This is a genomic window from Parahaliea maris (assembly GCF_008064665.1).
GTDB lineage: Bacteria > Pseudomonadota > Gammaproteobacteria > Pseudomonadales > Halieaceae > Parahaliea > Parahaliea maris.
Genome location: NZ_VRZA01000002.1, coordinates 863,415 through 918,052 on the forward strand (window position 1 = coordinate 863,415; position 54,638 = coordinate 918,052).

The window sequence follows — 54,638 nt, forward strand, 5'->3', positions numbered from 1 at the left end:
AGCTCCGGATCCTGGCCGCCAAACATCTCCTGGGTCAGCCGCAGCATGGTTTCCTCGGCTTCACGCGGCAGGCCCAGGATCGACAGGATTATGCGCAACGGGAAGAGGAGGGCAATGTCCTTCACGAAGTCGCACTCGTCACCCATTTCCTGCATGCGGTCGACAAACTCTTTCGACAGTGCCTCTACCTCCAGCCGCAGTTTCTCGATGCTCCGGGGCAGGAACCACTCACGGGTGACCTTGCGCATCTTCAGGTGCTTGGGTCGGTCCATGTGTATCAGGGTTTCCAGCCCGTTGCTGGTGCCGAACTGCGCCAGCAGGGCCTCCTCGAAAGCTGACGGAATCAGTACGGTGCGTGGCGCACTGAGAAAGCTGTCGTTCTGGCTCCCGATCGAGCGCACGTCGTCATAGCGGGTCAGTGCCCAGAACGGGCGGTACTCCGGGTGCTCCACCCGGGCCACGGGGTCGGAGTTGCGCAGATAGTCGAACAGGGCGTACATGCTGCGTTCGTCGCCCATGATGGTCGGGTCGAGGATATCGGCCGGTTGGAATCCGTTCAGTTTCACCGCTGCCTGGCTGCTCACACGCGTCTCCTTGAGGTGGGTCAGCGGCAGAGTATGGCTCAGCCAACCGGAAATGAACCGGTATATTGTGGCCAAAAAGCGGTTAAATCCTGTCGACCTTGAAGCTAAGCCGTTACCCCGCACACCTGCGCGATGGCGGGGTTAGCCTTGTTCCGCGTCATCATTGCCCGTCGTCGAATACCTGGCCTTTCCAGTCTGGCCCCATACCGTTCTCGATGTACTCGCGCATGAACTGACGAATCTTCTGCGACGGGGTGACATCCTCCAGAGCGCAAAGTTTTTCAAAGGCCGCTTTTTTCTTTGGGTCTACCAACACGGTCAGTCGCGCAGTTCGTTTTTCCATGGATGGTCTCGTCTGTGAGGGTTGGAGTGAATCTTCATTTGATGATTGCGGGAGTGTACAACGCTCACACCGCCCGGGACGCCGATTCTAATATGTCATTCATCATATGATAATATTATTATCATACAATGATACTATGTGAGTACCCAGGCGGGCATGCATCGGGCGTGCTTGCCGGATTTATGTTCCAGCCGAAGGGAGCTGTCTGATGCCGCACCGGGCGCATGTGGTGTCCTTGCGTATCGGGCATGCGCTGCGGGAGGCGCTGAGCGGGGGTTACCGGCGAGCCGACCTGGCAAGGGATGTGCTGGCCGGATTGACCGTTGGCATCATTGCCATCCCCCTCGCCATGGCGCTCGCCATTGCCAGCGGTGTGGCGCCCCAGTACGGGCTATATACGGCGATGATTGCCGGTGTCCTGATCGCCGTGCTCGGCGGCAGCCGCTACAGCATTTCGGGCCCCACGGCGGCCTTCGTCGTCATCCTTTACCCCCTTGTGGCAAAGCATGGCCTGGCCGGATTGTTGCTGGCCACGACGATGGCCGGCCTCATCCTTATCGCCATGGCGTACGCCCGACTCGGGCGCTTTATCGAATACATTCCGGAGTCAGTTACCCTGGGCTTCACCGGCGGTATCGCCATCGTGATCGCCACACTGCAGGTTCCGGATTTCACCGGCCTGGTGGTGCCGTCAATGCCGGAACATTACCTGGGCAAAATCCACACGATTGCTGTCCATCTCGGACAGGCCGATGCGGGCAGTTGCCTGATTGCCGTCTTCACGCTGACGGTCATGTTAGCCTGGCCGCGCCTGCGACTGCGACTGCCGGTTCCTCCCCTCTTGCCGGCGCTGCTGCTGGCCAGTCTGCTGGGTGTCGTGCTGGGGTGGGGCGGCATGGACGTGGAGACCATTGGCACGCGCTTCCACTCTGTGTTGCCCAATGGGTCCGAGATGGGGGGCATGCCTCCCTTCCTGCCGACCCTGGATTGGCCCTGGCACAGGCCGGGGCCAGACGGAGAACCGTTGGCGCTGACACTGGAACTGGTTTCGGAACTGTTGCCCGCGGCCTTTGCTATCGCGGTTCTGGGTGCTATTGAATCATTACTTTGCGCGGTAGTACTGGATGGCATGTCGGGCAAACGCCACAGCGCAAACAGCGAACTGCTGGCACAGGGTGTGGGCAATCTGGAGACCCCCTTTTTCGGTGGTATCACGGCGACCGCCGCCATCGCGCGTTCCGCCACCAACTTCAGGGCCGGTGCAGTCTCTCCGCTGGCAGCACTGACTCATGCTCTGGCGGTGTTTGCGGGGCTGCTGTTACTGTCGCGGGCGCTGGCCTGGATCCCCATGCCCGCCCTGGCCGCGCTGTTGATGGTTGTGGCCTGGAACATGAGCGAAGCGCCTCGATCTGTCCGCTTGATAAAGCGTTCACCACGCGCTGACGTCCTGGTGTTCGTGACCTGCCTGTCGCTGACCGTACTCTTTGACATGGTCATCGCGATTACCGCGGGTGTTGTCCTGGCTTCACTGTTGTTCATGAAGGAGCTGGCCGGATTGACCCGGATTGTCGACATATCCGGCAATAGCGCCTATGTCGAAAGTCCGTTGCCGGAGAACTGGAAGGTATTCAAGGTGCGGGGAGCCATGTTTTTCGCAGCCGCTGACCGGATAGCCGCAGAACTGTCGCGAGCGGCCCGCGAACTCGATGGCATTGTTTTGCATATGCAGTACAGCTCTTATCTGGATGCCGGCGGCATGTCTGCCCTGGAGCGGTTGATGGACGAGTGCGCCGCCAGGCACATAACGGTCAGATTTTCAGCGTGGCAGTTCCAGCCGCTCAAAGCAATGGCCAAGGCGCGCAACGGGACTCCAGGTCCACTGGACGTCTCGTTCCCCTCGCTGGAAGAGGCCATCAGGGATATTTTGACAGGAGGTAGAGAAAATGCTGCTCGATGAGGCGATTACACTGGGTGAACAGGGTACCTGGCACGAAGTACAGGTCAGGCCGAGGCCCGGCAGCACCGCGCAATGGTTCGTGATGTTACGTGACATCCACGGCAAGTCGTTTATTCTCGCGGATAACGAAGATAATGCGATTTCCAGTGACGACATGAACGAGATCGCGCAGTTGGTGCGATCCATGGGCCAGAAAGAGTTCACGGTCTTCGTCTGACCCTTACGCACGAACCGCCAGGAGACTTGCCATGGCCAACCAGGGGCTCAATCACATCAACCTGTCGCTACCGGCGGACAGACTGGAAGAGATCCGCGATTTCTACATCGATATTGTCGGCCTGCGCGAGGGGCCACGGCCCGCTTTTGATTTTCCGGGATACTGGCTGTACGCGGGTGATTCTCCGGTAGTTCACATGATGCACAGACCCACCGAGGGTAGGGGCCCGGGAACGTCTTACCTGGACCACGTCGCTTTCACCTGCACCGATCTGGATGAAACCGAACAGAAACTCGAGCGTCAGGGCATCTCCTACCGGAAACGGGAGATCGCGGCATTTAACATCGTCCAGCTGTTCTTCCATGACCCCACCGGTCTGGGCATCGAAATGAATTTCCAGGTGGAGAACTGATCGGTGCCTGCACTGCAGAACAAGGATCGCGTGCTGTTGATTACCGGTGGGTCCCGCGGCATTGGCGCCGCTACCGCCACGCTGGCGGCCTCACGCGGTTATCGGGTCGTTATCAACTACCGGTCGCAGGAAGCGGCCGCGCAGTCCGTTGTCGACGCCATCCGCCAGCAGGGCGGCGAGGCGCTAGCGTTGCAGGCTGACGTTGCCCGGGAGGACGATGTCCGGCGTCTGTTTGAGAGCATTGTCGACCACTATGGCCGGCTGGATGCGCTGGTCAACAACGCGGGCATTCTCGAGCAACAGGGGCCGTTGCGCGACATGACCGCAACGCGCCTGCAGCGCGTGTTTGATACCAATATCCTGGGCAGTTTCCTGTGCGCTCGTGAAGCCGTGCAGCGAATGTCCAGCCGGGAAGGAGGGGAGGGCGGTGCTATCGTCAATGTCTCGTCCGCGGCTTCGAGACTCGGTTCGCCCAATGAGTACGTCGATTATGCCGCGTCCAAGGCGGCCATCGATACCCTGACCATCGGCCTCGCCAAGGAGGTCGCGGCGGATGGCATTCGCGTCAACGCGGTGCGCCCCGGCGTTATTTACACCGAAATACACGCCTCCGGCGGCGAGCCGGGCCGGGTGGACCGGGTCAAGGCCCAGGTGCCGATGGGGCGGGGCGGCCAACCGCAAGAGGTAGCCAACGCCATCCTGTGGTTGTTGTCTGACGAAGCTTCCTATATCACGGGAGCTTTGATCGACATCTCCGGCGGCCGTTAGGGGAGCGCACCTGCGTGAGCAATCGTCAGCAACAGGAGTTTGCCGACTACATCGTGGAACTGATGCAGTCACTGGGCCCCGCAAGCGCACGGCGCATGTTCGGCGGCTATGGCATCTTTATGGACGGGCTGATGTTTGGGCTGATCATCGGGCGAACTCCCTACTTCAAGACCGATGCAGAGAACCTGCCGTCGTTTAGCGAGCGCGGGTTGGAGCCGTTTACCTACCAACGCCGGCCAAAAGCAAACGATCACCGATCACGCCCCCCGCGCTCAAGACTTTACCTAGGCCAGAGGCAGCCGCAACCGGAAGCTGACCGACGATGAACGCGCCAAAAACCGGAACAAGTCGCGCGTCCGGGCACGTGTGGAACATCAGTTCGGGATTATCAAACGGCAGTTTGGCTTCAACAAAGTCCGCTACCGTGGGCTGGCGAAAAACGCTTATCGTCTCTTCGTCGCCTGCGCCCTGCGTAACCTTGTTATTGCAAAGAAGACGCTGCTGGGTAGACGCCGAATGGAATTGCAGGGAAGTTGCGCCTGATGCGTAGCTAATCGAGGCCATATTGCCTCGAAAGACAAAATAGACCGACGATTCCGCACGACGTTTCCGCGGAGACGCCCCAGAAAAGATGGGAAGTGGCGGATACTGGATCGGTCCGCTGTTCATAGGCTATTAATCAGATGATCCTTAACTTGAAAATATAAATCCTTATAAATCTCTAAGTTACGTAACACCGAAGCTCCCCTTGCGCCGAGCCTTGCTCTTTTAGCTTGCCCGGTCAAGCGCCACCCAACCACTTGTTTTTTGGGGGCTTGATGTTACTTCCGACGCCAGATGGTGTGGGTAACGCCAGGTTTCCGCGGACAATATCCTGCAGCCGGCAATAGAGCTCTTGCGGAATTTCACTTGACCTTCTGGCAACTAAATCGATGTGAATATCCACTTGCTCAGATACCGCAGCCCTACATACTCTTGTCTTGTTGTAGACTTCGTGAAAGAAATGTAGCCGCTTTTGGTCTACCGCCAATAGCCACGACTTGATTTCCAGTTCATCACCTTCTGATACTTCACGTTCGTAAATCATGTGGCTCTCCAACACGGCCTTGCCACAGTTTGTAGACTTCACATATTCTTCACCCAAGCCAATCGCTTCCGTGAAATTAAAATGTGCATCATAAACAACGAGACCATAGTGAGTTGCGTTCATATGGCCATTGACGTCTATCCATTCTTTTGGGACGACAACTTTTAATCCAGTAAATGGAATACTCACAGTCTCTTCTCTCGCTTAGTGCTCGCAGCCGGTTCGAAATAACCTTGAAGCGGTTTCAACCTACCGGTGGTGGCCCGTGCTCATGATGATTCGGATGCTACTTGTGTTCAGCAGTTCGTATCTCGAAGTGTTCACGCTTCTTAGGAACGCATGCTTTTAAGGGCATCTACACTTTCGCCCGGAGCGCCACTACAACAGTTCGATTTTGTTAGAGTTTTATCAAGAATTCGATCGGAATCAATTAGCGTCGCGCTGTGCAGTACCAAGTGGTTCGCCTGTCGATACTCACTACCAACATATTTTGTAGAGGCAGCGCCACTGCTGTGCACGCCCCCGTTTTGGTGGCGATACCCTTCTCGCTATTATCAGCAAAAATCGCACCTGCAAGCTGGCTGGAGCCTATTAGACGACAATTAACTTGTCCGGTCAGCGAAAAATAGTTTGGCCGGTTGACCTGCCAGGTTCGGACACTGATCTCAGCAGGAGAGACCAGTGTCTGCCAAGCGCATCACTGATCAACTGACCAACTTGTATATATACGAACGCAAGCAAGTCCAGGACAGTAGAAATTTGCATTTCCAAGCTATTTGCACATCGGTCGTTAGTGTTTGTCCCATGAGAAAAAATCTTGGGACAACTTTTCCGCGAAAGGCTTATGGACAATCCCTACCCGAACCGGCGTGGACAACGAATGCCCCAGCGGGAAGCATGGGGACCCCCATTTCACCAATTCCGGCTGATTTCGTTTATCACAGAGACACTAGCCGCTTTCGAGGGCGACCACTCCAATTTTCGCGCCTTTGAGAGGATAACCGATGGGAGCCGCTTGGGGATAACTGCCGGCCGGCGACCCGGTATCGATACCCAGGTCGAAGGTTTCGTCGATGGTATAGAAAGACGGTTGCGATGCCCGGATTCTGGCGCTGCCCAGCACTTTACCATTGACTGACAGAGTGAAGGTGCCTCCCTTGGCGTATCCCTGCCCGTCGTAGGCAAAATTCAACTCCAGCTGGTTCTCGCCTGGTGCCAGCGGCGCTTCGCTGGACAGACGAATGCGGTCGACTTCGTAGATGCGACACTCGAATACCGGGCGACCCGCTTCATCCAGATACAGGGACCAGCCTGCGGAAAGGCCGCCGACGGTGGCGATGACCCCGCTCGCCTCACCGTCTAGGGAAATGCTTGCCTGCAGCTTCCAGTTATTGTTGGCCATTCGCGGGATCTGGGATTCCGGCACACCGAGGGTTCCAGGATAGTATTCGACTTTTCTGCGATCTCCCGCAAGACTGGGCCGGGGCTGGCGATTGTCGACACTGCTGTGCAGGGGCAGCATTTGCAGTTCAGCGGCCACGCGGTTGAATAAGTGCTTGAGTTCGGCCAGTCTGGCCGGCTCCGCGGCGGCCAGGTCGACGGCCTGACTGAAATCCGCCTCGAGGTTGTAGAGTTCCCAGGTGTCGTCATCGAAGGAGGTGTCGCCAGAAATACCGCCGACTGACCAGGGCAGGCGGTCATGGCGTGCCGATGCCATCCAGCCTTCGTGGTAGATGGCGCGATTGCCGTGTACTTCAAAGTACTGTGTGGGATGGAACTCGGCGGCGTCGGCGCTGGCAAAGCTGGAGAGCATTGAACTGCCGTCCATCGGCAACTGGGATATGCCATTGACTGTTTCCGGCATCTCCATTCCCGCAGCTGCGAGTATAGTCGGTGCAATATCGTTCACATGGGAGAACTGGTTGCGTAGGCCGCCTCTTTCCTCAAAGCCATTGGGCCAAGTTACCACCAGTGGATTTCTGGTGCCGCCAAGGTGAGACGCCACCTGCTTTACCCACTGGAACGGGGTGGTCAGGGCCCAGGCCCAGCCAGCGGGATACTGGGGGTAGGTGTCGGCGTCGCCGATTTTATCCAGTGCCGCCAGTTGCGCCGAGACCGGCTCCTGTAATCCCTGCAACGCGCCCATGTAATTGATGCTGCCGGGTGGCCCGCCCTCTGCGCTGCTGCCGTTGTCGCCCACGATATAGAAAAACAGGGTGTTGTCGAACTGACCCATTTGCTTCAGGTGATTTGCCAGCCTGGCGACCTGTTGGTCGGTGTGCGCCAGAAAGCCCGCATAGGTTTCCATCAGGCGGGAGGCTACCTTGCGCTCCTCATCGCTGAGACTGTCCCATACGGGAATCTGGGGCGGGCGTGGCGTCAGAATCGCGTCTTTGGGAATCACCCCCAGCGCTTTCTGGCGCTTGAAGGTGGCCTCGCGCATGGCGTCCCAGCCCTGATCGAACTTTCCGCGGTAGCGTTCAATCCATTCTGCAGGTACCTGTAAAGGAGCGTGCGTGGCACCGGTGGCGTAATAGAGAAAGAAGGGCTTATCGGGAGCCAGGCTGTGTTGCATATCAAGCCACTCGATTGCGGCGTTGCTCATATCCTCGGTCAGGTGGTAGTTGTCCACGTCCGGGCGTTGGACCGGTCGGGTACCTTCGTACAGGGTGGGATCGTACTGGTCGGTTTCTCCGCCCAGGAAGCCATAGAATTTCTCGAAGCCGACGCCGGTAGGCCAGCGGTCGAAGGGGCCGACCGGCGAGGTCTCCCAGGGCTGGGTCAGGTGCCACTTGCCGAAGGCGGCAGTGTTATAGCCGTTGTTGCGCAACATTTCGGCTACCGTGGCGGTGTGGGGATTGAGAATGCCCTGGTAACCGGGACGATTGGTCGCGGTGTTGAGGACTGCGCCGACATTGGCCCGGTGGGCATCGCGCCCGGTCAGCAAAGCTGCACGGGTTGGCGAGCAGATCGCTGTGGTATGGAAGCGATTGAAACGCAGGCCATCGTTGGCCAAAGCCTCCATCCCCGGCGTCTGCGCAGGCCCGCCAAAGGTGGAGGCGGCACCGAAGCCGACGTCGTCGAGCAGGACGATTACCACATTGGGCGCGGAGGTCGTCACTTCCGCCGGCAATGGCGTTTGAGCAGCTGCGCTGTGTTGTAATAGCAGGCCCAAGGCAGCGCTCGATAACCATGGTATCGGTCGAATGTTCAGTCTGTTCAGCATTTCTGTCTCACAATGGTGGCTGATCGTCAAAGGCCTAATCTTGCGGGCGAACCGCAACGCCGGCCTGGTAGAGTGCTTCGATTGCCTCGGCGCTATAGCCGAACTCACCGAGGATTTCACCGGTATGCTGCCAGGGCGTGGGCGGAGGTCCCCCTGCCTGGCAAGGCGTGTCGGAAAAGTCGATACCGGATCCGAACATGTCGATGGTGCCAGTGCGGGTGTTGCCCTCGCAGCGCACGATCCAGCCTCGTTGCAGGAACTCGGCGTTGTCGAATAGCTCCCGGGAGAAGTTCTCTGCGGAAATTTCGCAGGGCACTCCAGCGCGGTCGAGACGCTCAAACCAGTCCATGGCCGAAGCACTGGCCAGTCGACTTGCCATCAAAACTTCCAGCTCGCTGTTGTTTTGTGCGCGCGCCGAGGAAGTGGCATAGGCTGGATTTTCGGCCAGTTCGGGAAGCGCCGTGGTAAGCGCCTGCCAGTGTGACTCATTGGCGACGGCCAGGCAGATCCAGCCTTCGCGACAACGATAAAGGCGGTAAAGCGCGTTGAATCCGAGCTGCTCTGAATCGAGCACCGGGCGTGGGAAATGCCGGCCGTCTGGGGTGGTGTACACACGCGAATTGTTGAAGATCGAGGCGCTCAGTATCGACGCGTCGACTGCCTGCCCCATACCGGTTTTTTCTCGTGCGTAGAGCGCCTGGATAACGGCGATGGCAGCGAGAAATCCATTGCCCAGATCGCCGTTGGAAGTGGCGCCAAACCATGGCCGGCCACCGTTCCAGCAACCGCCGTCCTCCCAGACCGTGCCGCCGAGGGAATTAGCGGTCTGGTCGTTGCCGGGGAGCAGCGAGCGGGGGCCGTCTTCGAATCCCCGGGTGTGGGCAAAGACAACGCGGGGGTTGATCTCGCGCAAACTGGCGTAGTCCAGACCGAGTTTCTTCGCCGCCTGGGGCCGCATGTTGTGGACGATGACATCGGCGTCTTCGATCAGTTTGCGCGTAATCACCTGGCCTTCCGGCAGGCGTGAATCCAGGCCCAGGCTGCGTTTGCTCCGGTTGACCCCGAGCGACATGTTGCAGCCCATCCAGAAGGCATTGCGGCTGGGGTCGATCTTGATGACCTCAGCGCCGAGGTCCGCCAGAAGCTGTGTACACCAGGGCCCGGCCACGGCGAGTCCGAAATCGGCCACCCGGATGCCCTGTAGCGGTCCCCGGGACAGCGACCCGCCCGCCGCTCTGGCTGGCTGGGGAGCCAGAGCAGCGGCCTCGGCGCGAACGGCTTCGGTGTGTTCGCCCGGCTTTGCAACACCGCCGCGAACGACCGGCATATTGCTATGCATGCGATAGACCAGTCCTGCCTGGTGCAGAGGACCCAGTTCCGGATCATCCAGTACCACCACGGTGCCGTCTTGCAGTAGTGCCGGGTCGCACAGGGCTTCTTCGGGAGTGCGTACCGGCTGGCAGGACACACCTCCGGATCCCGCGGCGAGGGCTGTCCACTGCGCCACGGTGAATTTTGCGAAGGTCGGGGCCAGACGCTCGAGGGCCTTGTTGCGCTCTTCCAGTGAGGCCATGCCGGTGCGAGTGAGGTCGCCTTGTGGCAGTACCAGCGTATCGCTGGCACCGGCTTCTTCAAACCATTCGGTTGGGCTGGCCCAGGTGCACATATAGCCGTCTTTGGCGCGGACGATCCCCCAGGTTTGGCGCGGATCGGACACGCCCAGAACATAACCCTTGGCATCGGGGTGCTCCGGTCTTTGCCAGCTACAGCACTGGCCCATGATGATGCCCTGCAGCAACGATGTTTCTACCCACTGGCCGCGGCCGGTCAATTCACGGGCGCGCAGTGCTGCGCTGATGCCGAGCAGGGCGAGGTAGGCCGCGAGTATGCTGGGCGCTTCGGTGGCCGGGAACAGCGGCCCCTCGCGATCAGAGCCCGTGCGGATGCTGTCCGGGACGTAGCGGTCGCCGTCTGCCTTATCGAGGCCGACGATCCTGTCGATGGAACTGCCGTTCCAGCCCCGGGTCTCCCACAGGAGACCGGTGCGGGCGGCGACCAGCATATCGTACCCCGGGCGGGAAGCGTGCGAGTTGTCCCTGCCGTAGCCGGTAATCGAGCAGTAAATCAACTGCGGGCAGGTTGGTGAAAGGCTGTCGTAGTCTATGCCCAGGCGTTTGGTGACGCCGGGTTCAAAGCTCTCCAGCAGAATGTCTGCGCTTCCAGCGAGTTGGCGGAAGACCGCCAGATCGGCGCTGGACGTCAGGTCCAGGGTGGCTGAGCGCTTTCCCCGCTGCCACACGCGGTAACCCAGGGGGCGTTCGAAGGGTTCTCCGTCGGGCGCTTCAATACGTGTCACATCGGCGCCGTGATCGGCCAGCATCATGGTTACCTTGGGGCCGGACAGCCCCCAACTCAGGTCGAGGACCCGCAGTCCGTCGAGAACTCCGCTCATCCAATGTTTCTCCCATGTTTGCCCGGTTCGTCGGGACGCAAGAAATGGTAGCTGGCGCCGATAGTGCCTATCCCTCAAAGGGAATCGCTATCGTGGACATTCCAGGAAGCCGTCCAGTGCCTGCATAAAGCCTTGAAAATTGTCGTGCTGCACCCAGTGTCCTGCCTTGGGCACAACCGTCATCCGGGCTTTGGGGAAATGCTTGGGCCAGCTTGTGTCGCAGCTCAGCCAGCTATCGGTGCCATGGATAAGCAGAACTGGTTTGTCGATGTTCGCCCAATGCGCTTCACGTTCCTCGACAGCGTAGCGATGGGGGAACGCAAGGATCTGCAGATAGGGGTCGAACTTGAAACTGAAACTGCTATCGCCATTCGAACGCACCGCATAGGCTGCCATGTGCCTGGCCTGATCCATGGAGATCGCGGCATTCGACTCCTGCAGGCGTTTTGCCGCGTCTTCCACTGAAGGATAGCGCCGGGCGATGCGGTCTGAGGCGTGCCTGGTCCGTTCAACCCATTCACGCAGCTCCGCCAGAGGGTCGCGTTGCTGGTAAGGCTTGCCGATTCCTTCTATGACGACCAGTTGACGAATATTCCGAGGGTAGGCCGTCGCGTAGCGCAGGCTGACGACACCGCCGAAAGAGTGGGCGACGATGGTTAGTGGAGCCAGCTCGAGTGAATCGATCAGCGTGCTCAGGTCCAGTACAAAGTCGTCGAGTTGGTAGTCGCCCCCGCGCACCCAGTCGCTGTCACCATGCCCTCTGAGGTCCGGCACTATCACCCGGTAGTACCTGCTGAGAAGTCGTGCAGTCCAGTCCCAGCTATGGGCGTTGTCCTTGCCGCCGTGGACGAGTAGGAGGGGAGGAGAGGACTTGCTGCCCCATTCGAGATAATGTAGCCGCAGGCGTTGCGACTCGTAGAAGTGCGATCGTGGGGGTGCGACCGCCCGGTCGTCAGCAGATACCGTGCCGAAAACCTCCGCACTTTCTGCAACTTCAGGATGGTGCTGTTCCGTCATTCGCTGTGATCTCCTACATTTTCACCGTAAGAAGTTATTGGTGTGGGCCGCCTGGCCCGGTGAAAACGCTCAGTAGGAAAATCCTAGCAAAGCAACCTGCGGAGACGACATATCACCAGGTGACAAATAGGACGCCCGCAGGTGACAGGCGATCACTGGAATGAGTCCATCGCATTGGGTTGCGCTCAGCCGGAATCAGAATCAATCCTGATTCGATGAAAGTGCCACAGTCACTTCAGGATACATCCTTGTAACCATTGGAGCTGTCTCTTGCTGTGAGCCACTTCGTATACTCTCGGTTCGAAAGTCGCATTCAGTTTGGAGCCTGTAGGAGAAAACCATGAATAATGAACTACCGCTACGACCTGCGCCGATCAGAAAACGGGATAACCTGTTCTTCTGGGATGGAGCAAAGCTGGAAGAGTTGCGAATCCAGAAGTGCAACTGCTGCGGCAAGCTGCAACATCCTCCCGGGCCGATGTGCCCGCAGTGCCTGGAAACCGACATGGGCTACCAGGTCTGCGTGGGCAGGGGGCGGGTATACAGCTGGATTATTCCGAGATACCCGGAGCTTCCGATGTTCAGCAGTGACCTTGTCGTCGCGTTGATCGAGCTCGAGGAAGGCGTACGGATTCTTTCCAATATTTGCGATGTCGCGCACGAAGACATTCGCCAGGGGATGGAGGTGGAGCTTTTCTTCGCCGCTACTCAGGATGACGGCAAGGTGCCCCAATTCCGCCCTGCCACACAATAACTGGTCTACGGAGATTCTACGCGTGATGAAAGCCATAAACGATGTCGCCGTTGCCGGCATAGGACAAACGGAATTCTCAAAAAACTCAGGACGCAGCGAACTGCAACTGGCTGCAGAGTGCGTCAAAAGCGCGCTGCAGGACGCCGGTTTGACCCCCGCGGATGTAGACGGACTGGTGACCTATACCATCGACAACAATGAAGAGGTAGATCTGGCGCGGACCATGGGCATGAAGGACATCAATTACTTTTCCCGCATGCCATTTGGCGGTGCGGGGGCGGTAGGCACTATTGCCCAGGCCTGTACCGCGATTCGGGCCGGCATGGCGGAAGTGGTTGTCGTATGGCGCGCCATGAATGAACGCTCCGAATACCGCTTTGGCCAGCTGGACGCGACCTCGGGTATGACCGTTGGGGGCGGTGGTACTTCGGATATGAGCTGGGCTTTCGATATGGGGGCCTTCACGCCGATGGCGTGGCAGGCGCTGAATGCCATGGTCTATATGGAGCGCTTTGGCGTAACCAACGCGGACTTCGGGCGCCTGATTGTGCAGCAGAGGAAATACGCCGCCAGCAACCCCAACGCCTACTTTTATCAGCGGCCCGTTACACTGGAAGACCATCAGGCGTCACGCTGGATCATTGAGCCGGTACTGCGTAAGTTCGATTGCTGCCAGGAAAGTGACGGCGGTGTCGCCGTGGTACTGACCAGCCTGGAGCGTGCCCGCGATCTGAAACAGCCGCCGGTTAAGGTCGTTGCCTCCCACGGAGGCGGCAATGGCTCGCAGATTGCTACCAATCATTATGCAGCCGATCTCTCCATCGCCTCGGAATCGCTGGTCACCGCACGGAACCTCTATGCCATGGCAGATTTGACACCGGCGGATATTCAGGTGGCTGAAATCTACGACGCCTATTCCTGCTCGGTGTTCTACGGGCTGGAAGCCTTTGGCTTCTGCGACCTAGGCGAAGCCAGCGATTTCGTGCGCGACGGTCACCTCGCCATTGATGGGAAGTTGCCGACCAATACCCACGGTGGCTTGATTGGTGAAGCCTACATCCACGGCCTCAACTCGTTTACTGAAGGCGTGAGGCAGGTTAGAAAGACGGCAGTCAATCAGGTTGCGAATGTCGAGAACGCCATTGTGACGTCGGGCTGGTCCGCCGCTATTTTGTCAAAGGTCTGACCTTCACGGGGTTGCGCAAGCACCCCGTGAAGTTTCCTCTTAAAGCAAAAGGGCCAATGCCCCGTCGGGACAGTGGCCCTTTTATGTTAGGCCCACCTTGCCAAGCCCTTAGTTGTCGCGGCTACACTCGTCCAGGTCATAGGCGTAACACCGCTCGTCGACTACCACGCCTTCGGCGAACAGTCTGTCGACCTCCATCGGTTCAATGCCCAGTTCAAGCAGCACCTCGCGAGATTGTTCGCCCACAATCAATGGTGAACTTTGTACGCCTGCGGGGGTTTCGGAGAGGCTATAGGGAATTCCCACATGGCCGACCTCGCCCAACACCCGGTGCGGAAGTTTAACCAGCCAGCTGCGATCAAGCAGGAAGGCGGCATCCGCATGCTTCCAGATCTCCCGGCTGAACTCGGGATTGGAAATCTCGCAGGGTACGCCGGCGGCGTCGAGGACGGCAAACCAGTCTTCTGCTGGTTTCGTGGCGAGTTGGCAGCCGATCCATTCCATCAGCGCGGCATTGTCAGCTTCGCGGGCTTCGGGGTCTGCGTAGCGGGCGTAGTCTCCGCCTGGCAGCGCACGGAACAGGCTCTGCCAGTGGCCTTCATTGACCAAGGCGAGACACAGGTAGCCGGATTGCGTTGGATACAGACGATATCCTGCGCTGTTGTAGCCGAGTCCGTCTGGGGTCAGTCGCGGTCTGGGGAATCCGGTGCCGTTGTCGCGGGCGATAACCTGGGAGGCGTTCAGCAACTGCGCATTGACGATGGACGTATCGACGAACTGGCCTTCACCGGTTTTCTCCCTTTCTAGCAGGGCCTGAATGATGGCAATCGCGGCCAGGTAACCATTGCCGGTGTCGCCGAGGCTGGTCAGGCTCCAGTAGGGGCGCCCACCGTCGGCGCAACCGCCATCTTCCCACTGTACGCCGGCCAGGGCGGATCCGGTCTGGTCATTTCCGGGGAGGTGCTCGCGAGAGCCTCGTTCAAAGCCCCGGGTATGGCAGTAGATCAGGCGTGGATTGATCTCTTTCAGCGCCTCGTAGTCCAGGCCGCGGCCTTCCACTGCCTTGTAGCGCATATTGTGGATCACGACGTCAGCGGTCTCCGCCAGCTGCTGGACTATCCTGATGCCTTCGGGTTTGCGTATATCGACAGCCAGGCTGCGCTTGCCGCGATTGGCTGACATGGCGATTACGTTCGAATGCCAATACCAGTCGTATGTGGCGTTGATTTTGATCACATCGGCGCCCAGGTCGGACAGAATCTGGGCACCGAACGGGCCGGCGATGGCGAGGCCCAGGTCAAGCACTCGTACTCCCTCAAGCGGCCGCGATAGTGTGGAGGTCTGTGTCGGGGCGGTTGTCTGCCACGAAGTAGATCTTGCCGCTTCCGCGCGGACGGCGGCGTTGTCCGCCCCGAACTCAGAAATACCGCTGCGTGGTTCGCTGAGGTTCTTTTCCAGTCGGTAAAGAGTTCCAGCCTGCCGCGTCGTCCCAAGTTTCGGGTCTTCAATCGTGACGACACAACCGTCTTCGATAAAAGAGGAGTCGCTGAGCGCTTCCTCGGGAGAGCGTACCTTCTGCATACACTGGCCCGCCACGGCGGCTGCATCACTCCACTCGTCTGCTGTGAAACGATGAATCGCAGATTTTAGCATGGGATAGTAGTGGTCGAGCACCAGCATATCGTCCACAGCCGGCATGATGCGATCCGGATCCTGGCGGGCGGAAGTGTCGGGGCTGGGGTTGAGGCTTGACCCTTCGGTGGCGCCGAGTACAAAGCTGGGATTGGGCACCCAGTGAATCAGCCAGCGACCATCGGCGCATTCGAAGTTGCCTTTCGGGGAACGGGAGTCGTTGACCCATGTAGAGTAGTGAGGGGCCTCGGGATGCTTCGCGTAACTGAATGCCATGGTGCCGGCCGTCAGTGCGCCCTGTAGCAAGCTGGTTTCAACCCACTGTCCCCGCCCGGTTTTGGCTCGCACCAGCAGCGCGGCGCTGACGGCGGTCATGGCGGCATACGCTGCTCCCAGGCTGGGCCAGAAAGTCGCGGGGAACAGAGGACCGTCGCGATCTTCCGGGCGCGGCCCCACTACGCCGTCGGGAGCGAATTCAAAATCGGCAAACGGCGGCTCGCCATTGGAGAAATGAAAGACCCCGCCGTTGCGACCGCGCTGCTCGAAGTGCAGGCCGGTACGGGCCGCCACCAGAGCATCGTAGGCAGGACGCAGGGATAGGGGGTTATCTCTCCCGTAACCGGTAATAGAGCAGTAGACCAGGCGGGGATTGACCGTCGACAGTGTGGCGTAGTCGATTCCGAGTTCCGCGGTGGTGCCCGGGCTGAAACTTTCAACGAGGACATCGGCCGTTTTCACCAGATCGAGAAATGCCTTGCGCTCATTGCTGTCCTTAAGGTCATAGGTAGCATTGCGTTTGCCGCGCTGCCATGCGCGGTAACCCAACTGACCTGAAAATGGGTCGCCTGATGGAGGTTCGATCTTGATGACATCGGCTCCCTGGTCGGAGAACACCATGGTGGCGATGGGGCCTGAAATGCCCCAGGATAGGTCCAGGACCCGAATGTGCTGTAGAACACCTGACATAGAAATTCACCTTTGTTATTACTAGGGTCCGTCTTGGCCCATTGGAACTACTTCCGGAACGCCTCGCGCACGACGCGTCGCAGCAGCTTCCCGGTTTCGTTGTAGGGCAGCTCCTCATGGAAAAGAATTTGCTTTGGAACCCGAGACGAACGAAGCCGTTGCTGCACATACATCTGCAACTGATCGACACTTACTTTCAGCCACGGTTTGATCACGACCACGGCAGCTACTTCTTCGCCCCAGTCCTCGCTTTGCATGCCGACAACGCAGGCATCAGATACGGCTGGGTGCTTCAGCAGCACGTCCTCAACTTCGCCGGGGGAAATATTCTCGCCGCCGCGCACGATCACGTCGTCCGCCCGGCCGGAGAGAAAAAGGTAACCGCCATTGTCGACATAGCCCGCGTCGCGTGTCGGGAACCAGCCGTCGCCGGAGATGACGGTCTTTTCCTCATACTCGCCGGACACCTGGTCACCCTTGACATAAACCTCGCCGGCCTCTCCTGTTAGAAGCGGATTGCCTTCCAGATCGCGAATCTGGAGCTCGATGCCGGGAAGTGGACGTCCCACGGATGTGAGGCGCCTCCTGACCTCGGCATCGTCACTGAGCAGTGCAGAACGGTGATCCTCCGGATCCAGCAGGCAAATGGTGGAACTGGTTTCAGTTAGCCCGTAGGCGTTGGTGAAATCGGTTGCAGGGAACAGGGTCATGGCACGGCGAATGACCGCTTCCGGCATCTTTCCTCCGCCATAGGCCATGGATGCAAGACGTGCCGGCACGTCAAACTCCGGGTGCTCCTCCAGATGATCGACAATCCGTACCAGCATAGTCGGTACGACGAAAGCATTGGTAATGGACTCCGAATGCGCCAGATACAGCCACTGTTCAGGATCGAAGTTGGGTAGAAGCACAATCCGCCGGCCAGCGTAAATGCTGCTCAAAAAGGCAGAGATTCCTGCGATGTGATAAGGCGGGACAGCGACCAGCTGGGCCTGCTCCTCGCCCGCACCGGCAAACTCCACCGAGCCGAGGATGTAGGAGAGGAGATGGGCGTGACGTAACAAGGCGGCCTTGGGTTTGCCAGTGGTGCCGCTGGTAAACAGCTTAACGGCAACCGCATCGGGATTAATCGGTATTTCAGAAGGCGATGGAGGAACTTCCCCATCTAGGCATGCACGAACAAAGGCGTCCCGGTTCTCTGTCTCGATGAAATACGCGGGTTCGATTCGGTCGCGCAGTTCGGACAGCTCATGAGCCGACAGGCGATAGTTCAGCGGCACATAGGTCAGGCCGGCAGCGGCGGCGCCAAACAGCGCGATCGGTATCGCAGGGCTACTGATATCTTGCAGGGCAACTGCCTGGCACTGACTGTTGCCAAACAGGCGGGCTGCCACCAGCGAAGCCCGATGCAACTGGGCATAACTATAGCTCACTCCCTCAAAGGTCAGAGCTGTACGCTGTGGGAAGGCCTGGCACGCCATATCCAGAATGGTGAACAGATTCATGGCAATTGTTACCTAATCGGATGAGGGCAGGGCTTGCGCCTGTTTGATCCCAAGGACGCTGTTGCCCACCATCAGGCTGCCTCGACCTGGCTTTGTGCAGAGAAGTTCAATACTGCCGTCCTCATTGACGTAGCGCTTGCCGATCAGGGTGCCCCCGTCCATGTCCGTTGCAGACTCATGTCTCGCTTCGGGAGTGCTGGTAGCCATCCCCGAGCCGCCACAGCAAAGATCAAACTCGCCTGTGCCCCTGATTACCATGACTTCTGTTTCACATGCGACACTGAAAAGTTTCGCTCCGGGTTTTATATTGATCATTCGGATGTTTCCCGCAGTTGCTGAAATGCCAGAGTGCAATCTAATCCCGGAGACAGGCCATCTCCATGCCAAATTCTTACAGAAGCAGCGCAGGATGTTACAAATGAACACACTGATTTACGCCGATTGATGCCGAATCGATTGTCGCGTGGTAGGCTCTGCTCTTGCCGTAGCCCATTCATGTACCGATAAATCTATAAGTTAGGGTTCACAGCCCTCTAAGGGCCCGCAGGATGACGAAGATTCCCGAACTGCCAGCGCAACACAGTTCTCTACTTGCACGCTATGGCCAGGCCATGGTGCTGCAGGCGCTGGCTGCTGGCTTCGACATGGAGATTATCGTCAAGGCGCTTTCCATACCGCCGAGGCTTCTGGAAAGTCTTGACGAAATACCGATTTCGAACCAGATGCTCGATGATTTTATGCGCCAGGTTGAGCGCGAAGGTCACCGGGAGTACCAGGTCGATCTGAGTCCTTCAGCGGAGATTTCACCGGAGCTTTTTGGACGGTTGCAGCGCAACATCAAGTGGTTGCTGCGAGACGAGTTTCTTGGCCTGACCCAAACTCCCTGTAAAGCCGGTGTTTTTCTTGTCATGATCGAACTCGTGATGTCTACAAGTACGCTGGCCTCCGCCCTGCAGAAGGGTTTCAGGTTCTACCGTGCGCTGACTGACGAGGTCTGGTTCAGCCTGTCGAGTGATGCAAACTACGCTGAGCTTACAGTTCACCTCGCCAGTCCGGCTGGTGGCGCAATGACTTTCTGGAGTGAATGGTGGTTGCTGACATGGCACCGCATGAGTTGCTGGCTGATTGGCGACAGTATTCCAATTCTCAGTGCCAGGTTTCCCCACGAGCCGGGCGCGCCAATGCAAGAGTATGCGCGGATATTCAGCAACGACTGTCAGTTCGGCCGTGCAACAGCGACCATCCGCTTTCATAGACATTTTCTCGACAAGCGATTGGTGCGGACCGAGGAGGAACTCACCGAACTGGTCGCTGATCGCAATCTCAACATCCAGTTCATACCCGGCCTGGATAACCCGTTGGCGCTTCGTATCGAGGTCCAGCTGGAGCATCAGTTCAAGCTGGTTCGCGAGTTTCTGACAATGGAGCAGGTTGCCGAGTCCTATCACATGAGCAGCCAGACTCTGCGCAGACGACTGGACGACGAGGGCAGCAGCTTCCGATTGATCAAGGAGCGTATCCGTCGCCGTGCAGTAATGCAGTGGCTGAATGATCCGGAAATCCCGATCAGCGAGATTGCGCACATGACGGGTTTTGCGGAAAGCAATGGCCTCTCCAGAGCCGTGAAGTCGTGGACAGGGTTGAGCCCGACTGAATATCGCGAAAAGCTGTCCGCTGCATCTGGCGATTAGCACCTTTCTTTTCTTCAAGTCAGGCTCGCGACGCGCAAGCTGTCAGTTCTGCCAGCCAAGCTGAGCTGTTCTGCACAGCAATCTGTAACAATCGGAAATGTTCCTAACTTAGTCACCGGCCGATACTGTCCTCGGAGTTTGCTATTCGAGGCACGGTGAATTGTCTAATAAAGAGATAAAAAGTGTCGAGCGACTTGACCTGACCTTGCCGGCAGGTTTCCAGGACGGTTGTCAGTCAGGTTGGCGTTACACACGACTGTGTCAGCTGCCCTCCAGCTCAATATTTCACGAGAACTGGCTGTGCTTCAGCAGCTTGGGGACAACGGGTCAATCTCATCCCGGCTGCATCTATGGCCGCTCTGTAACCCATGGTCTGCCCAGTGCATTGCAGGTCTCCGTCAGCAATGGATGCGCAGGAGTGGCTCCAGACTGGCGATTACATTTATCCAATAATTAAGTGAGTGATTATGACAGATTTATCAATAAGCAGAATTCAGGTCGGCAAAGAACTGGAGCGGTGTCCTTTCCCGATACCGGTGGGTTGGTATGTCGTCGAACTTTCAGAGAACCTGGCCTCCGGCGAGGTTAAGACCATCGAGGCATTTGATCAGGATTGGGTAATGTTCCGTGGCGAGGACGGATCCGTGGGGGTGACCGATCCCTACTGTCCGCATCTCGGCGCACATCTCGGGGAAGGCGGAGTTGTTGTTGGTAACAATATCCGTTGTCCCTTCCACCACTGGGAGTACGACAGCGAGGGTTGGTGCAAGGAGATTCCCTACGCGAAATCCCTGCCTCCGCTGGCGAAAAAGTGCGCCGTGCTGCACGCGCTTCCGGTGCAGGAGCGTTATGGCCTGATCTGGGCCTGGTACCATCCAGAGCGCCTTGAGCCACAGTGGCAAATTCCGGACGTGCCGGAACTGGAATCGGAAGGCTTCGTTCCAGTTCGCCACGGCGCATGGCCTATCGGTACCTGTATTCAGGAAATTGCCGAGAACGGCGTGGATTTTGCGCACCTGAAGTTCCTGCATGGCGCGCCCGAAATTCCAGCCGGCAAAGCGCGTACCGAAGATCATGTGTTCCACTTCGACATCGGTGATGGTCACATTATCGGTGAGAACCACGGCCCGGGTATCAGCGTGGTGCGTCACACCGTGGAAGGCGTGACTGTGCTGATGTTCTCTACCTCTCTGGCAGTTAATCGTGAGAACACGTTGGCGCGCATGCACTTTACCTTCCAGGACTATCCAGAGGGATCGAAGGAAAGGCAAATGGCCGAGCACGTTTATCAGCACTCCATTGGCGAGGCTGACGGCGAGGACTCAGCCGGATTTGAGGCGGTCGACATGATCATCTGGAACAACAAGAAGTACCGGCCGCAGCCGCTGCTGTGTGACGGCGACGGTCCGATTTTCAAGTTCCGGAAATGGTTCTCCCAGTTCTATGCGGAGGATCACTAAAGTATCAAAGTACCCGCCCAGCAAGTCCAATGATAATAGCCAGGCTGTTGTCGGCGCGAACAATGTTCACGTTGGCAGCAGTACGGCACCACATTTCAATATGAGCGTACGTGATGAAAAAGATCTACATAATTACCGCCGCCGCGGTCGCTTGCCAGCCCTCGTCAGTCCTGTTCGCCCAGGAATCAAACTTTGCCCTGGAAGAAGTCATTGTAACGGCCCAGAAGCGTGAACAGACACTGCGGGATGTGCCTTCCTCCGTGTCGGCCATATCAAAGAATTACCTGCAGGATTCGGTTTCCAAGTCCTTCAACGATCTCGGCAACCTGGTTTCCGGGATTGAAATATCCGGTGCCAGCGACGGTTTTACCCCGGCCATACGAATCCGTGGCATCGGTACCAATGCCAACTCGGGTGTCCCCCCATCGGTTGGTATTTTTCTCGATGAAATACCCCTTGCTGATATTGGCATTGCCTTCACCAATATTAACGAAGTCGAACGCGTGGAAGTGCTCAAAGGCCCACAGTCCACCCTGTTTGGTCGAAGCGTCTCTTCCGGCGCCATTGTGATCAATACCGTAAAGCCTGAGCACGGTGCCAACGACGGATATATCGAGACAAACGTTGGCAACAATGGCCTAATGCAGTTCTATGCCGGTGGCAACCTTTCTCTGGGCGATGCGGTAGCAATCCGCGGCAGCGGTTATTCTACCGAAGGCGACGGCCAGGTGTATAACGTAATGTCCGGGGATACTGGCGAGCAGACCGATAATCACGGCGGTAGAATCCAGGTTTCGATCAACCTGACCGACAACTTCAATGCCAACCTTTCCTACGAGAAGCACAAGCTGTTCGCCCAGGGTACAGCGGCGACGGTAACGGAGTATGGCGATGGTTCAGAGATACTGGCGCTGTCCACCGGGGCTGAACTGCGACCGTTCGACAAGTTTTCCAGGAAAAAGCAGGACTACCTCGAGAATCATCGCGACAGCGATACCGAAATTGCTTCGGCGCGGCTGGAGTGGGTTCTGGATGATACCTGGAGCCTGACGTCACTGACCGCTTACCAGGACTGGGCCCGGGTGGTTGATTCGTCAGAGTCTGAACCGAATATCGCCTTCGATTCCATTCTCGGTCCGCAGCCCTACCAGTTCGGCGTCACAACACTGGCAGCGGAATCACTTTCTGAGGAGTTCAGGGTTCTCTACGATGGCGATTGGTTAACCTCGGTCAATGGTATTTTCTATTCGGACTCCAGAAACGTGAACATGGCGCAACTGGCGCGACCGATCACGGTAGCGGTTCCCTCCCTTGGCTATATCGCGCTTGTCTCTGGGCCGGATATCGATACTCAGGAGTTTGGCATATTCAGCCACAATACTATCTCGTTGAGCGACAGGACCCAGTTGACTGTTGGTTTGCGATACTCGGATATCGAGCGTGAGGGTGCGGCGAGTACCACGATTGGTGGCGGCCAGTTCCTGCCGCTTCAGAATCCCGCCATCGTGCCGGTCGCTACTGCCAAGCCGGTGGAGCAAACGGCGAGTTGGGACGCACTTTCCGGTGGCCTCAGCCTGAGCTATGACCTGACTGAAGCGTTTACGATCTATGGCAACTATGGTCGCGGTTTCAAGGCTGGTAACTTCAGTAACCAACAGGTGATTGGTAGTACCGCCAACCCTGTGGACCCCTTCGATGAAGAGTTCGCCGATTCACTTGAGATCGGTTTCAAAAGTGTCCTGTTGAACAATTCGCTGAGTTGGAATGGGGCAGTATTTGTACAGGAGTACACCGACTACCAGGTGGGGATCGTCGATCCCATCACAGCGATATCGGTGGTTTCTAACGCGGGCGAGGTCAGGGTCGAGGGTGTGGAGACTGATTTCCGCTGGCGGGTACTTGAACAGTTCGTCGTCGATGGCTCTGTTTCCTACATTGATTCCCGTTTTGAAAGCTACGAAAACGCGCCTTGCACCCGTCCCCAGTATGCTGCGATTGCCTGCACCGGCCCCTCCGGCACCCAGGATCTTTCCGGCACCCGGGTCAACAACACCTCACCCTGGACAGCCAACCTGAACATGACCTGGCAGGATAGCTTCGCCAATGGCATGGGTTGGCATCTGCGGGGTGAAGCCATCTTCCGCGACGACCGAATCTATGCCTCTGACCTGGATCCGGATACAAAGGCGCCGAGCTATTACGCGTTCAATGCCAGTTTCGGTCTGACCAGTCCAAGTCAGGCAGTGGAAGGCATTCTATGGGTGAAAAACTTGACTGACGAAGACTACCTGGTCGATATCAGAAGTAACTCCGATGGCATCACCCGGGCTGGTTTGCGGGTCAGTCCCGGTTTGGAGCGGACCTACGGGATTGATCTGCGTTACAACTTCTAAGCGTCAATCCAGGCCGGAGGCGGTCTGCGACTGAGAATCAGAGGGCATGGACGCCCTCGCCACTTTCGGTACGCTTTCGCTTTCAAGCCGGCCAGCAGGATTCACTTCAGCCATTGGAAACGGGATATAGCGATTATGCATTATCAGGCAAGAACCGGTTGGTTGCAGGTGCCTGCAGTGTTCAGAGGGTGGGGGATCGTTGCTTCCCTGTTTGTCAGCGAGATGTTCGCTGTTGGCTGTACCGCGTATGCGTTCGGGTTGTATGTCGTTCCTGCCAGTGAAGAACTCGGTCTTTCAAGGGCGTCGGCGAATAGCGGCCTGATTCTGCTGATGGTCGGCATGGGGGTAGCGTCACCGATATTGGGTAAGCTGCTTGATCGCTTCCCGGCGCGCAATGTCATAGTGATCGGCGCCATGATGCTAGGCGCCGGGTTTGCCGTCATCGCACTCAGCGAGACCCTGTGGCTGCTGGCCGTGTCACTGTTCCTGCTGGCCGGACCCGGAGCTGCGGCAATCGGCCCGTTGACCGCGTCGACGGTGATCTCCCGTTGGTTTACGCTACACCGCGGTAAAGCGCTGGGTGTGGGCGCCGCCGGCACCTCCCTCGGAGGGGCGATGCTGGTGCCGCTGATCGCTCTGAGCCTGGACTACCTCACCTGGCGGGAAACGCTGTTACTCCAGGGCGGAGTCATCACATTGCTGGTCAGCTTTATCGCCTGGCGTACCGTGGTCAGTCGCCCTCAAGACATTGGCTTGCACCCGGATGGCGCTGACGCGCCGGCCCGGGTTGACCATTGCGCCCAGGCAGATATGAAGCGATGGAGCCCCCGGGAATTGCTGCGCAGCCGCGATTTCTGGTGCCTGTCAGTAGCGGTATCGATCACCTTTGGCGTGAGTCAGGCAATACTGGTGTCACTGGTGCCCTACGCGAGCGATATGGACATTTCCCCACAGAAGGCTTCCTTCCTGGTTTCCGTCTCGGCATTTTCTTCCATCATCGGCAAGCTGGCGGTCGGCGCCCTTTCCGATCACATGAACAAGAAGATCCTGATGTTCGTCATCATCAGCTTCGTGTTCATCAAACTCGGTGCATTGTATGTACAGCCGGACTATATGGTGCTGCTGATGGTTCTGGTTGTCTCCGGAATCGCTCTTGGTGGAGAGCTCCCGGTCTGGGCGGCGCTGGTGGCGGAGCGCTTTGGCGCTGCCTCCTACGGCACGACGATGGGTCTGATGACCTTGATCAATACCGTGGTCAATATTGCTGCATTGCGCTTCATTGGCGACGTCTATGATCGTACTGGCGGTTATGATCTCGCCTTCCAGGTCTTTGCGCTGACAATTGTTGTAGCATTGGTGGCGACGGCCTGCATGACCAAAGTCAGGAAGGCCTGACGGGCTGGTAGACCGGCCCGTACTGATCCCGGAACCTCGTAACGACAGAGTGAGTCCCGAAGACACATGTCCCTGCTGCCTTTGAACCAAACTGCTGCACTGGATATTTCGCCGGCTCCAGGTGATTACGCAGTGAAACTCTTGCGTGATCTCGGCTTCAACGGCTTTCCGTTTTCCACCAATCGAGCTTCTCATCCCGCCACAAGGATGGTGGATAGCGGGTTCCTGGCGCTGACCGGCGACGGGCTGGGAGACCCGGTGATCTGTCCGGTTCCCCTGGCCAGCTGTGCGGATGATGCGCTGACGGTGTTTCGCGCCCTGACGGGCGTCCCGGTATTGCGCGGGATAGAGGGGGCCGAACTGCTCACTGAGCGTGCCGCGGTGATGGGCTTGGCGCGAAATGGCGACCAGTCCACCACAGGGCACTGCCGACTGCTGGCCACATGGGACGGCACCATCGGCCTGAATCTGGCGCGCGAAAGTGACTGGGAACTCCTGCCTGCCTGGATTGAGTGCGCTGTCGAGCGTGGAGACTGGTCCTCCCTTGCCGCACATCTGGCGACTGTGCCTAGCGGCGCTATCCTGGGTCGGGGCAGGGAACTGGGACTGGCGCTGGCCGATGCCACGATCATTCCCGACGCACTCTCTCACTGGATGAGGACGACCTCGTTCGCCGCCGCCCCGCTTGCATTGCGGCGCCGGAGGCCCCGGGTCATCGACCTGTCGTCCCTGTGGGCGGGGCCGCTTTGCAGCCGCCTGTGGCAGGCCGCCGGCGCCGAGGTGGTCAAGGTGGAAAGTACGCAACGCCCCGACGGTGCGCGTTCGGGCTCAGCCGCATTCTTTGAACGTTTGAATGGCGGCAAGGTTTGCGTCTCCCTTGATCTCCACACTCCCGAAGGACAGCAGGCTCTGCGGGAATTGATTCTGGGGCAGATATGGTTCTGGAGGCTTCCCGTCCAAGGGCCTTGCGCCAGATTGGCATCGTTGCCGAGGACTTGCTCGCCGAGCGGCCCGGGCTGACCTGGGTCAGCCTGACAGGGCATGGCCGCAGCGATCCCTGCGGACAATGGATTGCGTTTGGTGACGACGCGGGTATTGCTGCGGGCCTGTCTGCCATCCTGCACCAATGTACCGGCCGCTGGATGATTTGCGGGGATGCCGTTGCCGACCCGATGACCGGCCTGCACTGCGCGCTGGCGGGCTGGGCGAGCTGGCTGGCCGGAGGGGGGCAGCTGGTCGACATTTCCCTGGCGGCGGTAGTGCGCCACTGCGTCACCGCCACTGCGCCTCAAGGGATTCACTATAGCGATCGCCAGCGGGCGTGGGAGCATCGCCTGAGTGGACGGCCAACCCGGCCGGGGACTGCAGAATCAGCATGCGGCTATGCCCTGCGCGAGGGCCTGTCATCGCCACCCTGATCCAGAACGCCCGCTTGCCCGGCCGCTGGACAGTGTGGATTTGCGGATGGACCGCGGTGTTATCGCCGACATGGCCGCCGCACACTGTCCCCCCTTGAGGCTCCTGGGACAGGGCGGCTTGAATTTGCGCCCGGCATGCCGGCGGACCTCTGTCTCTTGGACAAACCCTGGGACGATGTACGTAACGACTTGTCCGCCGCACCTGGCGCAGCGGCGACCTAATCCACAGTGTCGACTGAATCGCAGATGGCATCGATCAACCCCCATTGCCGGGCCTGTCGCGCGTTGATTTTTTTGCCCGACAGCGCCATCCATGCTGTGCGTTGGCGACCGATGCGCCTGGCGATACTGACGCAGCCGCCAGCACCGGGAATGAGTCCGAAAGCCAGTTCCGGCAGCTGAAAAAAGCTGCCAGGACTCGCGCTGAGGCGTCCGGCGAAGGCAGGCAGTTCAATGCCGGAGCCGAGGCAGGCGCTGTGGACATGGACATGGACGCGATCAGCACAGCGGGATAGCAGGCGGCCGGGGTTGTGACAGGAGCGTATCCAATGTGCCAGGGACGGGTCCGTGGCGAGACCGAACTCCCTGAGTTCGCCGCCCACACTGAAACAGGCGCCTCGTCCGCTCAGGTGCAACTGCCGGATACTGTTGTCGATCAACACCAGCTCGAACAGTTCAATCAGTGCGTCGCGCATTTCCACGGTGATGGAATTGCGGTACTGGGGGCGATTCAGGAGCGCCTGCACCCTGTCTCCTTGCCGATGCACGACAATGGCCGGGGTGCTGTCCGGCGAGTGAATTTCCCTGGGAGTGGCTTCCCGGGCCTGCAGCCACTGACGGAACTCGCTTCCGGACTGCAGGCTTGCGTAGGCCAGCGATTCCACCGTCATGGCTGCCGGCAAGGGCAGCATTTCTACCGCGCGAAGTACCTGGACCAGCGTCAGGGCGGCCAGCGGATGCTGTTCGATTCGCGCTGCCAGCAGCTGCAATTCGGCATCGTCTGCGATAACGATATCGGCATTCGCATGGCTGCTCTCTCCCAAAGCAATCACCGGATGCGGTTGCTGGTGGAGCCACTGTGGGTCGGCAGGCAGGTCCTCGATGTCAAGGCAGGCAAAGGGTGGGCTGGAGAGAACTGTCATGAGCTTACCGGCGGTCGATTAATACGGCATCATCCCTGGCGGTTTTCCGCTTGGATGGAAGGGCATTCTACACCGGGCGGGGCAGGCGTGTAGTCCGCTTGCCCGGGGGGGCGCCGGCTCAATACTATCGGGACGGGGATTACTGACCTGGGGAGCACGCTGTGCCGCAAGGGCCGGGCGCTGCCAGCTGGCCTTGGCATGGCGATTGGCACGCGGATCCTTCGAAGAATTCAACATTCCGAGGTATGAATTGAATCGAAATCGGGCTAAGAAGGATGGTAGAAAAAATCACTGAAAGTCACGTTTTCGCGCCAACGTCCTTCAGTTCACCCACCGCTAGCGCAAGTCTCGCAGACACCTGATGATCAGGCGTTGAATGTCGGCTTAGAGGATTTCCGGGACCATGACAATGTCCGCCTGGTAGCGAACGAAAGCATCCCTGCAATATTACTCACGGAACCTGTTGCTGTGTTGTTTTGCACTTAATACTGACCCGGGATTTGCATCTAATAATGACCCACCCCGAACGCCAGATTATGGCGTAGATTTCAGTTTCTTGCCTCGCCTTCCTCCTTCCTGATTCACCGTCGAGTTTTTCAATCGGTAGCTGTCATTGCCGGTCTCCAGGATATGGCAGTGATGGGTCAGCCGATCCAGCAGAGCCGTCGTCATCTTTTCGTCCACAAACACCGACGACCACTCTGCGAAGCCGAGGTTGGTCGTGATGATGATGCTGGTGCGCTCGTACAGTTTGCTGATCAGGTGGAACAACAGCGCACCACCGGCCTGGCTGATCGGTAGGTAACCCAGTTCATCGAGGATGACGAGGTCAGTGTGGATTAGCCGATTGGCCATCCGCCCCTGCTGCCCGGCCTGCTTCTCTTGCTCCAGGGCGTTGACCAGTTCGATCGTGGACAGGAACCTGACCCGCTGCCGGTGGTGCTGGATCGCCTGGACACCAATGGCGGTGGCCAGGTGTGTTTTGCCGGTACCGGGACCACCCACCAGGACAATGTTCTGCGCGTCCTCCAGGAACTGGCAGCGGTGCAGTGACTTCACAAGCGCCTCGTCCACCGGGCTCTGGCTGAAGTCGAAGCCGGTGATGTCGCGGTAAGCCGGGAACTTCGCCACAGTCATCTGGTAGTTAATCGAACGCACATCGCGCTCAGAGGCTTCCGCCTTGAGCAACATCTCCAGTACAGGGATCGCCTGCTGGTAAGCCGGGGAAGCCTGCTCGGCGAGTTCGCCAATGGCATCGGCCATACCGTGCAGCTTCAGGGTTTTCAAGGTGGTGATCATGGCATCAGGTTTCATGGCGCGCCCTCCGCAGGCTGTCGTAACGTGCCGTATCGGCAACAGGTTCGCAGACCAGTTTCAGCGCCGGTGGCGGTTGCAGGCGCTGGAGCCGCTCTGGTTCCTCCAGCCGACTGAGGCAGTTGAGGATGTGTTGCTTGGAGGGCTCGCCGGATTCCAGCGCCAGTGTCACAGCCTGCTCCACCCGCTGTTCGTCGTGTAGCAACACCAGCGCCAGGACTTCCACCATCTCCCGGTCGCCGCCGGGGCGCTTGATCAGCCTGGCGCGCAACTGCCGGAAGCTTTCGGGTAGCTCCATAAACGGCGCTCCATTGCGCAAGGCACCGGGCTTACGCTGAGCCACCGAGAGATAGTGGCGCCAGTCGTAGACCGTCTGCCCCGGCGAGCGTTTATCCCGGCTGAACACGCGCTCGTGCTCGGCCACCACCTGGGCCTCGGCGACGATGACCAGCCGCTGCGGGTACACCCGCAGGCTGATCACCCGGTTGGCGAAGCTGGCCGGTGCGCTGTAGCGGTTGTGCTCGAAGGTGACCAGGCAGGTGGAAGAGACTCGCTTGCTGTGCTCGATGAAGCCATCGAAGGCGGCTGGCACCGGCATCAGGTGCGACTGTTCATCTGTCAGGCATTCGGCGATTGAGCGGGCCTTGAACTCCGGGTGCGCCGTCTCCGACCATAGTTCCCGGCAACGCGCCTGCAGCCAGTTGTTGAGTTCCTGCAGTGACTTGAACGGCGGCGGGTCGTACCACAGGCCGTGGCGGGCATCCTGTACGCCTTTCTCCACCTGACCCTTCTCCCAGCCAGCCGCCGGGTTGCAGAACTCCGGCTCGAACAGGTGTTGGCTGACCATCGCGTAGAAGCGTTTGTTGACCTGCCGCTGCTTGCCGCGGCCGACCTTGTCCACTGCGGTCTTCATGTTGTCGTAAATGCCGCGCTCAGGGATGCCGCCGAAGGTGGCAAAGGCGTGATAGTGGGCGTCGAACAGCATCTCATGGGACTGGGTCAGGTAGGCACGCAGGAAGAACGCGCGGCTGTAGCTCAGCTTCACATGGGCGATCTGCAGCTTGGTGCTGACGCCGTTGATCCGCACCCAGTCCTCGCTCCAGTCGAACTGGAAGGCTTCGCCGGGTGCGAACCGCAAGGGGACAAACGCCTGCTTGCCGGCGAGCAGCCGGGCGTCCTGCTGCTCCTGGCGCCACTGGCGGGCAAAGGCCGCGACCCGGTCGTAGGAGCCGGTGTAACCCAGTCCGAGCAAATCCCGGTACAGCTGCTTCACGGTACGGCGCTGCTTGCGGTGCCGCCTGGACTCCCGGAACAGCCAGTTGGTCAGGGTCTCCTCGTACTCGTCCAGCTTGCTGGGGGATTTGCGTGCAGGGTACGTTGGTTCGAGATCCTGGCTAGCCAGATACTTGCGAACCGTGTTTCTGGAAAGACCGGTGCGGCGTGCGATCTCCCGGATCGGCAGGCCGTCACGCAGGTGCCAGCGTCGAATTACACTTACTAAAGCCACGTCTATCACTCCTGAAACCCCTGCTCATTTTTTATGCAGGGGGAGTTTTATACGTGGGTCAAAATTCGATGCAAATGTGGGGGGTTAGTGGGTCAATTTTGGATGCAATTCAACAGCCGGTGCTTCCACCCTGGCGACAGGAACCAGCGGCACCGTGACGCTCACCGTACGGTTCAATCTGAACGGCGCCAGTGGCCCATTCAGCAATCTCGCCGAGGCCTCGGCCGATTCGGGTAGCGGATCAACGTCTGATGTATCCGACAACGGCACGGACCCCGACTCAGATAGAGACGGTAACCCGGATGAAGCAGGGGAGAATGACCCGACCCCGATAGTGCCTACCGTGTTCCTCGCACAGCCGGCAATGACGTTGACCAAGGTCAGCAACTTCGATCCCGCCATTCACGATAATGACGGCAGTGGTGACCTGACCCCGGGTGACTTGCTCGGCTACACCATTTCGGTCTCCAATATCACCAACGGGGATGCGCTGGACGTAGTGGTTAATGACATGCCGGATGCCAACACCAGCCTGGTTGTTGGCTCGGTAACTACGAGCCAGGGTGCTGTGGTAAACGGCAACACTGCAGGCGACAGTGCAATTCAGGTGAATATTGGAACCGTCGTGGGCAGTGGCGGAGCCACGGTCGCGTTTGAGGTAATGATCAATGATCCAATCCCCGCCGGGGTGACGACGATCGAAAACCAGGGGCGTGTCTCAGGCTCCAACTTCACGGATGTTCTGTCTGATGATCCGACTACCACAACTGTCAGTGACCCGACGGTAGACCGGCTGGCGGCGGTTGCTGCGGCAGTGTCGGCGGCGGTGTCTGTCGCAATACCCGTGTTTCCAGCATGGGGAGTGCCGACAGTTGCGCTGATCCTGATCTGCCTGGTGGCCTGGAGGAGGCGCATGACGCTCGGGTGATATCCGGGCAATCTCTTCATCACAGACTTGGGGGCCATTGGCCCCCAATCTCTTTGGACCACCAATCCCGGACACCCGGCCTGTATAATTGCGGCTTGCCGCAGAATAAATAACAGGGGTAAGCTCAGGTATCTGGGGGAGGGCACGCGCCATCGCTGCCCGATGCAAGGAGAGCCGATGAAAACACTGATAATAATTCTCGGGCTGGGCCTCGCCATTTATTTCGTGTTCAAACGCCGAAATCCTGGTGAAGGCGGGGTAAAGGGCAAGCGCAAACAGCGCAAGCCACTGACCATCCGCAGTTTCTACCGCGCGACGTCGATCATTCACGACGAGAACGCCTGCGCAGCCGTCAGGCCGATCGGCAACCGGCCTATTCTCGACGCGGAAATCATCATGCCGACCCTGCCACTTCCCGATTGCGATCGGTCGGAGCAATGCAATTGCCATTACGAACACCACGATGACCGCCGGCAAGCGTCCGAGGACCGTCGTCATCCCGCCTCCATGCAGACGGACCTTCACGCCTCACTGGGTCACGAGGAGCGACGCACCAAGAAGCGTGGGCGGAGGCGGGAGGACCTGGTTTAAGTAGGTCTGCGCCCTCCGTTAATGGGCAGCCCTATCGCGTCGTAAATGGGTCTGGATGGCAGTTCTGCGAGGCACCACTATACTGCTGATGATCTCGCGTAATGTGCAGGTCGTGACTGTCATATACCTCAGAGCTCTGGCCCCGAATAGAGGATACGCCCGATGAAAAAACTCACCTTGTTCGCTACCTTACTGCTCCTGTTGCCCTTCGCCGGTAGCGCGTCGGCTCAGGACGTCGGCAAACTCATGGAGGCCGTCGACAAGGATAAGGCGGTCGAATCCGTAGATCAGGAAAAACTGGGGGAGGCCGTGAGTGAAGATGGTGTCGACTACCAGAAAGCGTATGATTCCGTCGACAAGCAAAAGGCAGCCGATGCTATTGATATGGACAAGGTCAAGGAAGCCATGAGTGACAAGGAGTAAACGACTCGAGCCTGGCTACCCGATATCCGGGGGCTCCCCGCTATATCGCAGGAGCGCTATCAGCTGACTGTTACAGTGGAGTTCGAGGCTTTACGTCGCCTCCGCGCAGATATCATCGCTACTATCGGACCGGGCAACAAGCCTGAAATGGAAGCCCTGTTCCAGCGCACAGGGCCAGTAAACCTTGATTTCTGGTCCCCTCAGGGGGATACGCCGCTGTCAGCCGCAGTGCAATGCGGTGACGAGGATATTTGCGTATTGCTGCTGGCCCTCGGCGCCGACCCGGACTTGCGCTCCCTGGACGATAGGACCCCATTGATGCATGCCGTACTGGCCTGTGACACGGACCTGGTCAGGTGCCTGCTGCGTCACGGGGCAGATGTGAACGTCGCCTCCGCGACCGGTTTCACTCCGCTAGCCTGCGCCGCCCTGAAAGAACTTCCCGGCATGGTTGAGTGGCTGCTGGAGGAGGGGGCCGACGCCACTCGCGTTGACGTATTTGGCATCGGCCCGATGGATCTGGCAGGAAGGGACGCCTCGACCAGCGCCTCGAGGGCCTGCAAACGATTGCTGAGACGCCATGGTGCAAAAAAACAACGCCTTGGGCGGGCGAGGGCGGCTATCGGCAGTGGGTTTGTTCTGCCTGATAGCTATTTTAATGAAAGTAAACAGTTATCGACCAGCGTCGCCCATCCTGTACGGCATATTGTGTTCGCGGGCACACTACTGGCGTTCATGTTATCCGTTGCTTACGGGCCGTCTTTGGTGGTGGCTCTGATCATTTCTCTATGGTCGCTCCGCACGGCGCTGCGGCCGCGCAGGCAGGAAACCCTGGTTGATGCAGCCCCCAATGCTGTTGTGCATTTTCATAATGCCAATATGCTTTTTATCGAGCGAATTCATCGAATAATGGGCGGTGAAATTGATCTCAATCCAACCGTACCGGATCCCGAGAGGACCTTTAACGAGACCGAATTGCGTCGAAGCCAGATATTTCAAATTCTGGTAATGACGTTCATTTTTGTGGGCGGACTGGTCTTGGGAGACAATCTGGCAACCGACGGACTTTCAATAGTGCTTGGCTTTGTCATTGCAAGCTGCGACCTCGGACTCAAGGCCTGGCGCCTGCGCAAGATCAAGGGGTTCCTGCGAGAAGATCAGAAAATCCATGACCAACGTGCACAGCAGATTGTCGAGGAACAGTTAGCGGGCGAGTCAGCTCAACAAGGCTTTTTGTTGTATTTGCGTGCCTTCAGCACCACAGGGAAATTGAAGTCGGGTGACCTGGACTTCGAAACAGCGCTCGCCCTTGGTGAACCGCGGTCACTGCCTCTGGTGGCGCTGGGCGGCCCAGGTGAACATATTGGTGCGGGCCGGGCCCTGACCACGGAATCCAATTGGCGGAATGTGGTGCTGGGGTTGATGGATGCCAGCACGGCCATCTTCATCGTACCTTCATTGCGCGGTGGCACAATGTGGGAAATGCTGCAGATTCGGGAAAAGCACTATTTGCATAAGACGATTTTTATTCTGCCTCCAGCGCAAGATCCGGATAAGCAGCGAACCAAGTGGCAGAACATCTGTGACGAGGTTGTTGGCTTCGCCATCGAATTCCCCGGGTTTCGAGAAGGCGGCCTCATGTTTACGATTGGCCAGGACGGCTTTGTTGCCGCGAATCAGCCGTTTGTCGGACTGCAGGAATGGGATGTCGCAAGCGAGGAAGGCGTCCCAAGGTACTGATTTACTGGTGGGAACCACCCTCAAGCGCCCCACCCGAAACTGCGCATAATCTATATTATGTTAAATAAAGGCTGGAGCTTTCTATGGGGCTACCCGTCTCAACTCGGGAATCAGAGTTCAAACGTTTCACCTGGGCAAAATTTAACCCCTCCGTCCCCTTTTCAAACCCTCCGCCCCCTTTTCACTCCGTTCTCTTTTCAAATCCCGACTAAACTCCTATCAGTTATCGGCAGGTACTGATCACGCCAGGGAGATCCACCATGGACAAGATTGAAAACAACGCCGTGGATTACATCGCACCCAAGTCAACACAGCTGTTGCTTGGAGTCAGTGCCGTTGTACTGTCCGCCCTGCTCTTTCTCACGCTCCCGGCACAGGCAGCAAAAGGGGGAAATGGTAGTGGCGGCAATGACACAACCTATACCGTGGGAGGCAGCGTGACCGGACTCGGGGCCGGTGGCACGATCTCACTGCAGCTTGACGGCACTTTCAGCGAATCCATAAACAAGAGCAACGGACCGTTTACATTTGCCGCAACGCTTGCCAGGCGAGACAGCTATACCGTCACCGTCACAGCACAACCCGATGGCGTTAATTGTGCCGTCACCAACGGCTCCGGCACCATTAACAAAAAGGACGTGACCAATGTCACCGTCACCTGTTCCGGAGACCCGGTTGTGACGACCTACAGCGTCGGCGGTGTGGTCACCGGGCTGGAGGGCAACCTGGTACTGGACAACCTGGGAGAAGAGATTAGCCTGGGTGCTGACGGGATCTACGTCTTCCCGACCGAGCTCGCCGACGGGGCGAGCTACAGTGTCACGGTTTCCCAGTCGCCGGCAGGACAGAGCTGCTCGGTGGTCAATAGCTCTGGGGCCATTGCCGGCGCGGACGTGACGGATGTCAACGTTACCTGTGAGACCCCGGTTGCCAGCTTGGCCCATTTGGAAGGTGCCGGGGACAGTATCATGCGAGGCTACAATGCCTCCTGCACGGGGAACACAGGCTTCTTCGACCTCTTCTGCTATGCAGGGGGCGACCAGGACCAGCATTCCTTTCTCGACGGCTCAAGTTCATCCGTCTTCAGCCTTCTTGACCGTTATATCTCCCTGCAGGGTAATTTCAGTGGCAGCAAGGCCGCATCGATGTCCGGCTCTGAGATGACAGCACTGGACAAGAACAATTTCGCTACCCAGGCTGCAGCGATCGTAGCGTCGACCGCCCAACCGACGGTTGTGGTCGTCGAACTCGGAGGGAATGACCTTTGCAACCGAAGTTCAGGCGCGGACCTCTACAGTGATGAGGAATGGCGTACGGCAGTTCAGGCCGGGCTGGATGTACTGGTCAACCAGCTCCCCGATGGATCCACCGTCTACCTCTCCAGTGTGCCCAGGGTACAAGATCTCAGAAGCGTGGGGCTCGCCAAACAGTCGGCAGAAAGCGGGGTCAATTGCGAGTCTTTCTGGGCCAGCTACGACGTCTGCACCATCGCGACGGCGAACGACACCAACTTTGATGCGCTGCAGGAGCGTCAGCAGGCCTACAACGAAATTCTAGCCGAAGAGGCCATCAGCTATAACACCACAGCATCCACTACGGGTGTGGAAGTTGTGGCTGAATATCAGGCTGTACTGCTCAATAGCTCAACCCCCGCCGTCGGTAATTACGGCTTTGCACCCAGCGAAATCAACGGTGGCGACTGCTTCCACCCGAGTATTTCCGGCCAGAACAAGTTGTCGGAGATCCTGTGGAACAACAATCCATTCGTCTGGTGATCAATTCTCGAACCGGTAGGTCAGGTGATGCGCAAGGCCGCCCTTCCGCATCACCCTTAACCGCACCTCATCCGCTGACTGCAGCGCATTCCATAGCGGCTTGTCACCCTCGTGCATCGGCTTCTCATTCACCAGTACGATGACATCGCCCTCCTCCAGCCCCAGCAATTCGTAAAGACCGCCAGGAGCAATGGTTGCGACCCGCAGCAGGTGATAACCGCCTGCGGTCAGTGGTACCGGCTCCAGATCGGCCTCGAGTGCGGCCACGTCGGACATCCGGACCAATACCTCAGTGCGATCGAGAGTGACGGGCACACCCCGATGGGGATACTGCAGCGCCGCCACCTGCTCCGGCTCCGCTGGCTCAACTACGCCTGAGTCATTGGTCGGCAACTCGGGCGGTCCGTCGAAACCTACCCATTCGGCAACACCACGATTCAGTATTTCAACGCGGTCCCGCGCAATACGCCGCACGGTCACCTCGCCCCCCAGAGAATCGCCCTCTCGATAAAACCCTGCCGCTTGCCGAGCCCCGGCCGGCGCAATTGCTGCAAGGCCGAGTCCCGGTGTAGCCGAATACAGCAGTCCCGTGACCTGTAGTGGTAGCACGGAAAGTTTATCCGCTGATGCCATCCGGGGTGATGCAAGGTCCAGGCGCTTGAGTTCAAGCTCAATCAGCCAGACCAGATGCCACGGCTCAGGCTGGCTTCCGGCGTAGAGCCCGTTAACGAATACAGCCGGTACGGAATTCACACCGATTTCTCTTGCCAACTCGGCATCCGACCGTACCTTGCTCCGGTTGACGTGTTTCTCCATGCAGGCGGTAAATTGTTCCTCCGATAGCCCTGCTCCGCGACTGGCTGTAAGAATACGCCCCTGGTCGGGAGGGCCCGACCCGGCGAACATCAAATCGCGAAACTGCCAGTATCGGCCTTGCTCAAGGGCACAGAAACTTGCCTCTGCGGCCTGCGAAGCGTAGCGATGAAATGGAAGAACCAGTTCCCGGTCGTATGACTGCACCAAGCCGGCATACAGAGGGAGAACGTGGCTCAATTGCTTCTGCAAGCGCAGGCAGTGGGACGACTCGAGGTTACAAAAAGCCCCTATTTCAATGGGAAACTCGCCCTTCGGGCGCACTCGCTCTGACCCTGCCACACGATCTACCCGGGGTGGTACCGGGGGTTGCAGATAGATCTCTGCGACACGCTCCTTGGCCCCGTTCGTATCCAGGCCTTCCAGCAATCTGGCTTCTAGCGTGCCGCGCAGCAGGCGGTACCTTTGTAAATCGATGTCATGCAGGGAGAGACTCAGCGCCTGCTCGACATCAGTCAGCGCAATGTCACTGCCTGCTATTGCACCGACCACGCCCGGTGCTGAGGGGCTGCCTGACGCCGGTACCTGTGCGCCCGGAGTCTCCTGTGGGTCGCAGGCCATGGCGGCGAGCATAACCGGAAAGATCCACATCACTCTCAGGACACCGCTTGCCTGTCGCCTGCCCATTTTCATTGCCTGTTTATCGGCTAACACACTTAAAATACTTATCACCCGGTTTTTCAGGATGCCGGTCAATATTAACCCACCAAAAGTAGAACACCAGCTGCATGGAGCCGGGCTGGTAATCCAGTTCGACACCTCATCTTGACTGCTTAGGCAATCATTCTTGAATACTCTGGCGCGCGCTTCAACAACCTATACAATACTTCGTTGTATGCCAGTGCAGCAGCCCGATACAGGACTGGTGCTGTGGCCGGGGATACCCTCGCTTGTAGTCACAATGCCTGACAGGAAAACCCAGTGAGTACTAAAACAATTGTCGTTACTGGCGCCAATGCCGGTATTGGTTTTGAAGTATCACGACATTTCGCCCAGCGCGGCTTTCGTGTGGTCATGGCCTGCCGCAATATGGAAAAGGCACTCAAGGCACAGCAGGACATTATCGCAGCGTACCCTGAGGCAGATACCCTCGTCATGCAGCTGGATGTATCCAACCTTGACTCTGTACGCAGATTCGCAGAGGCTTTGGCGGCACAGGTCGGCTCACTCGATATCCTGGTAAACAACGCCGGCATCGTGGCCATTCCGCTGGAGCGCAATAGTGACGGTCATGAAATGCAGTTGGCCACAAACTATCTGGGAGCCTTCTCCCTGACCGGCCTGCTACTCCCAATGTTCAACAACAAAGCGGGCTGTCGCATCGTCAACGTCGGCAGTCTCGCTCATCGCCTGGGCAAACTGGATGTTGAAAACCTCAATTGGCAAGCCTGGGAATACGACCAGTGGAAGGCCTACGCCCAATCCAAGTTGGCGATGATGAGCCATACCCTGGAGCTTAACCGCCGCCTCAGCGAAAACGGCAGTCCGATAATCGCCCTGGCCGCTCACCCCGGTTTTGCCAACACCAACATTCACCAGAACAGCCCCGCCCTCTCCAAAGAGCGCAAGGGTCTCAGTAAATGGATTCATGGCACGCTCGAGCGGCACATACCGTCCGCCCAGTCTGCTTCCCGGCCCATTATCCTTGCCGCCGAGGGAAGTGACGTCTCTGGCGGTGAGTACTACGGCCCTGGCGGATTTCTCGAAATAGGCGGCAAGCCTGCCAGGGCCACCATCAACAAGGCGGCGCGCAACGCCGAAACTGCCACTGTCCTCTGGCAGGCATCGGAACAGCTGACGGGTGTCAGCTACCTGAGCGATGCCAGGTAGCCGACTGCGAACATTCCCGGTGTGGCTATGCCCTCCCTCTTTGTGTATTGAGAATAAACAGTAAAAGTCCGCCCAGCACGGCGAGCGAAGCGCCGGCAAACCTGAGCGTCAGCGCTTCCTCCAGCAACAGGACCCCTCCAAGAGCGGCAATGACGGGCACGCTTAGCAGGACGGTGGCGGCCGTGGTGGCACGCAGCGCCGGCAGCACCGCATACCACAGGGCGTAACCCAGTCCGGAAGCGATAGCTCCGGAGGCAATGGCATAGGCCACACCCGCGGCGCTCCACGATTCCTCTCGTCCATTCGCAGCGAGGAAGAGGATTAGCGCAAAGGGCACACAGCGAATGAAATTTCCCGCAGTGGCAGACGTCGGCTCACGCGCTCCCCGGCCACGCAGCGAGTAGATGCCCCAGCCGGCGCCAGCTGCGGTCATCAGAACGGCCCCGAGAGCTGACGGCGCCTCCACACCAGGAAGTACGAGCCAAACCAGTCCGGCAGCGGCGAGGAGAGCACCCTCGACCTGCTTTGTGTTGAGTCGCTCACCTGACCATAAGCCGTAAGCGATCATGGTGATCTGGACTGCCCCAAAAAGCAGCAGGGCACCACTTCCGGCGCTGAGGGTGAGATAGGCGAAGGAGAAGCCAGCGGCATAAGCGAACAGCGCTGCACTTGAAATCCAGTCGCCAGCAACCTGGAACTGTCGCTGCCTGACGACCACCAGAAGCCAAAGGAACAGCGCTCCTGACGCAATTCGGACGACAGTAAAGCTCGCTGCGCCAATGCTCCCTGAGGCCAGGGCCTCCCGGCACAACAGGGAATTCGCAGCAAACGCCACCATGACAAACGAGGTGAGGCCGGCGTTTCGAATGATGGATTGGGTGGCCATGAATACGATCCCGGTTGAGGCATACGCGTTCAGGTAGCCGGTACAGGGCAGTCAACCACGTTCTGGTCTAGAGTCAAGGTACACGTTTACGCTGACTGTACTGTTGCAGACGGAAGAGGCCTCCATGAACTATCGCAGACTGGGCTCCGCTGGCTTGAAACTGTCGGAGCTGTCATTTGGCTCCTGGGTGACATTCAACAAGCAGGTAGACAAAAAACTGGCCGAGAGGATGTTCGGCATCTGCTTTGATGCCGGCGTGAACTTCTTTGATAATGCGGAAGGCTATGAACGCGGCCAGTCGGAAATCGTGATGGGGGAGGCACTCAAGCGCCTGGGCCGCCCGCGGGACAGCTACTGTGTTTCATCCAAGGTGTTCTTTGGGATACACAGCCATCCCCTGCCCTCACAGGTCGGACTCAGCCGCAAGCACGTCACGGAAGCCTGTCACCAGGCGTTGCAGCGGCTCCAGGTCGACTATCTGGATCTCTACTTCTGCCACCGTGCTGATCCCGACACCCCGATCGGCGAGACGGTGTGGGCTATGCACAACCTGGTCACACAGGGCAAAGTGCTGTATTGGGGTACGTCCGAATGGACGGCGGATGAGATTATCGAAGCGCACCGCTTTGCTGCAGCCAATCACCTGACGCCGCCAACCATGGAGCAACCGCAGTACAACCTGCTGGACAGAGAACGCTTCGAGGTCGAGTACGCACCGTTGTATGAGCAATACGGCATGGGCACGACAATCTGGTCGCCGCTGGCCTCCGGTGCTTTGACCGGCAAATACCTCGAGAGCATACCTCCCAACTCGCGGGCGAGCCTTCCCGGCTATGAATGGCTGCGGGAGCGCATGGTCGAGAGTGAGCGCGGGCAGGAGCGCATGGCGAGGGTTCGGCAGTTGTTACCCCTCGCCGAAGAACTGGGCACCACCCCTTCGAAACTTGCCATCGCGTGGTGTTTGCTCAACCCCAATGTCTCCACCGTTATCCTCGGCGCATCGCGGGTTGAGCAATTGGAAGAGAATCTCGGGGCCGCTGAAGTCGTGCCAAAACTGGACCCGAGCATGAGAGAGAAGCTCGCCAGCCTCGCCGGCTAGGTTGATGCCGGCGCCCCGTTTTTCCTTTCCGAAGGAACAAACCGTCTGGTTGCGAAAATCACATCATTCGCACTACCCTGAAGCGAAACGTTAGGGAACCCAGGAAAATGCCCGTCGATTTCGAACAAATAGATGCCTTCAGTCACCGGCCACTATACGGTAACCCTGCCGCTGTCGTCTTTGATGCCGATGACATCCCGACTGCGACCATGCAGAAGATCGCCCGGGAGATGAACCTGTCGGAAACGGTATTTATCCTCCGGCCCACCACACCCGAAGCGGATTACCGGGTGCGCATCTTTACCCCCTTGAGTGAACTGCCATTTGCGGGTCACCCGACCGTAGCGGCTTCGCATGCCGTACTGACCCGGTTTCCTGAAAAGGCGGAAGCGACCCTGCTGCGCCAGGAATGCGGTATCGGCATCGTCCCGGTAGAGGTACTCCCCTCTCCGTCCGGTGGCAAGCTGTTGCGCATGACCCAGGCAAAGCCTGAATATCGGTCCGTCGGTATACCCCGTGAGCTGATGGCGAAGATGCTGGGGTGCAGCGACGAGGCGCTGGCTGAGACACCCTTCGAAGTGGTCTCCACCGGAGTGCCCTGGTTGATTGTGCAACTCTCACGGTTCGCGGCGATGCCTGGGCTGGAGCCCGACATGAGCCTTATCGCCAGTGAGTGTAAAAGCGTGGGCGCCGCAGGCATCACCGTGTTTGTCGAGCGCAGTAACGGCGGGCCGGTGCGTATTCGGGTACGAACCTTCGCTCCCGGTGAAGGCGTCAATGAAGACCCGGTCTGCGGCTCGGGCAACGGATCGGTTGCCGCCTATATGGCCAAACACGTGGATTCAGGTCAATCCGCGGGCCACTACCTCGCGGAGCAGGGTATCGAAATTGACCGCGATGGCATCGTCGATGCGTCCTGGAGCCGGGCAGGAGACGACCTGCAGGTGAAAATCGCAGGTGAAAATCGCAGGTGAAGCGGCCATGGTGGCCAGGGGTCAGTTACACTTCTAGATTAGCGGTGCTGAAGCGCAGCAGCGTTCACCCGATCCCGGCAAATGGCGCAGCATTGCGGGCCGGTCGCTCAACGTAAACAACAACCTGCGAGAACGCCCGGCTCGGAATAGCCGATCACCAGACAGATTCCAGTTCCTCCAGCGTCTTGCCCCGGGTCTCCGGGATCATGCTCGCTACCAGCAGCACGATGAGCAGAATGCAGCCCATGAAAAACCAGTACGGCAGGCTGCCGAACCAGGGCGCCTGGCTGTTGACCTGCGATTCCATCGCGATCGGGAATGCCTGGGCCACGAGGTAGTTGGATGCCCACTGTACCGCCACCGCGACCGACATTGCGACACTGCGGACCGCGTTGGGAAACATTTCCGACAATAACACCCAGACTACCGGCCCCATGGACATGGCAAACGAGCCTATGAACGTGAGGATGCCCACCAGCGACAGCAGGCCAACCTGCTGGGTCATCAGGGTGTAGTTCAACAGGAGGAAGCCCAGGAACATGCCGCCGGAGCCAATGTACAGCAAGGGCTTTCGCCCTAACCGGTCGATGAGCGCCATCGCCACGAAGGTAAAGAGCAGGTTCACACTGGCCAGAAGAATCTGTTGGGCGAGAACATCTTCCTTGCCGAAGCCGAGCGCCCGCTCGAAGATGTCAGCGCCGAAATACAGCACTGCGTTGATGCCGGTAAACTGCTGCAATGCGGACAGTGCCGTTCCCACAAGAACAATCGGCAGCAAGCCACTGCTCAGCAAGCTCGCTGCCTTCTCACGTTTCCGGGATTCGGGATTTTCCGCCGCAATGGATTGGTTGATCTCCTCCAGTTCCCTGTTGGCGACGACCTCTCCGTGCAGGGCGACCAGCACCGCATAGGCTTCGGTATTGCGCCCTTTCAGCGCCAGCCAGCGGGGACTGGGGGGAATGAAAAGCAACCCCAGCAGGAACAGCGCGCAGGGTACCAGTTCCGACCAGAACATCAGCCGCCATCCGAATGCCACGTTCTCCGCCTCGGAACGCGTGTTGCCGATGAGATAGGTGGCTACGAACACCACGAAAAAGCCGACGACGATGGCCAGTTGGTAGAACGAGACCAGCCTTCCGCGTTTGCTGGCGGGCGCCACTTCGGCAATGTACATCGGGGCGTTGATTGACGCGATGCCAATGCCAAGACCGCCAATGACCCTGAACATGACCAGTACCGTCACTGATTCCGGCAGCACGCCCGGCAGCCCTGACCCCCAGGCGGACACAATGAAGAGCAGCGCGGAAATAATCAGCGAATGCTTGCGCCCCACCGCCGCGCTGAGTTTGCCGGCCAGGGCGGAACCTACCAGGCATCCCAGGAGCGCGCTGCCAACCACCCAGCCCTTGCTCGCTGGCGTGAGCTGGAAATACTGGCTCAGATAATACTGGGAGCCGTTGATGACGCCGGTGTCGTAGCCAAACAGAAGCCCGCCAAGGGCTGCTACCATGGTGATCGGCAACAGGGATGTGGTTCGATACACAGTGGCACTCACTCCTTGATGGCTACACTTTGCGGGCGAAAGATTTGAACATCATCGACGCTGGAGTCCTCGTTGCTGCATGCGCCAGACAAGGCAGTCGATGCGGTCCTGCCCAAAGAAGGGATCACCCTCGAACACCATCAGCGGAACGCCCCAGTGCCCCGCAGCCGCCTGTTCGGCCTTGTTCTGCTCCACCAGTGCATCAAGGCGTCCTGGATCTCGCGCCACTTCCGCTTCGAGGGCTTCAAGGTCGAGGCCCGCACGCGATACCGCACCGCTCAGGTGGTCACCTTCATTCCATTGCGGTGTGCCGCTCCAGATCAGGCGAGAAACCTCGTCGATAAATGCCAGCCCCCTGCCCTGCTCCGCCGCGACGGCACCGAGCCGCAGCAGACGAAAAATATGTGGCTGCTCAGGCGCAATCTTGCGGGTTTCCATGTCCTGTACGATCGGGTCAGGGTTGGGCATGCCCAGGGGGATATCCAGCATCTCAGCGAGCCGGACAACGTCCATGAGGGTGTAACGTATCCAGCGGGGGTCCGAGCGCTCGAAGAACTGCGGGTCGCGCACCGCCAGTGGGGCGACAATTTTGACATTGATGTCGACCTCGTACTCCCGCGTCAGCGCAACCAGGCGTGGGGTCGCCAGATAGGAATAGGGACTGCGGAAGGACCAGTACAGGTCGATGGCCAGGGGCATGGGATGTCCTCCGGGGCGCCAACACCCCAAGCGTACACAGGCCGCGCGCGATTTTATTGAAGTGAGGCGCGGCGCCTTGTGGCAGCTTAACAGCGCACTCCCGAAGGAACCACTGCTACCTCCTCAATCCCCCGAGACTTTCAGTACCATCTTGCCGCGATTATGCCCGCTCTGGAGAATCTCGTGGGCTGCGGCTACGTCCTTCAGGGCGTATTCCCTGATCGGCGGCATCCTGACTTCGCCGCTGACGACCAGTTGGGCGATGCGTTCCAGGGTTTCGGCGCAATGGCTGTCGTCCATGGTGGAGAATACCCGGTTTACCCCGCGGGCAGCTGCCTCCGCCGCCGCAGCGGGAATGTCACCATCGTCCACCAGGGTGGGTATGCTGACAAAGGTGCCGCCATGGCGCAGCAGGTCCAGCCCCCTCGGCAGGGTACTGACACCCACCGCGTCCATCAGGTAGTCCAGGCCCTGCGGGGCCCACTCGGCAATTGCCTGCCCGATATCCTCGCTCCGGTAGTCAATGACCCGCTCCACACCCAGGTCCTTGAGATAGTCGACGTTGGCCGTTGAACAGGTCGCCGCGACCCGCGCCCCGGCGGCGCGTGCAAACTGGACCGCGAAACTGCCGAGGCCACCGGAACCACCGTGAATCATCGCCAGCTGCCCGGCCTGCAAACCACCGCGGTCAAACAGCCCCTGCCAGGCGGTCAGTGCGGCCACCGGCAGCGCGGCGGCATCACGAAGCGCCAGCCCTTCAGGCACGAGGGCGACGCGGTCTTCCGAGGCAATGGCGTATTGCGCATAACTGCCCTGCCCGCCCTGACCGTGATTGGTCGGCGTGAAAACGCGGTCGCCTTCGCTGACGCGGGTTACCCCCTCGCCGACCGCAGCGACGACGCCGGCCGCGTCGAAGCCAATAACATAGGGGAATATGTAGGGGCGGTACTGTTCCAGGTAACCCTGGCGGTTTTTCCAGTCGGCGGGATTGATGCCCGCATAGGCCACTTGCACCAGCACTTCACCGGGTCCCGGGTCCGGGGTGGCAATTTCCGCGTATTCAAACACTTCAGGGCCGCCGGTCTGGCGGATTATCATGGCGAACATGGTCTCTCCTTGTAATGGTAGGCGACTGGCAAAATGCCAATCCGGGTGAGTTCATCTCTCACCCTTTAGCAATTCGTTCGCGAGAACACTCGACTCGACACTGCAGAATGCGTGGGATATCTGTACGTCGACAATCTGGTCACCCGACTCCGGGTCAAACCAACGGTCGATATGGGCCCAGTGATGAGGGTGGGTCATGTAGGGACCAGTCAGCCCCCCGACATCGGCAAAGTCCTGTTCCCAGACATACGTCCAGGGGGGGACGTCAGATCGATTCCAGGCGGCCGGTAACGCTCTGCTCAAGCGCCAGTTTACAATCGCCGGCATGTGCCGCGGCATTTCCAGCAGGTCGCGCTCGAAGTTTGCAGCCGCTTCGGGGGCGGTTCCTGGTAGCAGGCGGAAGTAAGCGGTGCGTTTCACTCCACCGCTGATCCCGGGCGCCCTCAGTCCGCCGCCGAGGTAGTCTAGCGCAAAGGCGTGCACGGCCCTGCAGTGTTCAGCCAGCGCAGGGAGTACCATTTCCCGCCAGGCCCGACTTTCCCGCGCCGTTTGCGCGGCACTGCCATCGGTGAACAGCAGGTCCCAGGTGTAGTGGCCTGCGGCATATTCTGGCGCCAGATTGCGCCCGAGCACTGCTTGCTCCAATCCCGGTACATCCTCGGTCGCTGTACTCAACAGAGCTTCCAATGCCTCAGCTTTCTCAGCCGCTGCCAATGCGAGCTGCGCGGTTTCCCGGTGAAATCTGACGCCTGTTGTACAGCCGACGGGCTCGCCGACGGCCGGCAGTTCAGCGGCGCTCTGCCCTGTCAGGTAGGTCCGCTTGCGCGACAGGCATATCCCGTCCACCGCATCCCAGAAGGTATAGACCTCCGGGCAGCCCGATTGCGCACGCATCCCCCACCAGGCACCGGCATCGGCCACCTCCCAGCGCAACCACAGGGTCAGCGGACCCTCGGCGGTAATGACCGGAGGCGAAACCTGCTTCGATTGTAATTGCAGACCACGCGCCGCCGCCCCGGGCAGGTACCGTGTTTCCAGCAGTGTTTCGAGTACCGCAAGTTCATCGGGTGCGACCACAATCTGGTCCAGTACGGTGATGGTCACGAGCCCTTTCTCCAATGATTCCAGTGGGTGATGTCCTCAGCAGGCATGCGCCGGGCGCGTTTGAAATCACTGCCCAGGGTATAGGCAACAGGGAACAGGCCCGCCTGGGTGGTGGACGTAGGGGGTATGCCCAGGCACTCCGCCATCTCTGCCGCCCGGTGCAGGTGCACCGTCGTCCAGGCGGAACCCAGTCCCCGGGACCGCAGGGCGAGCATGAAATTCCATGCGGCAGGCAGTATCGAGCCCCAAAGACTCGCCTGGGTAAAGAGATCGCCGCCCTCCACCCTGCCCTCTATGACCGGAATTACAATGGCCGGTACCTCGTGCAGGACACTGGCCAGATACTCGACCGAGCCGGCGATGCGCTGCTGGTCCGGCCCGGTGAAATCGATACCGCTCATCCAGCCCGGGCTCTCCACCTGGGCAGCCATCCCTGTGCGATAGATCGCCGCGACATCAGCCCTGGTCCGCTCGTCGTCTATCACGAGCCAGTGCCAGAACTGCTGGTTGGAACCATTCGGTGCCTGAATGGCCAGTTCGATGCACTCGGTCAACAAGTCGCGTGGGACCGGCCGGGAGAGATCAAGCCGCTTGCGTACCGAACGGGTCGTTGCCAGCAAGTCGTCGAGGGACAAGTCGAGTTGCGGATAACTCATGAACAGGCGCTCACCAGACGCTCCGCCCGCTGCGTCCTGGACTCGCCCCCACAAGGCACGACAGTTTGCACACTATTCACCGCGGGGAATGATGGCAGGATTGGCGCAGTCCGGAATAGTAGGCGGTGGCAGTTTTTCCCGACCATCCAGGCTGTAGACCGCGAATCCCATCGCGTCAGGGAAGTGCAGACTATGGGTAATCAGGCCGCTGCGCTCCCGGGCCGGCAAGTGACAGAGGGCGAGTGCCGTCTCCGCCAGGTACTCGACCGGCTCGGTCGGGTACTCCTCGGGGATATAGACATCGGCGCCCGGCGTGGAAATCGCCGTGCTCGGCGCGACCAGGTTCACTGCGATATTGTCATCTAGCAGTTCCGCCGCCAATCCGACGGTAAACCGGTTGAGGAAGGCCTTGGCCGCAGCATACACGGTTGCGCCACCGTGGCGGGCGAACTCGTCATAGCGGTCAGCCGGTAGCTGAGCCGTGACGGACCCGACATTGACGATCCACCCCGCGCCGCGATGACGCATCTCGGGAATCGCCGCCTGGGCCAGCTTGATGGGCACACGCTGGTAGTGATTGAAGGTCTGTTCCAGGAACTCGTCGTTCATGGTCTTGACCGGCGCATACCGGGCAAAACCGGCGTTGTTGACCAGGATATCCAGGCCGCCGGCTGCCTCCACGGTACGGGCCACGAGGGTGTCGCGCTCAACGGGATTGTCGAGATCCGCCGCCAGCGGGAGGGCTTTGCCGCCCGCTGCTTCGATGAGGCCGACGGTTTCCATGAGTGTGCCAGGCAGGGCGACTGAGGTATCGAGGCTGCGAGCGGTCACCACCACCGTCGCGCCGGCGGCCGCAAGGCGCTGCGCGATGGCTCGCCCAATACCCCGGCTGGCACCGGTGATGAGGGCGATTCGCCCGTCGAGAGGGCGCGTCGAGAGATTCATGTCTGCTCCGTTATTGGCATTATCCAGATAGGGGAAATGATAGGCGCGTAAGGCCGCAGGGGCGAAGGGTATCTGTGGTCAATCTACCGGACTATACTGCTCACTGACCGCGCATTTCCCGGTGACAATAGCGATATGAGAGAGCTGTGACGCCACACGATTTCAGCAACGAGGTACCGGGTAGTTTTGCGATTCCCCTGCTCGAGGACCTGGACACACTGGGGAGCGACCTCGACCAGCTCTGGCAGCGGGCGGCGGTGACCGCGCCGCGCCAGAGTGTCATGACCGGCCGGACAGCTGCCCTGCCCGCTGCCGAGTTTACCCGCCTTTATCGCTGCTGCATGGAAGAACTCGAGCGTCTGTCCTGCCTCGACCAGGGTATACGCCCGATGGGTAGAGGTGCGGTCAACATGCTCTGCTATGCGGTCCTGCCCTGCCGAACACTCAGGGAGATCATCGGGCGCGTCATCGAGTTCAACGACGCCATGGAAGACCGGGGGGGCGAGATATCCCTCGAAGAGAGCGGCGACACGGCGGTCTTTTCCATGCAGGTACCGCGTAAACGCTACGACAACCCGGCCCTACTGGTGGATATCACCGGGCTGTACTTCTACTTCCAGTTGTTTTCCTGGATGGTCAGCCGTCGTCTTCCGCTAAGCGAGGTTGGGGTTGTCTACGGGAAACCAGGCAAGCACTACCCACTGATGGAACTGTTTGAACGCCCTGTGAGTTTTGGCGCTGTCGCCAACCGTCTTGCCTTCCCGGGTGACTGCCTCGACTTGCCAAGCACCCGCTCACTGACCGAACTCGAGCGAATCATCGACCACTTCCCCTTCGACCTTAGCGCGGGCGCAGCCTCCGGCAGGGCCTCACCGTCGCAGATCCGCCTGCTGATCCTCGATGCCATCCAGAGCCGGCGCGAAGTGCCCGCCCTCGAAACAGCAGCCCAACTCTTCCATACGAGCCCGGCGACACTGCGGCGCCGGCTCCGTGAGGGAGGGACCTCCTACAGCGAGATCCGGGCTCAATGCCAGCGCGAGATCGCCGAGCGACTACTGTCTAATCGGGAGTTGTCCATCGAATCGATTGCCGAACATGTGGGCTTTGGCAGCGACAGGGCCTTTCGCCGGGGCTTTCACAGCTGGACCGGGCTCAGCCCTTCCGAGTTCCGGGAGGGACTGGCCAGCAAGCGCTAGCCTTGACGGCTAGCCGCGCCAGGCGTTTTCAGTCCAGGCCCAGCGCGCGCCATCAACCGGGGTGATGTTCAGGGCCGCGCGCACGTCCTCCAGGGGCCAGGCAAAGTAACAGCTCCAGTCAGCCAGTGGCAGGGGTCGTTTGATTGCCTGCGCCATTTCCAGGCCGCTGGCGATCGATTCCATAAACGCGGTGGTCACCGCGGGATAGTAAAGTGACGTCCGCATCATCCAGCTGCTACTGAGGTAGGCGTGAACGAAGTTCAGCAGGCCGGCGAGCTCCGGGGAGAAGTAGCGGGCGTTGAGCTGCATGTACAGGTACATCATGCCCAGTTCACCTGCGGGATCGGTACCAAAACCGGTGACGAGGTGCTCGACATCGTGCACCAGCGTGCGCTGGCGGTTGTAGAGTTCGAAATCGGAGCTCGGTTTCAGGTCGCGGAAAGCCGGCACCTGCTCGAAGCCTGTTTCACGGTAGAAGGCGTACACCACTGCCCCCAGGGTGCCCTCTGGATACTCCACTGCGGCTTCCAGATCCAGCAGGGTCTGCTCGTTGCGCTCCAGCCAGGCACTGAAATCACCGTTGCAGGCCCGCTCCTCTCCCATGATGCCCTCGACCTCCCGGGTATCGAGGAGGCGGTGAAACTCGTTCATCACCTCCGGCACCAACTGCAGCACGCCGACATCCTCGCCATTGCGACGGAGAAAATCCTGGGCCACCAGGTCCCGTAACAGCGGGCTGTTCAACCATTTGGAACCGCTGCTCAGCAGGCTCGAAGCGCCGGTAACCGCAACCTTCCCTTCCTTGTAATAGGCGTCCTCTGCGGACGACATCTGCAGGTTATCCACGACAAGCTCCTTGCGACAATGCAATCTGACAGTCGCAACAAGCAGACCACGATCAAACGCCAGGCGGAAGGACTGCCCCCTGCAAGTTGCCGGACAGAATCGCTCAGAAGGGGTGCGAACGGTTGTTATACGCCTATTCGTCCCCTCCGCTTTGCGCTGCCGGGCGCAGGAACCAGGCCAGTGCCCGGGCGCTAAGATCGGCAAGCTCATCCTTCAGGTCGGCCCACCAGCCGGTCTCCGTGCGCAGGGCAAGATCCTCATGTGCCCGCTCGATGACAAAAGCGTGAATCTTTTCGACATCCGCCGCATCGAGGACATCATCGAACCTGGGCATGCCCGCCTGCTCCATCAGCCCTTCCAGGACCACAGCCTGGAAGTTTTCATGCCACACCGGTTCCAGGTAGCGCATGTCGGGTACCGAGCCGTCGCCGATGGCATTGGCGCCGTGGCAGCGTGCACAGAAGCGATCAAACAACTGGTGTCCGGCTGCGATGTCTTCCTCCCTCATGGCGGTCCGTGCTGGCGGCAAGGGACGTTCCGGTGGCACCCACGCGGGCAAGGTGGCGTTACCTTTCAATTTGAACGCCATGATCCGGTTGTTGGGATTGCCGGTGTGGTAGTTCTGGCCGGTATTGCTGGTCAATACCCCGCCGCGTCCGACCGCAACCGCGATGTACTGTTCGCCATCTACCGCGTAAGTTACCGGCCCCGGGAGCACACTGTTCTGAGTGTTGAACGTCCACACCACACTGCCATCGTCAGCCCTTACTGCCAGCAGTCGGCCGTCGGAGGTGCCCTGGAACACCAGGCTGCCCGCAGTGGCCAGAACGCCGCCATTGTGGACATTGGGGTGCGGCAACTTCCAGGCAACTTTAGCCCGGGACACATCCCAGGCCAACAGGCTGGCCTTGGGCAGGTGCTGCATAAACGCTTCGGTAAAACGCTGCGAGGCCGGTTCACCGCCGATTTTATAGCCGGTATTGAAATGCCGCTTCAGGTGCTTGTAATCAGGGGCCGATATCTCATCGAAGGGCATCCCCATGTCGAGCTCGGGAATATAGAGGTAGCCGGTATCCGGGCTGTAGGCCATGGGATGCCAGTTATGTCCGCCCATGGCCGAGGGAAAGACAAAAGCGGATTCGCCGTCGTAATCCTGTCCCTCCACCTCCACCGGCCTGCCGCTGTCCATATCGTAGTGACTGGCCCAGCTGACGGTGGTGTAGGCCTCCGCCGACAGGAGCTCTCCGTCACGGCGATCGATCAGGTAGACAAAGCCCGCTTTCGGCGCATGCACGATCACCTTGCGAACCTCGCCATTCCAGTGAATGTCTGCGAGTGCGATCTGCTGGGTTGCCGTGTAATCCCAGGTTTCTGCGGGTACTTCCTGATAGTGCCAGAGATACTCGCCGGTATCGGGGTCGAGCGCCACCACCGAGCTCAGAAAGAGGTTGTCTCCGCCCCCGGGACTGCGCAAACGCCGGTTGTGGGGCGCCCCATTACCTACGCCGATGTACAGCTGGTCCAGTTCCGGGTCGTACACGATGGTGTCCCACACCGTGCCGCCACCGCCGTATTTCCACCACTGGCCGTTCCAGGTAGCAGCCGCCTGTTCCATCGCCGCGTTCTCGAAGCCATCGGCGGGATTGCCGGGGATGGTGTGGAAACGCCAGCGCATTTCACCGGTCTCGGCGTCGTAGGCACTGACGTAGCCGCGGGTACCAAACTCACTACCGCCGTTGCCGATATACACCAACCCCTTGGCCACCCGTGGGGCACCGGTAATCGAATAGGCTTGCTCAGGGTCGGTGGTTTGTACTGACCAGCGTTCGGTGCCACTCACTCGATCAATCGCGACCAGGCGCCCGTCGAGAGTGCCCAGGAACAGGCTGTTGTTCCAGACAGCCATACCGCGATTGATCGCGCCGCAACAGGCGGTGATGCTCTTCGCCCTGGGTACATGGGGGTCAAATTTCCAGATGAAAGCGCCCGTAGCGGCATCGACCGCGTACGCGGTGCTCCAGGCGTCGGTGAAATACATCACCCCATCGACCACAAGCGGCGTCGTCTCCGTACCCAGGTGGTTATCGGACTCGAAATACCAGGCAAGCCCCAGAGAACTCACTGTCTCCGTATTGACCTGCCCCAACGGAGAGAAGCGCTGCTCGAGATAATCCCGCCCGTAGCTCAGCCAGTTGTGTGGTTCTTCATCGGCTGCGAGCAGGCGTTGTCCCGAGACGGGCAGGGAAACTTCCCCTGCCCCGGCCGACGACGCAATCGCGCCCATGAACAGAAAAACAAGCGTAAATATTCTCTTACCAAAGCATTGCATGCAGTCAGGTACCCCGGTCGCACGCGGCGAGCATCGTTATTATCGGTTTGAAAACTCCCGATTATATCGGCAGCCCTGGGAGACGCCCGCGGCCCGGTGGGCACGGGAGTCTGTTCTTCCATACCCGGGTGAGAGATTTTCAGTGCTGAGGCGCTACTCCCACTCCTCACCGTAATGGTGAGTGAGTTCCTCCCCCTTTTTGATGTTGCGCAGGGCAACCACGGAGAAATCGTCGTAGTAGGCGACATTGGGTGACGCTGCGTGGTTGATGTACTTCAGGCAGCAGGTGACCTCGTAGAGGTCCTTGTCATCGATCCACAGGGTGTAGTCATTGGGTTTCTTCACCGGTTCCCGTTCGCAATAGCCCAGCACAGTACCCTTCCTGATGCCTACTGTTGTAAATAAGCCCTTTCCGTGTATATGGCTGTTGCGAACAACGAGTTTGTCTTTCAAGAGGAACCTCGGCTGGCGATTTCAATAGGAAGCCAACGAGTACAGCACAGACACCCCGCCTGACCAAGCTCTTATCGCAACGGGTCCCGTCATAAAACCTTCACAGTCACCGTCCCCGCACGCTGTTAGACTGCATTTGTTACGTCGTCATGACATTTGCATGAATTTATGCGGAAGTTTCCCAGAACATTACTGATCCTGGCGCTCGCCAGCGCGCTGGCCGTGTCCGTCCTCAAGGTCTGGGGCGAGGACCTGCTCGTCTATTACATCGAGCCGAGCGAACCCTTTGACAGTACCATCCTGGCCGCTCGCCCCGACTACGGCGACGATCGCTTCTGGGCGGCGCTGCCAGACAAAGCCAGCGCTGCGCAATTGGTGCCTGAGGGACTTCCGGATCCCGCAGGCCCGCGCCAAGCCGACGTGTTCTATATCCACCCGACGTCCTACATCAGCGGCAAGACCTGGAATTCACCGCTGTTTTCCGACTCCCGGGCTTGGGAGATGGTCGACGTGATCCTTGGCGCCCAGGCCAGTGCCTTCAACCTGTGCTGTAATGTCTACGCACCCCACTACCGACAGGCGGCGCTGGCCAGTTTTCTGGCATTTGACAGACCCGACGGCGCAGCAGCGCTCGATCTTGCCTATGCCGACATCGCCAGCGCCTTCGAGGAGTTCCTCGCACGCATCGGGGACCGTCCCTTTGTCGTCGCCAGCCACAGCCAGGGGACCTACCACGCCCTGCGCTTGCTGGCGGAACAGGTGGATGGCCGTGCGATCCAGCAGCGGATGGTGGCCGCCTATCTCGTGGGGTACTGGCTCCCAATGGACACCTTCGGCCGCACCATGAAGCACATCGAACCCTGCAATGCCAACAGCGACATTGCCTGCGTCCTGCACTGGTCGACTTATGGCGAGCACGGCGTGCGACGCAACGGTGTGCCGCACTGGTATCCCGGCGGGGCAGAACTCTCCGACGGTAAACCGCTGCTGTGCAACAATCCCCTGAACTGGCAGCGCGAAGGCCGCCGGGTGCCGGCGTCAGAGCATCCCGGGGCTCTTTATGTCGCCCGCGGCGGCGGCCTGCTGTACGATCTCCTCAACCTGCCCACGGATATCGAACTGAAGCAACTGCCTGCACTACTGCCACACTGGACCTGGGCGGAATGCCGGGACGGGTTGTTGCACGTGGCGGAGCAGGTCAACGGTCCCTTCGGAGAATTTAACAGCGACCCCCGACAGGACTACCATCTCGCCGACTACAGCCTGTTTTACCAGTCGATTCGCGAAAACGCCTGGGAGCGGGTAGCGCGTTTCGCCGCGCAATACAGCTACCATCCCTCCCCCTCCGTTCCCGACGGACTGCGCTCCCGCGATTAATTCACCGCGAGCCCCGTCACGGGCGACCGGGGCCCACGCCCACAACCCGTCCCATCCTGGCTCCGGTTCGAGCAATTCCACCTGAAACCCTGGATTGTGGTCCTGTCACAGGGCGGTGATCGAGTTATCATGCGTAGTTCTGCCGACTGCGGTAGCAACTTTACCGACGAGTCCGACGATATCCGGCAGGTATTCAGCCTGCCCTGAACTCAACTCTGTACAGGAACCACACCGACATGCCATCCATTACCTTCATCAGCCACGACGGCGTCGAAAAGGAAGTTCACGTCGCCCCGGGCACCAGCGTCATGCAGGCGGCCATCGACAACGCTGTCAGCGGTATCCTCGCAGATTGCGGCGGTGCGTGTAGCTGTGCGACCTGCCACTGCTACGTAGACGAGGCCTGGAAAGAGAAGGTTCCCGCCGCCGAAGACATCGAAGCGCAGATGCTCGATTTCGTAATGGATCCTGAAGAAAATAGCCGCCTGAGTTGCCAGATTGTGGTCAGCGAGGAACTTGACGGTCTCATCGTACGCCTGCCCGCCAGCCAGATCTGAGCGATTGGGCGCTCCAATGGCGTGGAATACGACGCCTCCACGTTAGCCCAGGAAACCGCGTCCTGTTTTTCCGCCTACCTGCAGCAGGCACAAAAAAACCCGCATCTTCCGATACGGGTTTTCCCTAATCCCGGGGCGCGCCCGGGTTCAATCCTGAGGTGAGAGGAAGCTTACAGCTTGCCTTCCAGCTCCGGCAGCGCGTCGAACAGGTCAGCCACCAGGCCGTAGTCCGCCACCTGGAAGATCGGGGCGTCCTCGTCCTTGTTGATGGCGACGATGAC

At 59.2% G+C, this 54,638-nt stretch carries 48 protein-coding genes and 1 pseudogene (1 of these 49 only partly in view); 25 read left to right on the top strand and 24 right to left on the bottom strand.

Features of this window, described 5'->3' with window-relative positions; translation table 11 throughout:
• A protein-coding gene (locus FV139_RS08150; RefSeq protein WP_235898584.1) for a cytochrome P450 crosses the window boundary here: on the bottom strand, nucleotides 1–584 show its 5' end (the start). Its footprint begins 679 nt before the window's first position; the window shows 584 of its 1,263 coding nt (coding positions 1–584); it begins with the start codon at nucleotides 582–584; its stop codon lies off the left edge, out of view.
• A 160-nt stretch (nucleotides 585–744) separates the two neighbouring features.
• On the bottom strand, nucleotides 745–927 hold the full coding sequence (locus FV139_RS08155; RefSeq protein ID WP_148067885.1) for a ribbon-helix-helix domain-containing protein: 183 nt from the start codon (nucleotides 925–927) through the stop codon (nucleotides 745–747).
• A 208-nt stretch (nucleotides 928–1,135) separates the two neighbouring features.
• Here FV139_RS08155 and dauA point away from each other — a divergent pair, with 208 nt between their 5' ends.
• From dauA to FV139_RS21375, 6 genes are read left to right on the top strand one after another with little or no spacing between them, the layout of a single operon-like run.
• Nucleotides 1,136–2,884, top strand: a complete 1,749-nt coding sequence (gene dauA, locus FV139_RS08160; RefSeq protein WP_148067887.1) for a C4-dicarboxylic acid transporter DauA — start codon at nucleotides 1,136–1,138, stop codon at nucleotides 2,882–2,884.
• On the top strand, nucleotides 2,871–3,101 hold the full coding sequence (locus FV139_RS08165) for a hypothetical protein (RefSeq protein WP_148067889.1): 231 nt from the start codon (nucleotides 2,871–2,873) through the stop codon (nucleotides 3,099–3,101). The genes dauA and FV139_RS08165 overlap by 14 nt, the downstream gene beginning before the upstream one ends.
• Nucleotides 3,102–3,132: 31 nt before the next feature.
• Nucleotides 3,133–3,513 carry a VOC family protein gene (locus FV139_RS08170; protein ID WP_148067891.1) on the top strand — a complete coding sequence of 127 codons (381 nt, stop codon included), beginning with the start codon at nucleotides 3,133–3,135 and terminating at the stop codon, nucleotides 3,511–3,513.
• 3 nt (nucleotides 3,514–3,516) lie between these two features.
• Entirely contained in the window at nucleotides 3,517–4,281 is a 765-nt protein-coding gene (locus tag FV139_RS08175) for an SDR family oxidoreductase (RefSeq protein ID WP_235898585.1), read from the top strand.
• Nucleotides 4,282–4,295: 14 nt separating this feature from the next.
• Nucleotides 4,296–4,607: a TfoX/Sxy family protein gene (locus FV139_RS08180; protein ID WP_148067894.1), complete on the top strand. Its 312-nt coding sequence runs from the start codon at nucleotides 4,296–4,298 to the stop codon at nucleotides 4,605–4,607.
• Nucleotides 4,594–4,824, top strand: coding sequence for a transposase (locus FV139_RS21375; RefSeq protein ID WP_148067995.1), 231 nt, complete (start codon nucleotides 4,594–4,596; stop codon nucleotides 4,822–4,824). The genes FV139_RS08180 and FV139_RS21375 overlap by 14 nt, the downstream gene beginning before the upstream one ends.
• A 238-nt stretch (nucleotides 4,825–5,062) precedes the next feature.
• Here FV139_RS21375 and FV139_RS08190 read toward each other — a convergent pair whose 3' ends face one another.
• The 4 genes from FV139_RS08190 to FV139_RS08205 form a co-directional block, all read right to left on the bottom strand.
• Entirely contained in the window at nucleotides 5,063–5,557 is a 495-nt protein-coding gene (locus FV139_RS08190) for a thioesterase family protein (RefSeq protein ID WP_148067896.1), read from the bottom strand.
• Between the two features lie 760 nt (nucleotides 5,558–6,317).
• Nucleotides 6,318–8,489: an arylsulfatase gene (locus FV139_RS08195; protein WP_235898586.1), complete on the bottom strand. Its 2,172-nt coding sequence runs from the start codon at nucleotides 8,487–8,489 to the stop codon at nucleotides 6,318–6,320.
• Between the two features lie 139 nt (nucleotides 8,490–8,628).
• Complete coding sequence (locus FV139_RS08200) at nucleotides 8,629–11,046, bottom strand: CaiB/BaiF CoA transferase family protein (protein WP_148067898.1); 2,418 nt, start codon at nucleotides 11,044–11,046, stop codon at nucleotides 8,629–8,631.
• Nucleotides 11,047–11,133: 87 nt separating this feature from the next.
• Nucleotides 11,134–12,063 carry an alpha/beta fold hydrolase gene (locus tag FV139_RS08205; RefSeq protein WP_148067899.1) on the bottom strand — a complete coding sequence of 310 codons (930 nt, stop codon included), beginning with the start codon at nucleotides 12,061–12,063 and terminating at the stop codon, nucleotides 11,134–11,136.
• Between the two features lie 340 nt (nucleotides 12,064–12,403).
• On the opposite strand from FV139_RS08205, the gene FV139_RS08210 reads away from it, so the two are divergent.
• Complete coding sequence (locus tag FV139_RS08210) at nucleotides 12,404–12,817, top strand: Zn-ribbon domain-containing OB-fold protein (protein ID WP_148067900.1); 414 nt, start codon at nucleotides 12,404–12,406, stop codon at nucleotides 12,815–12,817.
• 25 nt (nucleotides 12,818–12,842) lie between these two features.
• On the top strand, nucleotides 12,843–14,003 hold the full coding sequence (locus FV139_RS08215; protein ID WP_148067901.1) for a thiolase C-terminal domain-containing protein: 1,161 nt from the start codon (nucleotides 12,843–12,845) through the stop codon (nucleotides 14,001–14,003).
• 108 nt (nucleotides 14,004–14,111) lie between these two features.
• On the opposite strand, the gene FV139_RS08220 is transcribed toward FV139_RS08215, so the two are convergent.
• The 3 genes from FV139_RS08220 to FV139_RS08230 are packed head-to-tail and all read right to left on the bottom strand — an operon-like array spanning nucleotide 14,112 to nucleotide 18,421.
• Nucleotides 14,112–16,601, bottom strand: a complete 2,490-nt coding sequence (locus FV139_RS08220) for a CaiB/BaiF CoA transferase family protein (RefSeq protein WP_148067902.1) — start codon at nucleotides 16,599–16,601, stop codon at nucleotides 14,112–14,114.
• Nucleotides 16,602–16,648: 47 nt separating this feature from the next.
• On the bottom strand, nucleotides 16,649–18,106 hold the full coding sequence (locus tag FV139_RS08225) for a class I adenylate-forming enzyme family protein (RefSeq protein ID WP_148067903.1): 1,458 nt from the start codon (nucleotides 18,104–18,106) through the stop codon (nucleotides 16,649–16,651).
• A 12-nt stretch (nucleotides 18,107–18,118) separates the two neighbouring features.
• A complete protein-coding gene (locus FV139_RS08230) occupies nucleotides 18,119–18,421 on the bottom strand; it encodes a hypothetical protein (protein ID WP_213004054.1) in 303 nt (100 codons plus the stop codon).
• Nucleotides 18,422–18,654: 233 nt separating this feature from the next.
• On the opposite strand from FV139_RS08230, the gene FV139_RS08235 reads away from it, so the two are divergent.
• The 6 genes from FV139_RS08235 to FV139_RS21305 all read left to right on the top strand — a co-directional run bounded on the left by FV139_RS08235 (nucleotide 18,655) and on the right by FV139_RS21305 (nucleotide 26,463).
• Entirely contained in the window at nucleotides 18,655–19,797 is a 1,143-nt protein-coding gene (locus tag FV139_RS08235) for an AraC family transcriptional regulator (RefSeq protein ID WP_148067904.1), read from the top strand.
• Between the two features lie 467 nt (nucleotides 19,798–20,264).
• Nucleotides 20,265–21,257 carry a Rieske 2Fe-2S domain-containing protein gene (locus tag FV139_RS08240; RefSeq protein WP_148067905.1) on the top strand — a complete coding sequence of 331 codons (993 nt, stop codon included), beginning with the start codon at nucleotides 20,265–20,267 and terminating at the stop codon, nucleotides 21,255–21,257.
• 113 nt (nucleotides 21,258–21,370) lie between these two features.
• Nucleotides 21,371–23,650 carry a TonB-dependent receptor gene (locus tag FV139_RS08245; RefSeq protein ID WP_148067906.1) on the top strand — a complete coding sequence of 760 codons (2,280 nt, stop codon included), beginning with the start codon at nucleotides 21,371–21,373 and terminating at the stop codon, nucleotides 23,648–23,650.
• A 135-nt stretch (nucleotides 23,651–23,785) separates the two neighbouring features.
• A complete protein-coding gene (locus tag FV139_RS08250) occupies nucleotides 23,786–25,045 on the top strand; it encodes an MFS transporter (RefSeq protein ID WP_148067907.1) in 1,260 nt (419 codons plus the stop codon).
• A gap of 66 nt (nucleotides 25,046–25,111) precedes the next feature.
• Nucleotides 25,112–26,065 carry a CoA transferase gene (locus tag FV139_RS21300; protein WP_148067908.1) on the top strand — a complete coding sequence of 318 codons (954 nt, stop codon included), beginning with the start codon at nucleotides 25,112–25,114 and terminating at the stop codon, nucleotides 26,063–26,065.
• The gene (locus tag FV139_RS21305; protein WP_187276450.1) at nucleotides 26,011–26,463 is read left to right on the top strand and encodes a CoA transferase; all 453 of its coding nucleotides are present in this window, start codon (nucleotides 26,011–26,013) and stop codon (nucleotides 26,461–26,463) included. Before FV139_RS21300 ends, FV139_RS21305 begins: the two co-directional genes overlap by 55 nt.
• A 218-nt stretch (nucleotides 26,464–26,681) precedes the next feature.
• Here the strand turns inward: FV139_RS21305 and FV139_RS08265 are convergent, their stop codons facing one another.
• The 3 genes from FV139_RS08265 to istA form a co-directional block, all read right to left on the bottom strand.
• Complete coding sequence (locus FV139_RS08265; protein WP_148067910.1) at nucleotides 26,682–27,605, bottom strand: enoyl-CoA hydratase/isomerase family protein; 924 nt, start codon at nucleotides 27,603–27,605, stop codon at nucleotides 26,682–26,684.
• A 534-nt stretch (nucleotides 27,606–28,139) separates the two neighbouring features.
• On the bottom strand, nucleotides 28,140–28,919 hold the full coding sequence (gene istB / locus FV139_RS08270) for an IS21-like element helper ATPase IstB (protein ID WP_148067911.1): 780 nt from the start codon (nucleotides 28,917–28,919) through the stop codon (nucleotides 28,140–28,142).
• Nucleotides 28,909–30,426 (bottom strand): IS21 family transposase, encoded by a 1,518-nt coding sequence (istA, locus tag FV139_RS08275; RefSeq protein WP_187276451.1) that lies wholly within the window; start codon nucleotides 30,424–30,426, stop codon nucleotides 28,909–28,911. The genes istB and istA overlap by 11 nt, the downstream gene beginning before the upstream one ends.
• Nucleotides 30,427–30,580: 154 nt before the next feature.
• Between istA and FV139_RS08280 the strand changes: the two genes are divergently transcribed.
• The 5 genes from FV139_RS08280 to FV139_RS08300 all read left to right on the top strand — a co-directional run bounded on the left by FV139_RS08280 (nucleotide 30,581) and on the right by FV139_RS08300 (nucleotide 35,883).
• Complete coding sequence (locus tag FV139_RS08280; RefSeq protein WP_148067913.1) at nucleotides 30,581–31,354, top strand: DUF11 domain-containing protein; 774 nt, start codon at nucleotides 30,581–30,583, stop codon at nucleotides 31,352–31,354.
• A 177-nt stretch (nucleotides 31,355–31,531) separates the two neighbouring features.
• Entirely contained in the window at nucleotides 31,532–31,945 is a 414-nt protein-coding gene (locus tag FV139_RS08285; RefSeq protein WP_148067914.1) for a hypothetical protein, read from the top strand.
• Between the two features lie 162 nt (nucleotides 31,946–32,107).
• Nucleotides 32,108–32,368, top strand: a complete 261-nt coding sequence (locus FV139_RS08290) for a hypothetical protein (RefSeq protein WP_148067915.1) — start codon at nucleotides 32,108–32,110, stop codon at nucleotides 32,366–32,368.
• A gap of 75 nt (nucleotides 32,369–32,443) precedes the next feature.
• On the top strand, nucleotides 32,444–34,108 hold the full coding sequence (locus FV139_RS08295; protein ID WP_187276452.1) for an ankyrin repeat domain-containing protein: 1,665 nt from the start codon (nucleotides 32,444–32,446) through the stop codon (nucleotides 34,106–34,108).
• A gap of 260 nt (nucleotides 34,109–34,368) precedes the next feature.
• Nucleotides 34,369–35,883: an SGNH/GDSL hydrolase family protein gene (locus FV139_RS08300; RefSeq protein WP_148067917.1), complete on the top strand. Its 1,515-nt coding sequence runs from the start codon at nucleotides 34,369–34,371 to the stop codon at nucleotides 35,881–35,883.
• On the opposite strand, the gene FV139_RS08305 is transcribed toward FV139_RS08300, so the two are convergent.
• The gene (locus FV139_RS08305) at nucleotides 35,884–37,515 is read right to left on the bottom strand and encodes a thioredoxin domain-containing protein (RefSeq protein WP_148067918.1); all 1,632 of its coding nucleotides are present in this window, start codon (nucleotides 37,513–37,515) and stop codon (nucleotides 35,884–35,886) included. It abuts the gene before it with no gap.
• A gap of 162 nt (nucleotides 37,516–37,677) precedes the next feature.
• Here FV139_RS08305 and FV139_RS08310 point away from each other — a divergent pair, with 162 nt between their 5' ends.
• Nucleotides 37,678–38,586 (top strand): oxidoreductase, encoded by a 909-nt coding sequence (locus FV139_RS08310; RefSeq protein ID WP_148067919.1) that lies wholly within the window; start codon nucleotides 37,678–37,680, stop codon nucleotides 38,584–38,586.
• A gap of 25 nt (nucleotides 38,587–38,611) precedes the next feature.
• On the opposite strand, the gene FV139_RS08315 is transcribed toward FV139_RS08310, so the two are convergent.
• Nucleotides 38,612–39,472, bottom strand: a complete 861-nt coding sequence (locus FV139_RS08315; RefSeq protein WP_148067920.1) for a DMT family transporter — start codon at nucleotides 39,470–39,472, stop codon at nucleotides 38,612–38,614.
• A 124-nt stretch (nucleotides 39,473–39,596) separates the two neighbouring features.
• Between FV139_RS08315 and FV139_RS08320 the strand changes: the two genes are divergently transcribed.
• The gene (locus FV139_RS08320) at nucleotides 39,597–40,571 is read left to right on the top strand and encodes a potassium channel beta subunit family protein (protein WP_148067921.1); all 975 of its coding nucleotides are present in this window, start codon (nucleotides 39,597–39,599) and stop codon (nucleotides 40,569–40,571) included.
• 107 nt (nucleotides 40,572–40,678) lie between these two features.
• Nucleotides 40,679–41,545 (top strand): PhzF family phenazine biosynthesis protein, encoded by an 867-nt coding sequence (locus FV139_RS08325; protein ID WP_213004055.1) that lies wholly within the window; start codon nucleotides 40,679–40,681, stop codon nucleotides 41,543–41,545.
• 154 nt (nucleotides 41,546–41,699) lie between these two features.
• On the opposite strand, the gene FV139_RS08330 is transcribed toward FV139_RS08325, so the two are convergent.
• The 6 genes from FV139_RS08330 to FV139_RS08355 all read right to left on the bottom strand — a co-directional run bounded on the left by FV139_RS08330 (nucleotide 41,700) and on the right by FV139_RS08355 (nucleotide 47,599).
• The gene (locus FV139_RS08330) at nucleotides 41,700–43,088 is read right to left on the bottom strand and encodes a sugar porter family MFS transporter (RefSeq protein WP_148067922.1); all 1,389 of its coding nucleotides are present in this window, start codon (nucleotides 43,086–43,088) and stop codon (nucleotides 41,700–41,702) included.
• A gap of 51 nt (nucleotides 43,089–43,139) precedes the next feature.
• Nucleotides 43,140–43,787, bottom strand: coding sequence for a 2-hydroxychromene-2-carboxylate isomerase (locus tag FV139_RS08335; protein WP_148067923.1), 648 nt, complete (start codon nucleotides 43,785–43,787; stop codon nucleotides 43,140–43,142).
• A gap of 123 nt (nucleotides 43,788–43,910) precedes the next feature.
• Nucleotides 43,911–44,894 carry an NADP-dependent oxidoreductase gene (locus tag FV139_RS08340; RefSeq protein ID WP_213004056.1) on the bottom strand — a complete coding sequence of 328 codons (984 nt, stop codon included), beginning with the start codon at nucleotides 44,892–44,894 and terminating at the stop codon, nucleotides 43,911–43,913.
• A 51-nt stretch (nucleotides 44,895–44,945) separates the two neighbouring features.
• The gene (locus tag FV139_RS08345; RefSeq protein WP_148067924.1) at nucleotides 44,946–45,998 is read right to left on the bottom strand and encodes a Dabb family protein; all 1,053 of its coding nucleotides are present in this window, start codon (nucleotides 45,996–45,998) and stop codon (nucleotides 44,946–44,948) included.
• Nucleotides 45,995–46,654, bottom strand: a complete 660-nt coding sequence (locus FV139_RS08350) for a nitroreductase family protein (protein WP_148067925.1) — start codon at nucleotides 46,652–46,654, stop codon at nucleotides 45,995–45,997. The genes FV139_RS08345 and FV139_RS08350 overlap by 4 nt, the downstream gene beginning before the upstream one ends.
• 72 nt (nucleotides 46,655–46,726) lie before the next feature.
• Nucleotides 46,727–47,599 (bottom strand): SDR family NAD(P)-dependent oxidoreductase, encoded by an 873-nt coding sequence (locus FV139_RS08355; RefSeq protein WP_148067926.1) that lies wholly within the window; start codon nucleotides 47,597–47,599, stop codon nucleotides 46,727–46,729.
• Nucleotides 47,600–47,745: 146 nt separating this feature from the next.
• On the opposite strand from FV139_RS08355, the gene FV139_RS08360 reads away from it, so the two are divergent.
• Nucleotides 47,746–48,795 carry an AraC family transcriptional regulator gene (locus FV139_RS08360; protein ID WP_148067927.1) on the top strand — a complete coding sequence of 350 codons (1,050 nt, stop codon included), beginning with the start codon at nucleotides 47,746–47,748 and terminating at the stop codon, nucleotides 48,793–48,795.
• Between the two features lie 9 nt (nucleotides 48,796–48,804).
• Here the strand turns inward: FV139_RS08360 and FV139_RS08365 are convergent, their stop codons facing one another.
• The 3 genes from FV139_RS08365 to FV139_RS08375 all read right to left on the bottom strand — a co-directional run bounded on the left by FV139_RS08365 (nucleotide 48,805) and on the right by FV139_RS08375 (nucleotide 52,423).
• Nucleotides 48,805–49,641: a hypothetical protein gene (locus FV139_RS08365; protein WP_148067928.1), complete on the bottom strand. Its 837-nt coding sequence runs from the start codon at nucleotides 49,639–49,641 to the stop codon at nucleotides 48,805–48,807.
• 133 nt (nucleotides 49,642–49,774) lie between these two features.
• Entirely contained in the window at nucleotides 49,775–51,925 is a 2,151-nt protein-coding gene (locus tag FV139_RS08370; RefSeq protein ID WP_187276453.1) for a PQQ-dependent dehydrogenase, methanol/ethanol family, read from the bottom strand.
• Nucleotides 51,926–52,123: 198 nt separating this feature from the next.
• A complete protein-coding gene (locus FV139_RS08375) occupies nucleotides 52,124–52,423 on the bottom strand; it encodes an SET domain-containing protein (protein ID WP_148067930.1) in 300 nt (99 codons plus the stop codon).
• Between the two features lie 168 nt (nucleotides 52,424–52,591).
• Here FV139_RS08375 and FV139_RS08380 point away from each other — a divergent pair, with 168 nt between their 5' ends.
• Complete coding sequence (locus FV139_RS08380; protein WP_148067931.1) at nucleotides 52,592–53,800, top strand: DUF3089 domain-containing protein; 1,209 nt, start codon at nucleotides 52,592–52,594, stop codon at nucleotides 53,798–53,800.
• A 236-nt stretch (nucleotides 53,801–54,036) separates the two neighbouring features.
• Nucleotides 54,037–54,357, top strand: coding sequence for a 2Fe-2S iron-sulfur cluster-binding protein (locus FV139_RS08385; RefSeq protein WP_148067932.1), 321 nt, complete (start codon nucleotides 54,037–54,039; stop codon nucleotides 54,355–54,357).
• 170 nt (nucleotides 54,358–54,527) lie between these two features.
• On the opposite strand, the pseudogene FV139_RS21220 reads toward FV139_RS08385, so the two are convergent.
• A pseudogene (locus FV139_RS21220) lies at nucleotides 54,528–54,638 on the bottom strand (electron transfer flavoprotein subunit alpha/FixB family protein); the annotation flags it as partial.

What these genes read in the sequence shown, in the direction of transcription:
- FV139_RS08235 (WP_148067904.1), top strand. Translation starts at nt 18,655, where the DNA reads ATGACGAAGATTCCCGAACTGCCAGCGCAACACAGTTCTCTACTTGCA.
- dauA (WP_148067887.1), top strand. Translation starts at nt 1,136, where the DNA reads ATGCCGCACCGGGCGCATGTGGTGTCCTTGCGTATCGGGCATGCGCTG.
- FV139_RS08315 (WP_148067920.1), bottom strand. Translation starts at nt 39,472, where the DNA reads ATGGCCACCCAATCCATCATTCGAAACGCCGGCCTCACCTCGTTTGTC.
- FV139_RS08380 (WP_148067931.1), top strand. Translation starts at nt 52,592, where the DNA reads ATGCGGAAGTTTCCCAGAACATTACTGATCCTGGCGCTCGCCAGCGCG.
- FV139_RS08165 (WP_148067889.1), top strand. Translation starts at nt 2,871, where the DNA reads ATGCTGCTCGATGAGGCGATTACACTGGGTGAACAGGGTACCTGGCAC.
- FV139_RS08230 (WP_213004054.1), bottom strand. Translation starts at nt 18,421, where the DNA reads ATGATCAATATAAAACCCGGAGCGAAACTTTTCAGTGTCGCATGTGAA.
- FV139_RS08220 (WP_148067902.1), bottom strand. Translation starts at nt 16,601, where the DNA reads ATGTCAGGTGTTCTACAGCACATTCGGGTCCTGGACCTATCCTGGGGC.
- FV139_RS08350 (WP_148067925.1), bottom strand. Translation starts at nt 46,654, where the DNA reads ATGAGTTATCCGCAACTCGACTTGTCCCTCGACGACTTGCTGGCAACG.
- FV139_RS08265 (WP_148067910.1), bottom strand. Translation starts at nt 27,605, where the DNA reads ATGACAGTTCTCTCCAGCCCACCCTTTGCCTGCCTTGACATCGAGGAC.
- FV139_RS08320 (WP_148067921.1), top strand. Translation starts at nt 39,597, where the DNA reads ATGAACTATCGCAGACTGGGCTCCGCTGGCTTGAAACTGTCGGAGCTG.
- FV139_RS08240 (WP_148067905.1), top strand. Translation starts at nt 20,265, where the DNA reads ATGACAGATTTATCAATAAGCAGAATTCAGGTCGGCAAAGAACTGGAG.
- FV139_RS08355 (WP_148067926.1), bottom strand. Translation starts at nt 47,599, where the DNA reads ATGAATCTCTCGACGCGCCCTCTCGACGGGCGAATCGCCCTCATCACC.
- FV139_RS08210 (WP_148067900.1), top strand. Translation starts at nt 12,404, where the DNA reads ATGAATAATGAACTACCGCTACGACCTGCGCCGATCAGAAAACGGGAT.
- FV139_RS08370 (WP_187276453.1), bottom strand. Translation starts at nt 51,925, where the DNA reads ATGGGCGCGATTGCGTCGTCGGCCGGGGCAGGGGAAGTTTCCCTGCCC.
- FV139_RS08300 (WP_148067917.1), top strand. Translation starts at nt 34,369, where the DNA reads ATGGACAAGATTGAAAACAACGCCGTGGATTACATCGCACCCAAGTCA.
- FV139_RS08290 (WP_148067915.1), top strand. Translation starts at nt 32,108, where the DNA reads ATGAAAAAACTCACCTTGTTCGCTACCTTACTGCTCCTGTTGCCCTTC.
- FV139_RS08335 (WP_148067923.1), bottom strand. Translation starts at nt 43,787, where the DNA reads ATGCCCCTGGCCATCGACCTGTACTGGTCCTTCCGCAGTCCCTATTCC.
- FV139_RS08325 (WP_213004055.1), top strand. Translation starts at nt 40,679, where the DNA reads ATGCCCGTCGATTTCGAACAAATAGATGCCTTCAGTCACCGGCCACTA.
- FV139_RS08170 (WP_148067891.1), top strand. Translation starts at nt 3,133, where the DNA reads ATGGCCAACCAGGGGCTCAATCACATCAACCTGTCGCTACCGGCGGAC.
- FV139_RS08245 (WP_148067906.1), top strand. Translation starts at nt 21,371, where the DNA reads ATGAAAAAGATCTACATAATTACCGCCGCCGCGGTCGCTTGCCAGCCC.
- FV139_RS08385 (WP_148067932.1), top strand. Translation starts at nt 54,037, where the DNA reads ATGCCATCCATTACCTTCATCAGCCACGACGGCGTCGAAAAGGAAGTT.
- FV139_RS08340 (WP_213004056.1), bottom strand. Translation starts at nt 44,894, where the DNA reads ATGTTCGCCATGATAATCCGCCAGACCGGCGGCCCTGAAGTGTTTGAA.
- FV139_RS21300 (WP_148067908.1), top strand. Translation starts at nt 25,112, where the DNA reads ATGTCCCTGCTGCCTTTGAACCAAACTGCTGCACTGGATATTTCGCCG.
- FV139_RS08200 (WP_148067898.1), bottom strand. Translation starts at nt 11,046, where the DNA reads ATGAGCGGAGTTCTCGACGGACTGCGGGTCCTCGACCTGAGTTGGGGG.
- FV139_RS08225 (WP_148067903.1), bottom strand. Translation starts at nt 18,106, where the DNA reads ATGAATCTGTTCACCATTCTGGATATGGCGTGCCAGGCCTTCCCACAG.
- FV139_RS08215 (WP_148067901.1), top strand. Translation starts at nt 12,843, where the DNA reads ATGAAAGCCATAAACGATGTCGCCGTTGCCGGCATAGGACAAACGGAA.
- FV139_RS08205 (WP_148067899.1), bottom strand. Translation starts at nt 12,063, where the DNA reads ATGACGGAACAGCACCATCCTGAAGTTGCAGAAAGTGCGGAGGTTTTC.
- FV139_RS08250 (WP_148067907.1), top strand. Translation starts at nt 23,786, where the DNA reads ATGCATTATCAGGCAAGAACCGGTTGGTTGCAGGTGCCTGCAGTGTTC.
- FV139_RS08285 (WP_148067914.1), top strand. Translation starts at nt 31,532, where the DNA reads ATGAAAACACTGATAATAATTCTCGGGCTGGGCCTCGCCATTTATTTC.
- istB (WP_148067911.1), bottom strand. Translation starts at nt 28,919, where the DNA reads ATGAAACCTGATGCCATGATCACCACCTTGAAAACCCTGAAGCTGCAC.
- FV139_RS08155 (WP_148067885.1), bottom strand. Translation starts at nt 927, where the DNA reads ATGGAAAAACGAACTGCGCGACTGACCGTGTTGGTAGACCCAAAGAAA.